This is a genomic window from Zunongwangia pacifica (assembly GCF_023499215.1).
Lineage (GTDB): Bacteria > Bacteroidota > Bacteroidia > Flavobacteriales > Flavobacteriaceae > Zunongwangia > Zunongwangia pacifica.
Window position 1 is genome coordinate 57,672 of record NZ_JAKHSK010000015.1, and the last position, 47,982, is coordinate 105,653.

A 47,982-nucleotide genomic window follows, 5' to 3' on the forward strand; every position below is an offset into this window, starting at 1 on the left:
TCTGTCATGCGGCTGAACTCATTATGCCACGGGTCATGCGCCAGTTCTGGACTTCCTTCTTTTAAAGTCATTTTCAGGTCATAGCCCTCATACATATCTTCATAAATAGTCATCAACTGGTCCTGAGCGGCGATCTGTGTGGAATCAAATTCTTCAAAATACGTCTTGGGTAAAGGAAATTCTGTAGAATCAAATAAATTATAGTAACGCTCGGGTGGCATCCAGTTCCTGTGGGGGGCCTTATGGTGAACCATAAGAAAGAATGGTTTACTCGAATCTTTTTGTTTTTTAATCCAATCAATACTTTTTTCAGTGATCAAATCAGTGGTATAACCCTGAACCCTAGTAGTATCCCCATTGTTGATAAAATCAGGATTATAATAATGGCCTTGATCGTTTAAAATATCGTAGTAATTGAAGCCAGTAGGAATCGTCCCCAAATGCCATTTCCCGATAATTGCCGTATTATACCCATTTTTTCGAAGGACTTTTGGCAAAGTAACCTGGGAACCGTCGAACTGATCCCCATTCATTCGAAAACCATTTTCATTGCTAAATTTCCCGGTAAGGATGGTCGCCCGGCTAGGACCGCAGAGTGAATTGGTACAATAATTCCTTAAAAACAGCGCGCCATCCCGGGCTATCCTGTCAATATTCGGTGTTGGAGCAAGCTTACTAAGCGGATGACCATAGGCACTAATCGCCTGAAATGCATGATCATCGGCCATAATAAAAATAATATTTGGCCGTTCTGAATATTTATTATCTGTTTGCGTATCTCCTTTATTACATGAAACCATAAAGGATAAATAGCTCACTATCCCCAAACCAATAAATATCTTTTTCATTCTAAATTAATTAGCAGGTCTTGTTTGATTAGAATTCTTAATTTTTTCCAACTCTTTCTTCATTTCCTTTACTTTCTCTGGATATTTATTATAAAGATTTTCTGTTTGCCTCAAATCTTCCTTAAGGTTGTAAAGCTGGGCGGGTGCGGCATCAGCTTTGATTTTTCCATTTTCAATATCGCTGTTCTTCTCATTGGTGAAAGTTGTAGCCGAAGCACCTCCAAAATCGTGCATTCCCCGATATTCTGCATTAAAACCTCCGCCGCCCTGGGCCGAAATATACATCCACTCCCCTTTTCTTAAAGCCATATTGCGCAAATCGTTTGGAGCGATCATCATTTCATTCCGAATCTCCTTGCTGGTTTCATCCAGGAAAATAGGCATCACATTATAACTGTCTACCGCTTCTCCTTTCTTCAATTTTCTATTGAAAAGTGATGCGAAAGTGGCGACCATATCTAAATTACTGCTGATCAATTGATCTGAAACCGTATTAGCCTTCACCTTACCGGGCCACCGTATGATAAAAGGAATCCTGTGACCTCCTTCCCAGGCATCAAATTTAAAACCGAACAAATCACCGTTCATATGGTGTCCCATTTTAAAGGCATCCTGCCCTCCACGATTTAACATTCCCCCGTTATCACTGGTCAGTACTACGATCGTATTCTCTCGTAAGCCTTCTTCATCCAGAGTATTCATAACTTCACCTACAAGCCAGTCCAGCTCGGCAATGAAATCTCCATACCTTCCCGCGTCACTTTCACCCAGAAAACGTTTGGCGGGAGTGAACGGGTGGTGAATATTAGTGGTAGCATAATAAAGAAAAAAGGGATCTTCTTTATGACGTTTTATAAATGCTACAGCCGAATCTTTTAGGGTTGTTCCAACCTTTTCATCGATATATAAAGAATGAGCTTTATCGGCACCGCCAATTTTCTGGTCGCCACGATTCCATTTTTCGGGATAAGGGCGTGTATTTGCTTCCTCTCCCCAAACAAAAGGATCGTCCTCTTCAAGACCAACAACCTTATGATCTTGCACATATACAAAAGGTGGATGGCTGTTGAGAACTGGCACCCCGAAATACGAGTCGAACCCCAGTTCTAAAGGTCCGGGTTTCAATTCTTCGTTCCAGTTTACAGGTTTTTTGGTACCAAAACCCAAATGCCACTTCCCCACAATTCCTGTGGCGTATCCCTGTTCTTTGAACAAATCGGCCAAGGTGAATTGATTGGGATTAATCAAAAGAGAATCCCTGTCAAAAATCGCACTGGAAAGATTATTGGCACGCACCGGGTACTCGCCGGTGATCAGAGCATAACGGGACGGCGTACAAACGGCAGATGCGGTGTGAGCATCGGTAAACCTTTTTCCTTGAGAAGCTAATTTATCAATATTTGGCGTCTGCACTTTTGTAGCGCCATAAGCCCCGATATCTCCAAAGCCAAGATCATCTACATAAATAAAAACGACATTAGGCTTTTTTTTATTTGTATTTTGAGCGTTCAGGCTGGTTGCTGGCAGTAATAAAACTGTCAGAACGGCCATTATAAAAGTGTATCTTACTTGCAACATTTTTCCTCTTTTCATTATTTTTTATTTTTTCTGAAGATTTTGTGTACGTGTTTTTACAGTTTGTAAAGCTGGCAAATCGTTCACAGGCTTGTTTAAATAGAAATAAGCCGTCGCCGAAACATCATCGCTGCGATAGAAATTTGTCCAGCCCTGGGGAATATCCTTTTTACTGAAATCGATGGCTCTTTCATTTTCTAAAAGTTTGTAAAACCGATCTTCAGCATCGATGGTGATGGGCTGCAATTCTGCTCCATTTTTCAGGAATTCCCTTACTTTATCCTGAGGTGCACCTCCAATTTGCTGTATGGTTACTTTAATACCTTCGTAGAAATATACAGGATCTGGAATGTGATACCTGTAAAAGGCAAATTTGCCATTTTCGGGATCGGCTATGGAGGAACCCTGGTAGCGTTGGGAATAAGCTCCCTGGCCGTATGCCGTACCCACATAATCTTCAGTTCCCGAGCCTACCAGGCTTGGCGCAGTGGTATCTCCGTCTAAATAAATCTTTACTTCTCCTTCGCCAAACCAGGAATCCTCATACATTTCATCTGTCACCACACCTACATTGGTGCCCAAGAACCGGCCTTTACCCTGAACAGGCGGTAAGATCTGGAAATCTTCTCCTAATTTGGTATTCAATTCACGGTTCCAGTAAGCATGAAAATAAAGTAGTTCCTGAGTTTCATGAGTTTCTTTGGTAATATTCACGTCATAAAAAATCGCCTTCAGGTCCTTATCCGCATCATTGCTGACGGTGATCTTTGCTCCTTCAGCAAAAGGCATGGGTATAAAACATAAAAAAGACCTGCCTTCGGGATCTGCAAAAAGTTCACTTTCAAAAGGCACACGCTGTCCAAGTCCAATTCCAAAGAAATCTCCCAGGGGAACCGAGACGGCTGCTTCTTCCCTATTATCCCAATACATATTGATTCGTAAAGACCGTAACATTTCTGGACTGCGATCATTGATCGTTAACCATATTCTTCTCACGGTGCCGCTTCCCTGCACATCTAACAATGTCACGCTGCCTCCTGCCTTGATTGGATGAAAAGGATGGCCTTTGGCACCCTTATTTTCTAGGGCTCCGGCTCCTTTTTCGGCACCGCTGTTCTCAAAACTGGACCAGCGTGTCTTTGTATTTTCAGGAAGTTCATATAACTCCTGTGAAACCGCATATAACGGCAGTATTAAAAGGATCAATAATCCTATAATTTTCTTCATGATGTTATTTTTTTTCAAATTCCAGATAATCCAGTTTGATGGGCTGTGGATGATCTACTACCTCGCCATTGGCTTCAATTTTCAAGTTCTGAATTCCCGCCTTGAGGTTAATCGTCCCCAGCAAAACCTTTTTGGTAGTGAGCGTATCGCGACTTTTTAAATCGAGACTGCCCAGTTTTTTCTGATTCAGAAAAAGATCAAAATTACCACCTTTATCGGTTTTCACCACATTAGCGTAAATGGTATAGTGGCCAGACTGTGGCCAGGCGAATTGGGCCTGTAGGCTGTTTTCTTTATCTTTCTGCGGAAACCATAGCAGGATCTTATGGCCGCTCACTGTATTGTACAGCTTTTCATTGGCAAAATTTTCAGTGGTTCCCCATCCTCCCGAATTTGAAACGATCTTCATATTCTCCCCTTCCACCACCCGGGTTGAATCCTTTCGGAAAACTTCAAAAGGAATTTCGTAGCCATAACGATCATTCATGGCAACTTCTTCCAAATTATCTTCTCCTCCCGGTTCCAAATACCAATATACAATGGCGGCGTACTGGGTGGGCCACTCATTAGGAAAATATTTTTCAAGATACCCGTGAAAAGATTGCTGAAAAGGGATATTATCAATAATATGCCAGCGATTTACCGGCTGGTAACCCATATTGTCGTTATCCTGTGTCTGGCTGTGGAAAGCACGTTCAAACTCTGATGGGTCGCACCAGGCATAACCAAAATAATCCTCGGTTCCAGTACCGAAAGTAGAAGGAAATGTTTCGCCATCTACAAAGAATTTCTCATCTCCTTCTCCCCACCAGTAATAACCCGGGCCGCCGAGAGAGCAACTGCCCCCTTTGGGATTCCAGACTAACAGGTGTGTTCCCAGAAATCGTCCTCTTCCTTCAGTTTCCAGCAAACGCCAGTCTGGCCAGCGCTCTTTTGGTAAGGGTTTTAGATCACGGTGCCACTTGGCATGAAACCTGCCGTAATTTTCGATATTGTCAGTAAGCTTTTCATGTTTGATTTCTATCTGCAGGTTAACCGGTTCCTGAAATTCGTTCTCAAAGATTAATTCTGCCCCCTTTTCAAAAGGCATATACCAGTAAGAATACATCCAGTCTTTGGTCATTCCCATGGGAAGTGTTTGATATTCATTCCAGCCGGGCGATGTACCAAAGAAATCACCCAGAGGTGACCATACCGCCGATTCTTCACTCCCATCCCATTTTATACTGATACTGGTTTTGCGAAGCAGTTCGGGGAAATTTTTAGCAGTTTTATGCTGAATTTTTATGCGTAATTCGGCAATGGCTCCGGTTCCTTCCAGAACTACCGATTTTTTTTCAGCAGGTTTTAGGGAAACGGTTTTCGAAGTGGTTTTAAAACCCTCTTCGGCATATGGCGACTCTCCCATATTTTGCTTAAAAAAGGAATTTACTTCAGATAAAGCTTTTTGGTGAGAATCTGCCAGTTCAGGATTGAAAACCTCCAGTTTGGTGCCCTCTGGAAAAGTGATGTAATTGAACTGATAATACTGGCCCCAACCCGGTTCTGCAACGATCTTGCAACTTTTATTATAGGTTATTGGAACGTAATTATTGAAACCTTTGGCGTTGGTTTCATAGACCAGTTCGCTAAAATCAAATGCAGGAATACTGGGTTTAAAATAGTCTATAAAAGATTCGTCTATAACCGGCTGTTCTTGGTCATCTATATAGATTTTTACTTTTCCTTTTTTGGGGCTGGCAGACCACATTCTCACAATGGCTCCCGGCCCCTGCATCTCTGCTAGCACCTCATTTTCTCCTTCTTTCCTGATATATTGCGGCCGCAAACCATCAATATTCGCAGCCCAATCTATATAATTCCCTGCCCTGTCAATTTTACTATCCCTATCGTAGCTGGACCACATAGCACTTTTCTCTCCCTTTTTTGGTAAAACTGCTAGTGATTTCATATTCATAAGCCTGTCCACCAAATCTGTATAGGCAAGTTCTTTCTCTTGATGATGATCAACACCACAAGCTGTAAAGAAAGTGATCAATATTAAAAATTTCTGAAATTTTTGACACATAATATTGGAACTGGATTATTAAACGGAAGTTATGATCTATATAATTTCTCTGATCACAACTTCCGAATTTTTCGTTTTAATAGCCCGGGTTTTGTTCTAAATTTGAGTTTTTGTCAATTTCAGACTGCGGTATTGGGAAAAGTACTTGAAAATCTTGTGCCGCCTTACCTCTTGCTAAAGCCTTACTAATAAAAGTGCCCTGCCTGATCAAGTCCTGTCTTCTTAGGGCTTCAGTAAAAAATTCACGCCCTCTTTCAGTAAAAATAAAATCTCTCAATGATGTAGTCCCTGAAAAGTCACTTAGGCTTATTTGTGGAACTCCAGCTGCGATTCTTACCATATTAATTAAATCAATGGTCTCCTGATTTGGCCCCTGTATTTCATTAAGAGCTTCTGCTCTGGTAAGTAAAATATCGGCATACCGCAATAATGGGAAATCATTTCCACTAACGTCTCCAACTCCATTTGGATCCTCAGGATATTTAAAGCTTCTTACATCATCTTGTCCCAAAGTAACAGTTTCACCGGCCAGGTTTTGATATTCAAAAACAAATGAATTAAGTCGTTGATCTTCGTCGCTAAACATATCAATAAATTCAGAACGAGTTTTAAATTGCGCCGCAAAATTCACTTTTGGAGGAAATTGGAATTGATAGCCAGGAGGAGCAGCATGACTTAAATAAGTATTACCTGAATCTCTATTGGGATTATCGGCATAAGGAATAACAAAAATAAATTCATTATCACCCTCATTCTCTAATGCAAAGAGTTGTTCCCTGCTACCTTCAATATAAAGATCATAAACTCCGCTATTGATCACAAGTTGCGCTGTTTCTGCAGCCTGCTGCCATTGTTTATCATTTAAATAGACTTTTGCAAGAAATCCTAAGGCAGCACCGCTTGTTGCCCGACCATATTGCATTTGTGTAGTGGGCAATGAGTTTGCCGCTGTTTGAAATTCATTGATTAAAAAATTTAAGAATTCTTCTTCACCTGCTCTCTCTGGCCTGTCGGTAACAGAAGTCTCACTGTTAATTATTAATGGTGTAGGACCAAACCTGTAATAAAGCTGGTAATAATTCAGAGCTCGTAAAAATCTTGCTTCTCCGATAATTTCCGCCTTTCTATCTTCGTTCATTTCAATTGCCGGAACCTGATCAATCACTACATTGGCCCTATAAATTGCACTATAATTTCTGGTCCATAAAAACTGAAAATAAGGATGGCTTGCGTCAAACTCAAAATCTTCAATTGGTTGAGTTGTTGCGTTAATGGCACCTCCTCTTTCTATCAAAACATCAGTTGTCATTTCCCCAAGTGCGAGGTAATCACGCAAAAGATCTCGATATCCCTGGGAATTGGCATATACCCCATTTAGAAGCGATTCGGCATCCTCGGCGGATGTGTAAAAATTGGAAGGCCCGAGAGAAGAAAAAGTTTCTTCTTCAAGCGCATCACTACATCCTGTTATTATAAAAAGAAGTAGAACAGGAATTAAATATTTGGATTTCATATTTTTCATAATATATATTTTAAATACCTAATTTGATTCCCATAGTAAATGTTCTGGAAACCGGGTAAGCGTTATAATCAACTTTAAGATTGGAATCTCCCAAACTACTTACTTCAGGATTATATCCACTATAGTCAGTAATCGTGAATAAATTCTGGGCAGTAAGATAAACATAGAGGCTATTTAAACCTTTAACTGAAAGCCCAGGAAAATTATAGCCAAAATTTACATTTCTTAAGCGCACATATGAAGCATCTTCAACAACTCGATCATTCAGGGCCCTAGCCAAATTATTGCTGATAAAGGAAGGGTTTTCATTGGTAGGATTATCAGGAGTCCATCTATTCAATACATAATCTTGTCTATTCCGTAGAAAGGAAATAGGATTTTCAGAATCTATTTTAGTGAAATTAAGTAATTCGTTACCGGTGCTTCCATTAAAAAATATGCTGAGATCAAAACCTTTATAGGTGAATGTATTGCTGAGACCAAAATTGAAATTTGGAAAAGGGTCTCCCAAAATGGTCCGATCATCTGGAGTAATTTGACCATCATTGTTTAAATCCTGAAAACGCAAATCTCCAGGACTCGCATTTGGTTGTGCTGATTGCTCAACCTCGCTTTGATTTTGAAAAACACCGTTGGTCCGGTAACCGTAATAACTATTAATTGGAGAGCCTTCCCGAAGTATTGTAAGGTCATTAATAAAACGAATATTACCCTGTAGAATGAATGGTAACTCACCAAGACTGGTAACTTTATTTTGTAAAGTAGAAAAGTTAAGTGAGGTGGACCAGGTAAAATCACCCACCAAATTTTTAGAATCAATTAAAAATTCAAATCCACTATTCTCTGTGTCACCTACATTTTGTAATGATGTGGTAAATCCAGAAGTGGAAGGAATTGGTAGCTGCAATAATAAATCTGAAGTTTTTTTCTTAAAATAATCTAAGGAACCGGTAATACGATTTCGAAGGAAACCATAATCAAGCCCCACATTAAACTGTGCCGTAGATTCCCACTTCAAGTCAGGATTTCCAAGTTGAATTGGTGCTATTCCAACGAATTGCTGACCATTAAATGTAGCATTGCCCGCCGTACCTAAAAGAACTAAAGAATTATAATTCCCAATTGCCTGATTACCGGTAATTCCGTAACTCGTACGGAGCTTTAGGGTAGAAAAAGTGTTTAACCTATCAATAAAATCTTCTTCAGCAAGTTTCCAGCTAAGAGCAACTGATGGAAAATATCCATATTTTTCGTCCTCCCCAAACCTTGAAGAACCATCAACCCGGAAAGAAGCAGTAAGTAAATATTTGTTATTATAAGTATAATTAAGTCGCCCAAGATAAGATAATAACTGATTCTCATTCTTAAAAGATCCTACAGCATACATTTCTCTGTCGCCGGCACTAAGATTATTAGTTTCAAAGGCATCTGTAGGAAAATTTTGACTGCCTGCATTAAAACCTTTATTAACAAAATCCTGATAAGTATAACCGGCTAATATTTCAAGCTGATGTTTCTCCTGAAATGTATTTTGATAGTGAAGCGTTAATTCCAATAAATTCGAATTATTTTCGGTTGCACTAACATTTGCAGCGCCATTTGTTCTTTGTCCTCTTTTGGTAACCTTACTAATATAATTATCAAACCTGGATGTTCTACGATCACTACCTACATTAAGTTTAGCGCTTAAATTATCAACAAACTCGTATTCTACAAATGCATTTCCGAAAGTACGGTTCGTTTCAGAAACATTCGTAATTGTATTAGCCTGTGCTACTGGATTATCTAAATCTAAATTGGAACTTTCGGCGTAACTACCGTCTTCATTATAAACTCTCTGAAGAGGATCGAACTGAATAGCAGTAGCTATAACACCCGCATCAGCATTAATTCCATACACACTTCTTGGCACGCTTTCATCTGCTACAAAACTAGTACTTAAATTAAGCCCGAAGTTAAACTTATCTGTACTATGATCTATGTTTACTCTACCAGTGGTTCTTTTCAAACCCGTGTTGATAACAATACCTTGCTGATCAAAATGACCAAGTGAGACATAATATCCCGTATCTTCTGAACCTCCTGAAAACGAAAGTTGATGATTTTGCAGATAGGCTGTTCTTAAAATCTCGTCCTGCCAGTCAGTTCCTTCTCCAACATTTGCGAGCTGTTCTTCAGTATAAATTGGTTCAAGTCCCTGATCTGCTTGAATACCATTTATAAACGAAACATATTCATCCGCATTTAAGAGATCCAGCGTTTTAGCAGCATTTTGTACTCCAAAATAACCATCGTAATTAATTGAAAACCTACCCGCTTTTCCTTTCTTGGTTGTGATCATCACAACACCATTGGCGCCTCTCGAACCATAAATTGCTGTTGCTGAGGCGTCTTTCAAAATTTCTATAGAGGCAATATCACCGGGGTTGAGAGCATTTAAAGGTGCTCCAGGTAATCCGTCTATAACATATAGCGGTTCATTACCACCTGTTATCGAGTTAGATCCCCTGATCTTGATAGAAAACAAACCTCCTGGTTCAGCATCAGCCTGTGTAATCTGTACACCAGCTGCCCTTCCCTGTATTAATTCATTGATTGAAGTTTGAGCACCTTTGTTAAAATCGTCATCATTCAATGAGGATATCGCACCCGTGATATCACTTTTTTTAGTAGTACCATATCCTACTACCACTACCTGATCCAGTTCATTGGTGCCTTCGGCCATGGTAAAATTGATGGTACTCCTATTTTCTACAGGAATTTCTTGGGTTTCAAAACCAATAAAAGAAGCAACCAGAATATCTCCCGGCTCCGCTTCTATGGAATAGGCTCCATCCATATCAGTGTTGGTTCCATTACTGGTACCTTTTACTATAATTGTTACACCGGGAAGAGGCAAGCCCTGATTGTCTATAACGGTACCGGATATGGTTTCCTGATACAATGGCTTCGTGCCGGCAAATAATGCTGAATTAATCGAGAAAAGCATAAAAACTGCCCCAATGAGTAAATTCAATTTTGATCTGGGTACCGTAAAAATTAGTGTTCCCATTTTGAAATTGTGCTCCATAAGATTCAATTTTAAGAATTAGTTAATCGATTAAATTTATTTTTAAAAAAATAGCGTTAAATTTCATTTTGTTAAAAAGCAGACTACTATTTTATTTAATTACCAAGTTTAATCGTTTAAATTTAAAAAATTATTATTATCTATCTAAAATATTTTAATTTTTTCCGCGTGTTGGGCCACCAGTGTTTATAAGATCTGGGATTCGATCTTCAACTACCGGTAAGCTTGGAAATGGTTTATGCGGCTCTGTTTGATACCAATATCCTACAGTATAATAGTTATCTGAACGGTGATTGGCGTGGCCATGTTCAATGGTTACTTTAATCGACTTATTAAATACAATAGGTGATTCGGAATGAAAACGGTAAACCATCCATTCGGCGCCCCGATCATCACCTCCGTTCAAAGGGTTTCCATATTCGGAATAATTAAAGGTTGGTTTGGCATCTCCAAAAGGATTGATCCCACAGCCTCCATAACACCAGGCGCCCAGATAATAATCTTCAGCACCGGTACCGTGAATCTGTGGTTTTTCGGCTCCGTCTATATACATCATATCATCTCCTTCGCCCCACCAGTCTCCCTGATTCTGAATTAGGCTGTGAGTAACTCCTATAAACTGGCCTTTCCCTTCAGCTTCCATAATCACATAGTTACCATCCCCATCAGCATTTGGTTTGTTATTGATCTTTGGTTGGCCGTTAGCCTCCCAATCATCGGTCCAGCCATCGGTTGGCTGAGCCTGCCTGTACTGGGCATGAAAATAGCCAATATCTTCCGGCAGCGATTGATGTTTTTCCCAATCTATATTATAATAGAAGGCATCGATCTGCCGCTCACCTTCATTGGTAATAGTGATTTTTGCCGATTTTCTGAAAGGCATGGGAAAAGAAGCATTCAGCGCTTTCTGTGAACCAATGGAAAGAAATTTCGAATCGTACATAAAATAACGTCCCAGCCCCAAGCCGAAGAAATCACCAACAGGAGCCTCAACACTAGGGTTTTCTTCCCCATCCCAGTACATTCTCACTACTATCTTTTTTAAGTGATTGGTTTCACCGCTGGCGATAGTGAACCAGATGTGTTTGATGATCCCAGGTCCATTCACCTCCCCGATAGTTCGGGTGTCACCGGGCATGATCTTTTCTTTCCAGTTTCCGTCGTCATTTGCGCCACTTTTATCATAGCTGGAAATACGCATAGACTGGTAATTCCTTAATTCATAAATGGGCTTATCGCCACCTGTTACGCGAGTTTCCTGAGATTGCCCAGAAATTGCTCCTAACAGTAAAATAAAAAGTAATACTTTTCTCATTGTTATAGTTTTAATTAGTTAATTGGTTTTCTAAAAATGCCGCAAGCTCTTTGTAGCGTTCATACCTGGCAGCATAAACGGTTCTTTTTTCTTCGTCTGGCAGATAAACTTTACTGAAACCGAAACCCATTTTTTCCATGGCTTTTGAAACGTCCCCATAGACTCCTGCCACGGTCGCAGCAAACATGGCCGCTCCAAGAGCTGTCGTTTCCTGGGAGGCACTTATCCTGATAGGCATTTCTAGTATATCTGCCATCATCTGCATAATAAATGGTGATTTTTGCGCCACTCCGCCAGATCCAATCACCCCTTCGATATTTACTCCTTCTGTTCTGAAACGTTCAACGATCTGCCGGGCTCCAAAACAGGTACTTTCTGCCAGACTTCTGTAAATTGACGGAGCATCACTTCCGAGATTTAAACCGATAATCCCTGCGGAAAGCAATTGGTTGGCATCAGGAGTTCTTCTTCCGTTGAACCAGTCTACCGCAAGTTCTGTTTCACTTGTAACCGGTATTTTCTCAGCTGCTTTTGACAAACGTTCCAGAATTGCAGATTTGCGATCTTCGGAAGTATGCTCAGCATTTTTCCCATTCCAGCATAATAGATCTGTGAACCAGGAAAAAATATCTCCAAACGCCGATTGCCCTGCTTCCATCCCGATCATTCCCGGGATGATAGAGCCATCAGCCTGTCCACAAATTCCTTTCACCGCGTTTGAGCCAGAATCTACCGGAGAAACCAGCATGTCACAAGTGGAAGTTCCCATAACTTTGCTCAGGTAATTTGGCTGAATACCGGCACCCACGGCACCCATATGAGCATCTAAGGCGCCCACACCCACCATTACATTTTCTGAAAGACCTAATTTATTTGCCCATTCTTCGGTCAGGGTTCCGGAACTTTCATCAGAAGTATGAACTTCAGTATATAAACCTGCAAATCTTTCCAGTAAAGGATCTACCTTTTTCAGAAATGCTGCGGAAGGTAATCCTCCATGTTGTTGTGCCCAAAGAGCCTTATGGCCCGCAGCGCAGGCACTTCTTTTCATAGTTTTCCCCTGCGTCTGGCCGGTTAGCAGGAATGGCATCCAGTCACAATGTTCTACCCAACTGGCGCAAGCCTTTCCTACAGCCTCATCATTTCTTAAAACATAAAGCAGTTTTGCCCAAAACCATTCAGAAGAATAAATACCGCCTGAAAATTTCAAAATTTCGGGAAAATCTTTCTGTGCTATATCATTGATACGCGCTGCTTCAGCAACGGCCGAATGATCTTTCCAAAGGAAGAACATCGCATTAGGATTTTCTTCAAATTCGGATAAAAGACTTAAAGGAATTCCCTCTTCATTCACTGCCACGGGCGTAGAACCTGTGGTATCGATAGAAATTGCTGAAATATTCTTTACCACTTCCGCAGAACAACTGGCAATACAATCTTTCACAACATGATCCAGGCCTTCCAGGTAATCTTTAGGATGTTGCCTGAACTGATTTTTGGAAGGATTGCAAAATTCCATTTTACTCCAGCGAGGATAAGCAAATTCAGAAGAGCTTAAAAAATGGCCATTTTCGGTATCTACCAGTATGGCTCTGACCGAACTGGTTCCAAAATCTACTCCGATCACGTAATTTTTCTTTCCTTTCATGCTCCTGCCACTTTAACTTTCGACTCTTTTTTTTCCAGGTTTTTCTGAATGAAACCATAAACTGCCACCACTACAAAACAAATAAGCGGTACGAAAAATGCCATATTTATACTTTGCGTCGTATCTGAAACCTGTCCCTGAACAGCGGTAAGCACGGCTCCTCCCAAAATGGCCATTATTAAGCCAGATCCTCCAATTTTAGCGTCATTACCCAGTCCCATCATTCCTAAGCCATAAATAGTGGGAAACATTAAAGACATAAAACCCGAGATGCAAACCAGCGCGATCACTCCGGTCATACCACTTCCGTAGATCACAATAAGGGTACTGATGATGCCTAGCGCAGCACTAGTTGTAAGCAATGCCCTGGGAGTAAAATATTTCATAAGACCGGTAAAAACGAAACGGCACAAGGAGAAAAGAATAAGCGAGGCCAGGTAATAAGTCGAAGAATCATCTTCATTCAAACTAAGTTCTTGCATCACGTAGCGAATAGTGAAAGACCAAACGCCAATTTGTGCTCCCATATAGAAGAATTGCGCTATTACTGCCCAGCAATAATTCTTATTCTTCAACAATCTCTTGATACTAGGTCCCAGTTCTACTTTCGCAAAAACTTCCGAAGCTCTGGGCATTTTTGTGAATTTCACCATTAACCAGATGATGACCAAAATAAAGGCCACTCCCACGTAAGGCCCCATGACAGAAGTTAATTCTTCAGATTGTATGGTCTTTAACTGTTCTGCACCCATCTGTGCCCGCTCCTCGGCGCTGGAAAGATTCAGATGGCTCAAAATGAAAATTTTACTCAGTAAAACACCGGTTATGGAACCAATAGGATTAAAAGATTGCGCCAAATTGAGTCTTCTAGTACCGGTTTCTTCAGGCCCCATGGCAATAATGTAGGGATTGGAAGCCGTTTCCAGAATAGAAAGACCTCCCGCTAAAATGAATAAAGCGGCCAGAAAATGGCCATACGCCATGGTAATACTCGCCGGATAGAAAAGTAAAGCTCCTATTATGAATAGTCCCAGGCCGGTCAATACTCCGCTTTTGTAGGAGTATTTCTTAATAAGAACAGCCGCTGGTAAAGCCAGTAAAAAATACGACCCATAAAATGCCAGTTGGATCCATGAGGTCTGAAAGTCAGACATACTCATGATTCGCTTAAAGGCAGCCAGTAGGGTGTCGGTCATATTATTGGCTAATCCCCATAAAAAGAACAGGCTCGTTACCAGTATGAAAGGCCATTTATTTCCCGCTCTGATGAGAGAAACAGAAGCTTTATTTTTCATTTTTACTATTGATTCTAATTATTGATACAGTGGTCCATAAGCAGCACAGGCTCTAAAATCACTTCCTTCATTATCCATTCCGAAAGCATTCCAGGCGGAGGGGCGAAATACCTTTTCTGCTTCCACGTTATGCATATTAACCGGAATTCTTAACATCGATGCCATAGTGATCAAATCTTTTCCGATATGTCCGTAGCTGATAGCACCATGGTTGGAGCCCCAGTTATACATCACGGAATACACATCACGGAAGGCTTCAGCTTCGGTAAGGCGTGGCACAAACCAGGTAGTAGGCCAGGTTTTATCGGTACGATCGTCCAGCGAACTATTTACTTCTTCTGGAAGATCTATAGTCCATCCTTCAGCAATTTGCAGGACCGGGCCAATACCTTTTACCAGGTTGATACGGCACATGGTTACCGCCATTCCCCCTTCTGTAAGAAATTTGGAAGAAAAACCGCCCCCCCTAAAATAACCGCGATTGGCAGGATACCAGGTAGTTGCCTTCAGACAGGCCTTTACGTCCTGCTCTTCTATTTCCCAAAAGGGTTTCAGCACACTTTCCCCTTTTTTTGTCATTTTCCCAGAACCATCCAGCGTAGCAGAACCTGAATTAATGAGGTGAATAAATCCGTTTTTGGCATCGCCCTCCGGTTTCCAGCCGGTGACTTCTTTCACCGCATCAGCGCTCCAGTACGTACGCACATCGGCAAAGATCTGTGCGGTATTGGTGAGCAGGTAATTGAAAAGCATGGAAATACCGTTTAGGGAATCATTTTCGGTCGCTACCATATACGGCGCTCGAATCCCGTTCCAATCGAAGGAAGAATTCAGAATAGCTTCTGAAAAATCGCCATTGGGGAGAAAATCGGTCCATTGCCGCTGTCCCTGGAAGCCAGAAACCAACGCATCGTGCCCAAAAGCTTCTTCGCCATGCCCCATTTCTTTCAGTTTAGGGTTTCCATCCATCAGGTCGCGAATGATCAAAGTCATTTTCACCACAAATTCCCAATCTTCATCTTTCTCTTCGCGGGAACGCTGTTTTCCCTCTTCGTTATAGTCTTCTCCTTCTTTGCAGTGCTTTTTAGTCCATTCCAGGGCTTTCTGAAATTCTTCGGGATCATAAATATCCTTTTCAATTCTTCGGAAAACCTCTGTAGAATCTACATATTCGTTCCTCATTCCCAGGTATTCCTGAAAGAAATCTGGGTCGATGGCAGAACCTACAATCCCCATGGAAACACTGCCTATGGCCAGGTAAGATTTGCCTTTCATGAGTGCCACGGCCATCCCGGAACGGGCAAACTGCAGTAATTTTTCCTTTACATCTTCACTGATGCTCTGATCTTCCATATCCTGCACATCTTTCCCATATATGCTGAAAGCCGGAAGTCCTTTCTGATTATGCGCCGCCAGGGTTGCCGCCAAGTATACTGCGCCCGGCCGCTGGGTGCTGTTCAAGCCCCAGATAGCCTTGGGAAGATGCGGATCAAAATCCATAGTTTCAGTGCCATAGGCCCAACAGGGAGTGACAGAAAGGGAAACCCCTACATTCTCCTTTTTGAATTTCTTGGCACAGTTGGTAGCTTCTTTCACCCCGCCAATACAGCTATCGGCAATTACACAATTGACGGGATCCCCATTGGGATATCTAAGTTCTGAACTAAAAAGGTCGGCCACATTTTTGGCCATATTCATGGTAATTTCTTCAAGCGATTCTCGAACCCCGCCTAAACGACCATCGATAATGGGCCGAATTCCTATTTTGGGGTATTCTTTCGAATTCATCATACTATTTCTGATTTGGTTTTATTTAAATGCCTGCTGAACTTCTTCCAGACTGATATTCAGCAATTGTTTACATATTTTATTCAGATGCGTTTTGTTTCCGGTAAAATGGAAAACGCTATGCTCATGCGTGAGCGTTTCATTCGGTTTTAAAAAGGCGGCCGGCGACACACTTTCAATCTCGTAAAAAGGGCCCATTTGTGAACCGTCTTCCAGAGGACCATCATTGTAAGCGTTCACCGCATCACCCTGGTAGGGATCTTTTGTATCTGTCCATTCCTGGTTAAGATAGATTGCGTTTTTATCGAGGTCATATAATGTAATGGTAAGGGTATTGCTCTTGGGATCGTAGCTACCACTTTTGTTCCTGGCGCGATTGGGAGGGACGCCCAGTTTTCCACGATTCTTCCCATCGGCTTTAAATAGAATCGTTCCGTTTTCCATGATTATCCGGTCTTTCGGAATTTCACCAAAATAATCGGTAGTCGCGATCTTCCCTTCGCTTTGCTCTTGGTAAGGCACGATGATCACGGTTTCTGGCGATGGCGTAAACATATCCAGTATCCAGATACAGGGAGCACCAGTTTCCTGCGTCCAGGCTTGTTTGCCGGTGTTTGAAATACGGTTAATTGTGGTAAAACCTACGACTTTGAGACTATCGGTTTTTATGTTCATTAAAGAATTTATGGCAGCTCCCGAAAGGATTTTTACGCTTCTTTCGGCCTGAAGATTCAATTCGGTTCCTGCATAATTGGTCAATTTCATCGCTTTTGTCATGCTCACTTCCCTGGCGGACTTGTTTTGTACTTCCCAGGATTCGGTATCAACCCCGGCGGGCGTTAACCAATTCTCGTAAACCATTTCTTCCTTCGGCTTAAAAAACAGGGAATATTTGCTACCTTCCGGTCCCAGCCAAAAACGATTTTCCCCGCCATAAGCATTCATATGAGGATCTTTTTCACCGTTGAAAGCTTCATAATTGATCCAGCCGAAACTTTTCCCGGTTGCTCCTTCCGCAGAAGATGTAAAAACCTTGGCCTGGTATTTTGGCGAAACAATCACAGTGCTGGTATTATCTTCCAGTACGATCAAATTTTCATCTTTTTCTTTCAGAAATTGAAGGTCATAGCCAAAACTGCCTTCCTGAAACGTTTTTTCTTCAGTCATTGTTTCTTCTTCTTTTTTGTCATGATTTCCGCAGGAGACCATAAGCGCAATCGATATAGTTTTTAATAACAGGGAATATCGCATGTTTATCTTTTTGGATTAATTTACTTCTAAATCGTTTTTGGAAGGAAGGTCTGGGAAAGAGGCATGTGGTTCCAGCTGATACCAGTAGGAAACTGAACTGATATCAGATTGTTGCTGAAGATAGCGATGTTCACTTCGCCATCCTAGGTCCTGGATGGTCACTTTCAAATCTTTGTCAAACCTTATAGGATCCTGAATATGCCAGCGGTACATCCCAAAGCATTGTTGGGAATTATAAGCTCCATCGGGCTTGATGATTTGGTGCAGACCGGCATAGGGAGTGGAGTAATATTGATATTCCCCATTCCTGTCAAAATTATAAGAGCCTAAAAAATAATCTTCTGTCCCTGTACCGGCTATAGTCGGAAATTTGCGATCTCCATCCATATAGAATTTAATCTCCCCTTCTCCCCACCAGCCACGGTTGTTGACCTGCCAGGCTAAATACGTTCCCACATACTGGCCTTTTCCCTTAATCCCATCAACCAATGTATGGATAGCACCTTCGGTTGGATGACTTCTGCGGAATTGTGCATGAAAATAGGCCGCGTCTTCAGGCACATCTGTCAGCGCGTAATTTATTTGATAGTACAAAAACATCTCATTGCTACTGATGTTTTCCAGAGTGATACGACATTTCTTCCGGAATGGCATGGGCCAGAAAGAATTGAAAGCGCTACCCGGGTTAACGGTTATTGGCTGGGAATTTAGAGGAGCGTATTCGCCCCATCCCATCCCGAAGAAATCACCCACAGGCACTTCTACAGAAGGTTCTTTTTCATCATCCCAGTAAATTCGCAATATGGAAAATCTCCAATTGCCGGTGGGCGTCATCCACATATGCTGTATGATACCCTCATCTGTAATTTCAACCAGGGTAAATGTTTCGCCGGGTTTTATTTTCACAGAAGGGCTTACCTTCCAGCCCTGCCCCAGTTCCCGAGCAGGTTCACTACCGGTTCCCTCTCCCAGTTTGGCCATTGCTCCTTTGCCTTTCTCACCAGTAAAATTTTCGGGACTTATTGATCGTGTTAGAGCATCAGAGGTTCGATAAATATTACCTAAATTCATATTAATACCTCGAAAGGTTTCTTCCTGGGAAAAGCTGAAAGCTGAGATTAAAAGAAAACATACTAAGAAAGTATAATTGAATTTCATACAGTTCATTTTAAACGATTAACCAAGCGTCAAAAATTTCTACCAATATATATTTAATCGATTAAATAAAAAACTATTTTAATGAAAAAATCAATTAAAACATTCAAAAATTGTCAATACAGTAATATATAATAGGTATGATTAAGATGTTAGCAAAATTATTTTCTACCGCAGGATTCCCGAATGATTAGCTCGGTGTCAAGGCATACTTTCTTTTCTTTTGTATCCAAATCATTAATTTTATGGATCAGTATTTCAACAGCATTTTCTGCAAGCGCGCCCAATGGTTGTTTTACTATAGTGAGCGGGCAGTAATAGAAATCAAAGGCTTCCCCCTCATCAAAACTTACCACAGCCAGATCTTTTCCCACTTCCACGCTTAAACGATCTAGATATTTTAGACCATATACAGCCAATGTGTTCGTGGCAAAAAAGATTGCTTCGACATTTGGTTTTTCATGCAATAAGATATCAATTGCATTATGCACACCATTTTTGATATCAGAAAACTCAATTTCGTGCAGCCAATTATTGGATACTTTAAGCTTATGATCTTTCATTACGGTGTCATAACCCCTTACTCTTTCACGCATGTGATATAATGAATTTGAATAAGCAATGATTCCAATTTTCTCACTTCCCTTTTCTATTAATCTTCTTACTGCACCGTAGGCAGCTTCAAAATTGTTAACCGTTACAGAGTTTGAATTTATAGTTGGAAAAAACCTATCAATTAACACAAAAGGAATATTTTGCTCCTTTAAATATTTAATTTGATCTTCAGAATTTTCTGTAGGTGCTATTATAAAACCGTCCACTTGTCGGTTTGAAAGGAATTGGATAAGATCCCATGATTTTTCAGCCTTTTCATCTGAACTACCGAAGATAACCGTATAGTTTAGTTTTGCCGCTTCATCTTCAATGATACGAGCGATATTGGCGAAAAAGGGGTTTGAAATATCCGCTACAATAAGGCCAATGGTAAAAGTTTTTCCACTTTTTAAACTTTTGGCTATTTGGTTTGGTTGATAGTTCAATTCCTTAGCGGCAGCCTTTACTTTTTTTGATACTTCAGCGCTTACTTTACTTTCTTTTCCTTTAGAAAGCACATAAGAAACTGTAGCTGTGGAAACACCTACCTTTTCAGCAATATCTTTAAGAGATGGTTTCCTCTTCATTCTTTAATCGATTAAATAAGCAATTTATGAAAATAAATTAATCTTAATGAATTTGATTCAATAGATGCAAAATATTTTAATTTGTTAAACTTTGTTAAAGCGAGATCAATCCGGTGACTAATTTTTTATGACCTATGGAAAGTTCTGTAAATACCACAAAAGTCATAAAACGGTCGTTCCCTCCGACTTTACTAGAAATATAATCAAGAATACCTTCGCAATCAATCTTTACCAATTTTGAGCTTTTTGCTAAGTTCAGACATATCCTTACTTAATTTATCTTCCAGCACGCGAGCATAAATTTGTGTCGTTGCTATTTTTGTATGCCCTAAAAGTTTTGAAACTGTTTCTATAGGTACTCCATTAGACAAAGTTATCGTAGTTGCAAAAGTATGTCTGGCCATATGAAAAGTTAGGTTTTTCTGTATATCACAAAGCTCAGCTACTTCCTTTAAAAACAAGTTGACTTTTACATTGGTTATAATAGGTAAAAGACTTTTTGTTATCTCTGTCATTGGATGTGATTGATATTTTACCAAAATTTTCAAAGGCTTTTCTAATAATGGTATTTTGACATTTGTTTTGGTCTTATTTCTTAAAGTGAATATCCATTTTTGACCATCCAAACCGGTTCTGATATTACTTTCATTTAGATCATTAATATCGGAAAAACTAATTCCTGTATAACAGCTAAAAACAAACAAGTCTCTTACCCTATCCAAACGATCATTATAAAATTCGAAATCTTCGATTTGTTTTAATTCATTAATATTTAAAAAATCTCTTTCCTTTTTTTCAAACGTAGGTTTCCAACGTACAAAAGGATCTTTATCAACCCATTCTAAATGGAAGGCAAGGGTAATAATTTTACGAAGTCTTTGTACATGTTTCATCACCGTATTATGACTCATCGCATTAACGTGGCCTTTCGGCCAACAGGTAAAAAGAAAATTTGAAAAATCATTAATAAATTTATAGTTCAGTTCACTAAGGTAAATTGAATTTGTTTTGAGTTCTTCTCTTAAAAATCGCAATAGATATTTCTCGGTGACCTTGAAATTGCGAACCGAACCTTCGGCTAGTGTTTTATCAATCTTTTGCCGGTGATACTCCAGAATATCCATCAGCGTTTTATCTCCAGGTCCTTCCCCTAAAAAATTAGCTTTTAGAAGTTCAGCAGTTACTTCTTTATTCTGAAATCGTAGATCCTGATAATTCTGGAAAATTTTGGCTCTTGTTTCATTAATTAATGTATTAGCTTCTTTTGCCTCTTTGGTATTCCCATCGATTCTTTGTGCGGTAGCATTCCACAGATCAAATGGAATTTTAGCTTTTAAGCTGATATTTACCCTATGACTATTGAGGGATATTCTAACATAAAGGTTTGTCTGATTGTACTTAACTCTGGAAGAATACACCCAGAATAAGATGGAAAAAGTTTTTGAAGTACGCATTGGATCGTCTTTTAAATTAGCAATCAATAAAGACGAAAGTCAAATCACAAAATATTAAATCACTGATAATCAAAGTGTCAACATGTTGACAGAATGGTTTTATGTTGACGAATTGTGATACATTAAAGATATAAAACCTTTAATTAAAAAAACACTCCTAAAACATAAAACCCTGTAAATCATAGTATTTACAGGGTTTCGACTTCATTTGAATAATTTAAAAGTGAACGATATGGTACAAAACTCGAACCAATTAATAGAGGATTTAAAACTTCTGGCTGATATGTTGGCTGCTTAATCAGTAATGGGGTCATTCAAAACTATTGATAATGAACGATTTATTTGTAATCAAAAAATTCATGGCTCCATTGCGGCCCGTTTGGCCCCTTTATGACCCCATAGCTGTTTGGGTTCGGAAAATATAAGAAGTTCCCTTACCAGTCGTTCCTTTTCTCTCAATGAACTCTTTATCCATTAGTTCCTGTAAATCACGGGTAGCCGTTCGTTTGGATATATTCTCAAGTCGTTGGTATTCTGTATTACTTATAGAACCATGCTCTTTAATATATAATAGAGCATTGACTTGTCTTGTGGGAAGGTTTTGTTTTTTAAAGTAATCTTCGGTATAAATATCTTTTAGAAAAATAACACTTACTCCACCCTGATCTTCCTCAATAATCGGTTCAGGCAATCCTGCCCCTTTACAGGCATCAATGATTTTATTTATCCCTCGCCCCCAGGATTCAATATAACCAGCTTTGAAAAAAGCATTGGCTATATTTCGATTTCGGGGATAGGACGAATGTTCTTGTTTTAGTTTATCAATTGTCAATTCTTCTGGTAAAGTTCCCGGATTCCATAAATGTAATCTGTCATCATACACCCGAAGAAAGGTATATGTACTGGAATAATCCTTATGAATAATAGCATTCAATATTGCTTCTCTTAATGCCGTTTCTGGATATTCCAATGGTTCCATACGCTCCAATCCCTTATAGGAAATAGGTCTAACCAAATATTTGGCTTTAAGGATTTCGATTACTTTATCAGCCATTTCAAAAATGTTGGTTTCAACGATGTCTTGAAACAAAAGATCATGGCTGGACTTTCCAAATCGCCCAATCTTGAAACTGGCCGTTACCGATACCTTGATTAGCTTTTTCCCAAATAATAAAACAGCGGCATTTGTTAGCTGCCCTTGTTCTGTAAGAAGTCCGAGGTTTTTGAATAGGGTTTGTTTACCAAGGTTTAGTGTATTTGGAGGAATACGATCTTTCTCAATTGCCTTAATAATAAATGCTTGAATGCTATTACCATTAAGGTCGGAAAAGGTTATTCCTTCGACAGCCATATCCTCCCATTTCTTTCCCATTTTATTGAGCAGCAGGTTTTGTAAAGCAATTCCTTTAAGTTCTTGTTTGGTGCTTCCGCTTCGGTAATGATAAACTCCATGATAAGCAATTGGTACATTACTAATCGGAACAATAATTTCAAGATAGTTTTTTCCTTCAGCCGCATGCAGATTCACATCAACCACAAGTCCTAAATGGTTAACAGACTTGTTTGGAATGTCTTCCATTAGCTTTTTATAATTATCTACACCGGTAATATTTCCGTTATCATCAATACCTATATAAATATGGCCCCCTTTTGCATTGGCAAAACCACAAATCCATTTCAGATATTCATCTCTCCAAGCCTGTTTGTATTCTACATTTTGAGTTTCTCCTCGCTCCATTTTCGCACTGCATTTTCTCAAAAACAAAGCTAACTATAATGGGAATCTGTATCCTAATCAAAATATGGTGGGCTTCTAAAAATGAATGGTTTAATTTCCATTCTTTAGGCATAATTATTCTGATTGAGTTATTTTATGTTGAGAACGGATAATTTTCCATTCACCTACTTTTATTTCATTTTCAAAAGGAGTAAAAACATTCTCGTGATTTTTATCATCCTCAATAATTCTCATTAGTTCATTAATACTTCCTTTGCCATCTTTCATGGAAGATATCTTTTGTTTGAATGTTAACATGTCCAAAATAGGAATATCTATATTATCGGAAATAGGGACAGGTAATGGCTTATGAGTTATCAATAAGCCGTATGTGGCAAAACCTTCAATATTAGTTGTACCAATTTTACTTAGTTTTCTAAATAACTCAATATAATTTTTGACTTGGATACTGCCCTTTTTAAGTTCATTCATTTTATAATCTACTTCAGAAGCAGAAATTGGCCCAATAAAATGTTTATAATCTATAATGTATATACATCTATCATCTGAATTGATAAGAATAAGATCAGGGTGTATCTGTTTACCTCCAAACTTGACCATCTTCTCCAAATAAGGTGTCCAAGAACTTACATCTTTTACATAGTTGTATAGTTCATTGAGATTACACTTTTCAATCAAATTGATTAGCTTATCATAAATTTTCTTTTTGGATCCTTTATTTAAGGCACCTAAAATCATTCTTGATGGCTCTAGTTGCGAAAAGAGGTTCGGTAAAATATAGTATGTACCAGATGAAGAAAGTATAAATGGCTGAATACTAACACTTGTATGGAAAGTATTAGGATTAAAAGTAAGATCATTAATTATTGCAGCAGCTACTTTCTTCGGGAGTCCCGTAATAGTGGCTGCCAAATTTTCAAATTGAGTAGTACTCAAATATAATGGATTCGAACCAAAAGAAAGATTTTTTCCTGATTTAGAGTCTAAGACCGCTTCCGTCCAGCGAATAAAATGAAAATTTAGAAAAAATAGAGCATAAAATTGTCGAAGTTGCCTCAGGTTATAACCATCAAATTCCGTACTTTCTTCTAGTTCCGGAAACAATATTTCACACATTTTTCTATATAATAAGGGATAAGATTTAGAATCTCTACCCCTATCCCAGTCTATGTGATTAGCTATAGGAGGCGAGGAAAAATCTATATCTTTTAACCACTCTTCATATTCGATTTCCATTTCATTATGAGGATAACTATAATAAACTACTTGCATTTGCTTAGCATACAAAAGTTGATTATCGTACACACTGGAGTAATTATACCCCTCAGGATTTAAAAATGTGATAGTTTTATTCTCTTCGCTAAAAATAGCTGTTTTAATTCCTCTCGACCATGTAACAAATTCTTGAGCAATCATATGATATCCGGTTCCCCAACCTAAAAAGTCGGCAGCCATTTCTTGTAATTGCCTTGTTGATTCATCAGATATATCTCTATACAATGGTTGGTTTTGTTTTAGCATCCATCTAATACAATGACCAATTCCATGTAACATATTACTTAAATAAATGGATACATTATGAGCATCTTGCCCATTTGCTATTAGATTGTCTCTATGTCTTTCAGTATCTCCATAAACCTGTAGTAAGTAAGGAATAACAATATCTTCAGAATATTTATAAAATAAATAATCCTCATAATGTTTATCTAGGATATCTTTTTCAAAAATTCTTATTTTTTCATGCTCAGTCATATTGTTAAATTCATTCGATCCTGCGAATTAGTTAATTATCAATGTTTCTATTCAGAAGTTAATTCAAGTAAGATTAAGTTTCTTAAATAAAACCTGTTTGAGCAGATAAGTCAATAATATCGGTTTTGGTCATACGAACTTCTTCGATAGCCTGAATTGAATTTACAATTGCTTCAAAAAGCGGCAAAAATGTATTGCTATATGCGAGTTTCTTTTCGTTTGTTTTTCCTTTAATATCTATTGTATAGGTCAGTTGTTTGTTTAGATTAAGCTTACCCAAATATGATGCATATTCAACTGCTCTATTCTTTTTCTTTTTGGCTTGGACAGATAACTGCATATCTTGCCATTGTTCCAATTTGGATCAAGATAATCATCGCCGTCCCATATTAGCGTTGTATCACATGGTCTATTGATTTCTTCTTTTATCCAACCATTTATTTTTTTCTCCCAATGTTCAAAGGAATCGGTTTGGACGTAGCCTATAATTGCAGCATGAACTACATCTTTTCCGTGTCTCAGGTTTTTAAAACGTTCTATTCCACCAGAATTTCTAGTTAACTTTCCTTTATCGTATTCACCAATTACATATTCTCGTTCTCTTTTCTTCGGCAAAGTTGAGCTTAGTCGTTTTGCTTCAAATTTCACCAAAGTACATTCTTCACCTTCCTTATTATATGCCTGTGCATAAGTATAGGTGCCAAATGCAGCAAAATCTGTTGAAGTGTTTTCTTTAGCATCCTCTATGTTTTGATGCTGAAAGAAGAAAGGAAATTCGGGTGGTTTTTTGAAACCTAACTGCTTACATAATTCGTTTGTAAGATGGTTTTCATTATCGTTCTCTTTTCCTCCAAAATCATGCAAGACAGATGTAAAAAAATCGAATACTTTCGAAATAATCTTTCCATTAGGAGCACTATCTAATGTACCAAATGTATTGTTACTGATGTACTCCATTATTTGCCTTGTTTATATAAGTCATTAAATGTTTCATCAGCATCACGGATGGCAATTGATTTTAACCAATATCTCTTCTGATTGGGTTTGTATAGAAGAATAACATTTTTATGATAAACCTTAATAATCCGCTTAACCCAAAGGTTATAGGAAACTTGATGGTCAATAAGTTCCTTTAACTTTTCTTCCACTCCTTCTAATGTTTCAGGAATTTCGATTTCTGGCTTGCTTCCTAAAATGAATGGATACGCAATAAAATCTTTCCCAACAATGGCTTTGAGCGGTTTGAAATTATCGTAGATCGAGTTCAATATTCGACAGTAAATTTCACCGAACTCTGTTAAATCACTTTTTACTGCTGGACTAAGTATTTCACTTTTTTCACCTTCTTTTCTAAACTCAGAATAGTACTTGGAAACATCATCTAACAGAATTTTCTCAACAAAATCGAATTCCAATTTTTTCTCAGGATAAGGAAGGGATAGAATATCATTCTTAAGTACAACACCTTCTCTTGTGGAAATAATTCTACCACTTAAAAGCCAAAGTAGAGCTGAATAAGAAACATTGCCTTTTATTCTTGTAGCAATTTCTTGCAGTATTTTCGAATCCTTTTCAGGAGCTGATATTCCAATTACTTCGTTTCTAAATGTTAAATAATCATCTCTGAATTCTATAGGTATTGAAGCTGTCCCTGACTGTTCTTTAATCAGCAAATGTGGAGGACGAAATATCTCTTTATTTGTCTTAGCTGATCGGTAAAAGTATTGTATAACACATGTTTTGGTTTGACTAATACCGTCCTCTGTAAAATCTTCGGTTTCAACAAATGGGTAACCTGTAATCCAATCTGCCTCATGTTTGGATTTTAATTTCTTTAGTTCTTCCTCTTCTTCCTTATTGAATACCTCTTGTATAGATAAGGCATGAATTCTCTGGATACTTTTTGCGGATGAGGATTCTATCCAACCTTCTCCCACCTTCCATCCGTCTGACTTAATTTTTTCATTTAAATAGGATTCTAAAGAAGGAACACTATATATTTTTTCAACAAGTCTATGAAGTCTCCCTCCTCCCATAAAATTAGCTTGCCAAATTCCTGGAATTGATAGTGCTTTATTGTAGGCAGTAGCGTGAATATCGTAGTGATCAATCTCAAATTCCACCTTTTCACTAGAGGCTTTTGTTCGTCTGAAAATAAGATGTTGGATAATTTCACCTTTTGGATTCTTCCTTTCAGCAAATACAGCCACAACAGGAGGTTTTGCACTTGAACTACTACCGATGAATAGTTTTGCCCTTAAAGGTGTAAAGTCAAATATTGCTTTGAAATAATTTGTTTCTAACAAATACTTTCTAAAGCTATGAACCTTCGTATTATATAGAACTGGTCCTGAGGGTAGTATAAGACAGCTTTTCCCACCTTCTTTTAGAAGTTTAAATGACTGTTCTAAAAACAATAGAGCTATTTGTTTTTGAGGAACCTCTGGACGATTGGTAATCTCATTTCTTGAAGAATTATTCACAATATCAGCCCATTCAGTAAACCTTTCTTCAAAAGGTGGATTACCTATTACAAGATCAAAATTATCACACAGTTTATTCTCATGAAGTGTTTTGAAAAAATCACCACTAAAAAGGTTTTGGTCAATTAAATTATCAAAATGAACATTTTTCCAAATCTCTTTTGGTGAAAGAGAATCCAAAAGAGCTAAATCTAAACTAAAAGAAGTAAGTGTAACAGCTTCTTCTTCTAAATCACAACCATAGATATTTTCTTTAAGAAGTTTTTTTAATTCATTAATGTTATCCTTAGTTGGCTTAGCCCATGAATTTTTTACACGCCACCACTGAATGATTCTTTTAAAGGCTCCTACAAGAAAAATTCCTGAACCACATGCAGGATCCAAGACTTTAAATTGCTCTCTTGGTTCATTCAAAGACATACAACGATCTATCAGGAATTGAACAAGGTATGGAGGTGTATAAACAACACCTTTTTTCTTTTTGCCATCCTCATCAGCTAAAAAATCTTCGTATATATGGCTAATTAACTCAATAGGCAAGTAGTTAAATTGATATAATCTCCATAGAGACATTTGGCCTAAACCATATTTTGAAGAAGATAAAATAGATGTTTCTCCTTTAACAAAATGCTGAAATACGACTAAATCAACTGTCCTTAAATTTGCAAGTTCATTATCATTAATACCAAAAATCTGTCCGTTGAAGTGTTCTTTACTAGAAAGATCATTTAGCATATTAGCAAATGTGTCTGCATCTTTCAGCACACCTTCAAGTGTTGGGCTTTCAGGATTATAATCCTTATAAAATTCTTCCGGGTCTAACGCTCCTTTACCATTTTCATCCTTTCGTTCTTCCAAATATTTGATAAGAATGAGCATCATCAATACTCTTTTCACCAATCCTGCTTTTTCATAACCAACCTGATCAATGATATGAGCCTTAACGTTTTTTAGTTGATTTAATAATTGTTCATAGGCACTTTGTCCATATTTATAGTTCTTGTTTGCTTGTAAGTCCCAAAACAACCCTGAATCAAACTGGCGAGCATGGTATTGACGAATTTTTTTCTGGGTTTCACTTAATAGGTTAATGCAGTCATGTTCTTTCGTAATGAAATGTGCATTATCCTGATTCCAATCTGGTTTTAATCCACAGTTATAGACAAGTATTTGTGAGGAACGGAAAATAAAACAGTACGGTACAATTCCGGCATTCCACAAACGATGATGTATTTCAGCGTCTTCATTATGATCTGAATCTAGTTCAGGAATATCATAAATGTAAACTTGTGGTCTTGGCGGACGGGTAGGATTGTCAAAAAATCTAAAATAGACTGCCTTGGCATTAAAATTTTCCGCTTGTTCTAATGCTAAATATATATACTCATCATTTTCTTTTTCTTTTTCAGAAACCCACCGCAACCCTTGAGAAGTTTCATTCATCCCCAAGGTTTCTATGGCTTCCGCCAAAGATATGTTGTTGCTATTACTCATTATAAAAATATGTCGAGGTTCATGCGCTTACTTAATTTCTTCAAACTCCAACTCCGGCAACCCTTCCACGATCTCAACGGTCTGTACACTTACATTGATAATACTCAACAGTAAATCCAAAATATACCTTGAATTGCCCACTTCTGCCGCCCAATCATTAGGGTCATTTTTGATGCCGCTTTTCTTATCGGTTTTAACCTGGTAGCGTTCCATGATCCACTCAATGGCAGATTTGCCATTTACCACATATTTATAAGCTTTTACAGGGATATTGGAAACCACTATTTTGCTGTTGTAAATGATGGTGTCTTTTTGACTTTTCTTGGGAAAACGCATTTTTTCCACTCGATAGAAACCGGAATCTGCTCCTTTTACTTCTACACCTTCATAAGGCGGAATATCTTCGTAGTTGATATGTAGCTCTGCCAACTGACGGCCTACTTTACTGAACTTCCAAAAATCCCGAACGTCTTCTACCAAAGGAATACGGGGTAACATTTTTTTTAAGTCATTGGCAAAGGCTGTGCGATAATCGGGGCTGTGCAAAATACCATACACATAGTAGAAAATATCTTCTTTTCCCACGTTCTTTCCATAGATTTTCTTCGCCCGCTCCAAAATAAAATCTGAAACGCCATCCCTGCGGATGTACTCACTTTCTCCTGAGACATCAAAAAGACTGGGGTTGTTTTTCACACGTTCTTCGTAATAGTAAAGGGAAAAACACTGAGCCTTTTCTAAATAATCATAACTAACAACTTTGTCGGTAATCAAGCAGCTATAATTTTTACTAGACCCTAATCCGATGGCACATATTATTCTGTTTTCAGTCTTTTCATTGGGAAAATAGGATGGCTGTTGGTAAACACATTCATTAAAATCTCTTTCAAAATAAAAATGGCTTTTTACAAAGGGTCTATACGAACCAATAACGATAGCTTCTTTTTTTAATTTCCGGTTTTTTAACCCATTTAATGCTTGTTTCAATGCTCTTGACCAACTTATGTTTTTGGGATCGGTATCAATGAATTGCTCAACTTTTAATTTTTGATCTTTGCTGGATGCTTTGCTAAACCCTTCTAATTGCTCGTTATAAAATGACACAGTATTTGCCATATTCTTCTCTAATGTCCCCTTAGAATAGTTATAGACCCATGCATCACGGCTTGTAACGACTCCATTTGAATTTGTTGTGAAAAACTGTTCCTTAATTTTCTTTTTTGAACCAATTTCAATGAAAGTTTCAAACAGGTCATTTCGTTGATTCAACCAATCACCATGTTCATTTGGTTTAAGTTGCTTCCATTTTAAATCAGCATTATTAATAGAATGGAACTTATGAATAATATCTAATTTTTCCTCGCGGCTTAAATAATCTCCAATGTCGTGGTAATGAATAATGGCTTTCTTCGTTTTAGTCTTAGGTTTTTTTACCAAAAGTGTAATTGTAATCGGGGTTCGAGAACCTGAACCAAATATTTTACCACCCTCTTTGCGACTTAGTTCACCACTGGTACGCTGATTTCCCCGAAGATTAAATACCCAAATGCTGGAAAATTCTTTTTCTACGGATTTTCTAAAACCAGAAGTTGAATTTCCATCAAGCCAAGAGCCATTAGAAACAAAAGCAATTACCCCACCATTTTCAGGATCCAAACGATCAGTACTCCAACGAAAGGCTTTAATATAAGCATCATACAAAGCCTTATTCATTGAAGAATTAGATTCCGCTACATAAGTCTTGGCAATTTTTGCATCAAGCTTTGTGTATTCTTGATTCTTAGCATTATCATTCTCAGATCTTTGCCCAACAGAATAGGGAGGATTTCCCATAATTACCCGTAAAGGCGCTTTTTTTTGGCGTTCTACTCGTGCAGAGTTTTGTGGGAACATTTCAGAAAATAGCTTTTGGCTATCGTCTGTTTCCCCTAATTGAAAAGTGTCGGTTAATACAATACCATCGAAAGGTTCATACTTACGATCTTCTCCTAATTGATCATGAAAAGCATTTTCAATATTTACGGCTGCTATGTAATACGCCAACAATACGATTTCATTGGCGTGCAATTCGTTGTGGTATTTGCGTTCCAAATCCTTGGACTGAATTAAGCCGCTTTGCAGCAAACGAGTAATAAAAGTTCCCGTTCCGGTAAAGGGATCGAGTACATGAATATTTTCATCCGAAATACTACGGCCAAATTCTTTTTGCAAGACATTATTTACCGAATGAATAATAAAATCCACCACTTCTATTGGCGTATAAACAATACCTAGTTGCTCCACCATTTTCGGGAAGGCAGTTTTGAAAAACTTGTCGTATAATTCAATAATGATACGCTGCTTGCCTTCGGCATTATCAATGCCTTCTGCCCGTTTGCGCACCGATTCATAGAATTTTTGCAAGGTATCATCTTGCTCAGCCAGATTACTTCCCTCTTCTAAAGCATGTAGCATTTTCTGCATGGACTTAGAAATAGGATTGTCTGTAGAAAATGAATGGTGTTCAAACAACGCTTCAAAAACCGGCTTGGTTATAATATGCTGTGCTAGCATTTCTACAGCTTGGTTTTCTGAAATACTTGGATTGATATTCTTCTGTAATCCGGCTAAGAAATTATCAAAGGCTTTACGTTGGTCTCTTTTATTTTCAATTAAATAAGTTATACGTTCAATCTGGCGGTCGGCAATCTGGGCAACATCTTTTGCCCATTGTTCCCAATACCTTCGGTCACCTACCTTTTTCACCATACGGGCAAATACCACTGATTGCAATTGTTCAAATTGTAAAGCCATTTGTCGGCCTATATCTTTAGTGGTTTCGTAAGCCGCTGTATCTTCATTTACCAAAGAAGGGTTTCCATCACCGTCAAAGGAGTATTCCGGCCTTCCGACTAAAATATTGTTGGGTTTTTTCTTGTTGAGTTCAATCTTGTTTACTGTAGCATTAAACCGGTCATCATGCGCACGCAAGGCATTCAACACCGTCCAAACCACTTTATAACGTTCATTATCATCAAGGGCTTGGTTGGCTTCTACATCAGCCGGAACTACTACCGGAATAACAATGTAACCGTATTTCTTTCCAGGTGATTTTCGCATGACACGCCCTACAGATTGTACGACATCTACTTGCGAGTTACGTGCAGAAAGAAACAATACAGAATCTAAAGATGGAACATCCACACCTTCGCTTAATACCCGAACATTGGTAATAATACGGCATTCATTGTCAGGTGTTTCTTCTTTGAGCCATGATAACATCTGATCGCGTTCCGGTGCAGCCATAGTGCCATCCATATGCTGCGATTCCACCGTAACCATTTGCTCTTTTTTCTCACTGGGAAGTGAACTCAAATAGCTTTCGGTAGCGGTATTATAGGTAGCTGATATTTTTTTTGAAGTGGAAATATTAGCGCAAAAAGCAACTGCCCTTTTCATGGGAGCCGGATCAGATGCTTTGGTCTCACCTTCATCTCCTAAAAACTGTTTGGACAATGCATTGATCGTCCCTATGATTTTTGAAGCATCATCTGTATTGATCTCAAATTCTCCATTGGCAATCATTTTCTGAACAGCTGGCGGAACATCTTTATCATTTAATGTGAGAATAAGTACCTTGTAGTCGGTTAACAAATCTCGTTCTACTGCCTCACCAAAACCAATACGATAGATTTCATCTCCGTATAAAGCCGGGTCGTCCATAGAACATAAAATAGCTTCTGCTTGAGCTGCCTTGCTTTTGGTATTATCATCAAAAAGCCTTGGTGTAGCGGTCATGTAAAGACGTTTTTTCGCTTTGAGAAAATCCGCATCATGCACCTTGGTAAAAGCCGACTCATCCTGTCCGACCAAAGAAACGCCTGTTGTACGGTGAGCTTCATCACACACAATCAGATCAAATTCTTCGAAGCCATTTTTAAGCAATGCTTTCTGTGCTTTCGCAATTACATCAATGGATTGATAGGTAGAGAAAACTACCGTCATTCCCGGCAATCCTTTCTCTTTAATCTGCTCAAATTGATGCACAATATTTTCGGTATCGGTAGATGCAGGTAATGCAAGGTCCACTACGCTAAAAGAATCAGTATCTTCGTTTCTACTCCTTTTTTTACTGATATCTGGATCGGAACAAATACAAACGGCATTGATTTGCTCATTGGCATCTGCACTCCATTCACGCAATGTCTGCCCAAGCAAAGCAATTGAAGGAACCAAAAATAGCACCAAGCCTTTACCATCTGTTTCGTACTCAGCAATGCGAAGAGCTGTAAAAGTTTTTCCCGTCCCACATGCCATAATTAGCTTTCCCCGATCTTTCTCATTGAAATGTGTATGGGATTTTTCTAAAGCTTCATTTTGATGTGGCCTGAGTGTTTTTTTAGGTGTTCGTGCGGCATCACCGTGAATACCTTCTTCCAATTTGTACCAATCAACTGGAGCTTCAATGAGATCGAATAAATTGATTCGAGTTACCGGTGGATTTTGATTGCGAATAGCTTCTGTAGCATTGCCCCCCCATTTGTTTGTTGTGGAAATCCAAAGTCGATGAGCAAAGCGAGTGGTTTGCATTTGCTCATTTTTAAACTCACGACTCGAAGTTGAAAGAAAACTATCAACAGCAGGCTTATCAATGACTGAATATTCCTGATAGCATTTACATTGGATTGCCCAATAATCCCCTTCATGCGTTAAAGCTACCAAATCAATTCCGGTGTCACCACCCCCCAAATCTATTTTTCCGGGAAACTCATTCCAAAGCCAAACATGTTTAAATAGAAAAGCATATTTAGGATCTGTTTTTAAATAGGCTTGCATCAACCTTTCGAAACGATCGCCTTTATCTCGTTCTGAGAAAGCAATTTTTCGGTATTTATCTAATATTTTTTGAAAGCTCATTTTAGGCTTTAAATTTTATCATTTTATACAAAATTTTTCCTTTTAGAAGGGAGGAACACCTTATTTACTTATCATCTTTAGTAGATATTATCAGGTCTCTTACATCAACTCTTAGAATCTTTGCAATTTCAATCAATGTTTCCAAAGAGGGCTGCATTTCATTGGTACACCACCGTGAAACTGTCGCAGTATTTTTCTCCAATTTTTCCGCTAACCATTTGTTGGTACGACCTCGTTCTACTAAAACAACTTTAAGTCTATTAATTGTCTTTTTAGCCATTTTTAATTGCGTATAGCTTAAATCTATTTGCGATTAAGACAAATATATTCAAATATATCGTAAATTCTTATTATTAAAAATGATATAATTCAAACATGGATTCTGTGTAAGGAAAATAGGAAGTTACTCTTATTAAAAGCATTTAATTCTACTTCCTCACCACCAAATGGCTCAACCCCGGATCATTCAGTAGTCGCTCCATTTCTGATTGTATAATGTCCTGTATATCTTGTTTGATTTGAAAATAGTTTCGTTGTACCATACCTGAATCCAACTTTCGGATGACCTCAATGTCCTGATAATTCTGTTCCTCACGCTTAAGACTATCGTGGTCATTAATAATCTCACAATGGAAAGCTTTTAAATCAATTTTACAATCGGGATTATCAGCCACCATCCCCACAAATTCCCCGGAACTTAATCCTGATATTTTGGAAGGTGGTATGGCTGCTTCCAATTGTTTGGATCGGCTGATGGAAGTATCCCCACTGTTAATGGAATAACTTTCCCTGTCCTGCATAATTTTCCCAAAGCGTTCCGATAATTGTTTAGCAGTATCCCCGGTAACCTGACCGCTAACGATATTCCCCGTAATATTCATAATCACATCTGCTTGCTCTCGACCATAATCCTTGCGGAGCTGACTAAAATCCTGAATTCCCAAACAGGTAGAAACTTTATTGCTCCGGGCAGTCGCAATCAAGCTGTCCATATTGTTCAGATAGATAGTTGGGAACTCGTCAAAAATGAGGCTACTCTTTAGCTTTCCTTTTTTGTTCACCAGCTTAATTAACCGGTTTACATATAGCGATAATACTGCTCCGTAAATCTGTATTTTTTGTGGATTGTTTCCCATACATACAATCTTTGGATCATCAGGATTATTAATATCCAGATTAAAATCATTTCCCGATAGCACATAATACAATTGTGGGGATGAAAGTCTTGCCATTGCAACTTTTGCAGAAGCGATCTGACCTTCTAATTGTTCCATAACATCATTGAGGTATGCATTAACAAAAGGATTTATCAGTACTTCAATTTCCTTTTCTGTACGAAGCAAAGTAAACAGGCTATCATAATCTACCTGCATCAATTCAATCACATGCGGTAAGGTGCAGAATTCCCCATCCTTGTATTTTTTTAGATACCAGATAATAGCCGTTAGAAAGTTGATTGGGGATTCCACAAAGAAATCCCCCTGACGTTTAATCCATTCCCTGTTCAATCCCATCAAAATAGTACGGGCACTTTCTGCTGCATCGGTAATATCTGTCATTGCTGAAGGCTCTAAGGGATTGCACCGATGACTGCGGGTAAGATCATCGAAATTAATCACATAAAATGCCGGGGGCTTGGTATAGCGGTGTTGATTTTTCAGCCAGGTATTATAGGCTATTTTGGAAAGGTCATCAAACTTAAAGTCGTACACAAACATGGTAAATCCTTTACGGATATGCTGGGTAATTACATGACGTATCACAAAGTAGGATTTTCCGGAACCGGGAGTTCCCAATACCATAATCGCCCGAAATGGATTAATGATATTGACCCAACTTTTCCGCTGCCTATCTTTTAATTGGTACTGCGCCGGAAGGTTAATGGAATATTCATTTTCCAGCAATCGTTCTTCCTGAGGAAAGGTTTCATTTTCCTTATTAAAGATGTCCTTATTATTGATTTTATTCCTGATAATTCGTGAAAGTAATGATCCACCGGTCAACACCAGCAGAAAGCCTATTCCAGTTAGTGCCATGTACAAAATAGCAGTCGTTATTATAGGTGTGTTCAACTTCATACAGAGATAGCTGATAAAATAAATGAGCAATCCGGTCATCAGGTAGGCAAAAGCTGTTCTATCGTTCAATTTTTCATCCTTTTTCCCTTTGGCTCCTAAAAGTGATATACCCAAAAAGCCTAGTGCAATTAATTTCGATTTGTGGAAATTGCTAAGCAAACCTGTCTTATAAATATTGCTTAAAATTCGGTCACTAAATGTGCTTTGCCATCCCCATATTTCAAAAGCACTGTAACAGTAGAAATAGAAATGGATGATTAATATGGTAATACTGATAAGCCTGGTCATATCCAGTATTTTTCTCAGCGCCTGTTCATTTTCTCCGGTGTGCATTGCCATAGCTTTATTTTTCTACTGGTTATTATTCAGATTTCTTTTTTTCTTCTTTTTGCGTTTCTTTTTAAGCTGATTAGGTAAATAATCTGAGGTGTTTTCTGCCTGAGTTAAAACCTCCAATACATTTTCTTTTCCTGTTGGTATAGTAGCAGATTGAACCTCTTTATCAGCTTCTTTAGTTTCTGCCGCAGCGGTAGTCTGTGGCTGTAACCCAATGATCTGTTTCGGGTCGGGATGCCTTAGCAAATCCTGTCCCGAAACTCCTTCCGGTAAACACCTTTCCTGAATGGCTTTGGCACTGTATCTTTTGCCCAAAGCACTTCCGTTAAAAACACATTTGGTTTGGTGATCCACATAGGTGATTCCATATAAAATTCCGTTAGCATTTTGCCTGAGTACGATCTGAATACCCTGTTTTTTCAACGCAGATATTAGTTCTGGAATGGATGATTTTTTTGATAACAATTCCTTATCCACCACATTTTTAACCCGTCGTTTAAAAAGTGTTCGTTTCGCCACATTTTCTTTGAATTTCTGCTCAAGAAATTTCAGGGTAGGCTTGTTATAAAACAGACTGGCTTTGATAGGGACACCTACCGGATTACCATCAATATCTAGTACCCGATATAGCAATCCACCTGTTTGGTAAACTTTTGAATTTTCTGTCCCCCGTTCTGCCTTTACATTATATTGATTGAGTACTGCATTCAGTTCTGGAAGGCTGGTATATTTGTATGGATTCAACACATTTTCCAGAATGTTTTGGATAGCCATTTTGGTTTGTGATTTACCATACTTTACCTTACCTACAGCGATGGGTTTTAGCTTATAATTTTCAACTTTCTTTTGGGCTTCGGCCTGCACCAAACCGAACTCTTTTTCCAGTGCTTTTCGGGCGGGTTCAGATTTACGGATACCCAAATGGTGCAAGTCAATTCGTTTGCCATCCGCTTCAATATTCGTCGTGACCAAATGGATGTGCGGATGTCCTGCATCGTGGTGTTGATAGACCAGATAAGGTTGCTCACCGAAACCAATTTTATCCAGATAATTATCGGCTATTTCAAGCAGTTTTTGCTTTGATAAATGGTGCTCTGAAACATCAAAATTGAGTGAAATATGGACACTGTTCCGTTTTGTTTTTTCATTTAATTCCATCTGTTTTAAGAAGCGGTTCAGCTTCATGGTAAAACTCATTTTATCCGGATCAACCGGATAATTTCCTGCCCCGATACATTCCGCAACTCCCTGCTTTACCTTGTTCTCATTGTAGTTTAAAATGCGGTGAATAGAGTGTCCTGTTTTAATTACTGCAACCATTTTTCTGCCATTTTTTGGATGTGATTTTTAATCTCATCCACCTTATTGAACAGGGTTCTTTTTTCTACTTCGTAAGTTATCAACCAGCTTTTAAATTCTGTAATTTTTTGAAGTGTATGAAGCTTTTTTACCGCCTGATTAAAGTTGTTGCCCACGTGGTTAAGTTCCTTTCTAAGCTGAGCCATTTCTGCCATAAAATCATCGACAGATTGGTTGCGGTAGGTAGTTACAATGGGCTTTTCAAAAAGGCTGCGTCGAACATATTCGCTTAGCTTTCGGCAGGTACTGTTTTGCCATTTCTTTTCGATTTTTTCATACTCATCGGGTGTTAAACGCAGCCCGACAATGCGTGTTCTGTTTGATTTTTTTCCTTCCATCTCCTTCTCCTTTATCACGTTATCAAACTCAAAAATTCATTCTATACGACCTGCCCACGAGTTCCGAGTGATAGGCAGCAAGATGTCGGTTGTTAAACAACCGTTCATCTTGCCGTTTGCAGGAACGTTGCAAACTCATCGTTTTGCCAAAGTCTCCCAGAGGCTTATTGTGTACTTTCAGGGATTTTGGCAATTTTCTAAATAGTGAGATTTTCAAAAATCTTTAGCAACACTTTTACAGTTTATTCCCTAAGCGTTTCTTCTGCTGCTTTCCAATATGGACAAGCCAGTCATTAAGGTCTTTGTGGTTTTGGTAAAGCTTGCTATGATCGTTATATTTCTTGCTATTAGACAATGCTTCCCTGGCAACTTTTTTCCCGGCAGCATCATTGTCCAAATACAGGTTTATTGACTTGTGCGATTCCAGAAATGGACGTGCTTTTTCGAAAAGGGAAAGGGAATTTAAAATGACAAAATCAGGAGTGTTATTTACCTCATTTTCTCTGATACTTTTGAACGAAAGAAAATCCATAAAGCCCTCGAATACGGTCACCTCATCGGAAGCATTTTTTACTGTGGTAATGTCTTTTGGAGAACTGCTTGCTTTGAAATAAGGATTACGTATTTCAAATCCACTGGAATCATTTTTAAAACCAATTCCATAATAGTTTTTCCCGTTTACTTCATAATATACTTCCCTGCAATATCGGGTTGCAATTTCAATAGGAATTTTTCGCTGTTCCAGGTAGTGGATCAATGCATTCGACTTAAGCTCAACCTCTTTTAAAATTTTAAGTTGATGCTCCGGTGCATTTTCTATTTTTGGAGTATTTTTTAAGGGCTTTTGAAAAGAAAAACCACCATCCAATTTTTTCAGAAATTCTCCAACCGAGCAACCATGATATTCAATTCCGAAATCGATAATATTACCTCCCTTACCAAGTCCATGATCATACCATCGGTTCAGCTTTCGATTTATCTTAAAAGAGGGTGTATTTTCCTGCCGTAATGGTGAAACATACCAATAGTCATTGTTCCTGATTTTTGAAGGTTCATGACCTAATGAGGACAAGTACTGAACCATATCCATTTCTTTTGCTTCCACAATGGAAAGTTTTTGTTTCCTGAAATCCATAACCACACATTTTCATCTTCACTATTCAGTTTATTGACGTAAAGTTAAACAAGTAGTATGGCTTCTAACTATCCTCTTTATATTTTGATGAGGGTAATGATTCTTATTTAACCTCTAAACAGCTGATATTATCATTTGAAAACTATCCTAAGTTTCAATTTTGATTGGCGTTATGAAAATCATTATCTCGTCAAGGTGCCATCAAAAAGTACTTATCATCATTCTATAAGGTTTTTTAAACATTAATTATATGCATAAATGAATTATTCTATTGTTTTAAAAACATTAAGTACAAGACATTAGTTATTTGTAAATTTTATATTATGTAAAAATTTACGTAAATTTGCACATAAATAATTTTAGCTATGAAAACAATATTGTATTTGACCGATCTTCATTTCAAAGCGAACGGGAGAAATTACTATGAAGAAGATCTGTTTATCACCTCTAAACTAAGGGAACATTTCAATATCCTGATCGGGAATCCCCAACAGGCGATTGCATTGCTAGACAAGGCAGACCTGGTCGTCTTTAGGAATACCGGAGCCGTAATCGGGTATCAGGACTATTTTGACCATTTCGTCGATGTCGTACAAAATGAGAAAATCAACATATTCAATTCCTTTGACGGTAAGGCCGATATCAAGGGAAAACAGTATTTACTGGATTTAATGAAAACTGAATATCCCGTCATCCCTACCGTAGAAGATATTTCAGATATTGATGCCCTTGGTAATTCCGAAAAGTATATTGTCAAGATAAAGAACGGGGCCGATTCCATTGGAATGGAGATTTTGACCAAGGAAGAACTATTAAAAGCAAAGCCCGAGGGAAAACTCATCCAACCCTTTTTGGATTTTGAATATGAGGTTTCCTTTTACTATTTGGATGAAAAATTTCAATATGCATTGTATGCACCGCAAAAGGAAAAGCGTTGGGATCTCCAAGAATACGGGGCAACTCCAGAAGATTTGGAGTTTGCCAAACAGTTTATACAGTGGAACAATATCAAAACGGGAATTACCCGAGTGGATGCCTGTAGAATGAAAGATGGCTCCCTGCTTCTGGTTGAATTGGAAGATCTGAACCCATTTCTTTCTATTGAACTGCTTTCGGCAGAAAAGCGGAATGCATTTATGAATAACTGGGTAACGGTATTGAAAAAGCTCGCATAAATTTATGGTCTCCAGAATTAGTTCAGAACTCTTTAAAATCTTGAAAAAATGAAAAGCAAAGCACCTTTACGTCCGTCATTACGAATAGAAAATACGGTTTATATTTCCGGACAGGTTGGCATCAACCCGCAAACCTCAAAATTGTCCAATGATAGTTTTGAAAATGAGGTAAGGCAAATGATGGACAATCTAAAACTACAACTGGAAAACAACGATGGAGGTTTTAATAATTTGGTAAGTGTTATTGCCTATTTAAAAAGTATGAAAGACTATGACACCTTCAACACCATCTATGGTACTTATTTTGAGGATAAATTTCCGACAAGGACGTGTATCGCCGTATTGGATCTTCCACTTGGAGCTTCGGTTGAAATTTCAGGAATAGCATACATTCCTCAGCGTAAGTAAACTACCTCGGGGCAAACCCGCGAGGTATTCAATGGAAACTTACTATTAGATTTCGACGCATCCCGATAGCTATCGGGATCGGAACATATAAATCTCGATTATCGAGTAAAATATTATGAGAGCAATAATTTTATCAAGAAACAAAAATGTTAATCAGCTTATATATACTGAACTTCTACTACCGCAATTAAAGGAAGGAGAAATACTTGTGCAGACCAAAGCTATCGGTATAAACCCCATAGATTTAAAGACAAAAAACGGCAAGGGAATCTATCCTATGCTACAAGAAGAGAATCCACTTATTTTAGGTTGGGAACTTTCGGGGGTGGTGACCCGGTCCCGTTCGGAAAAGTTTGATGAAGGCGACGAAGTTTTTGGACTTATAAACTTTCCCGGACACGGAAAGACATACGCCGAATATGTAGCGTGTCCCGCTAGTGATTTAGTAAAAAAACCTTCAAACCGTTCTCATTTTGAAGCTGCCGCAACAAGTCTGGCTGCTTTAACTGCGTATCAATCATTGGTTCATCTCGGAGAATTAAAATCCGGGGAAAAAATCCTGATCCACGCTGCTTCGGGTGGTGTAGGGCATTTTGCCGTTCAGATTGCCAAACATTTAGGAGCCTATGTCGTGGGAACTTCCTCAGAAAAAAACAGGGAATTCGTTTTAAGCCTAGGTGCTGACAAACATCTCGATTACAAGACCGATGCGTTGGAGAAAGAGCATAAAGACTATGATATCGTGCTGGATATGGTTGGCGGGGACACAATAGACCGTTCCATTCCATTAATAAAAAAGGAAGGTGTTCTTATTTCTATTCCATCTGGCAAGAATGATGCAGTCACGGATAAAGCAAATAAAAATGGAATTAAAGGATTGAAATTTACGGTGCAATCCGATGAGAATGATATGAAAGTAATCGCCGATTATTTGCAACAAGGGATTCTAAAACCACATATTTCAAAAATAGTTGAATTTGATGCTATGGAAGAAGCCCACGCACAAATAGCGAGCGGCCATACGGTAGGCAAAGTCATTGTTAGATTATAAAAATAATATGAACACGATAGAGAAAGCAGGAATATTGGCGATTGCGGCAAAGCTGCAAAATGTATTGGACACCTTAAGGGATGCAGGTAATTTATTTTATCAGGCACACGATATCAATTTTGAGACCAAATGGTTTCCCCCCATTTTTGTGTTGTCCATAGTCGACCAATTAAGTGTAACGGAACTAGCAAAGGAAATTGGATTAAGCCATCCGGCAGCCATCGGATTGTTAAAGGAAATTGAAAAAAATGGGCTTATTTCTTCCGTAAAGGATAGTAGGGACGAACGAAAGCGCAACCTTATGCTCAGTCCTAAAGGCCGGGAAATAGTTACCGAATTAAAGCCCTATTGGGATAGTATTGCCAGCACTCTTTCAGACATAACAGCCAATCCGCATAACCTTTTTATTGCTCTTATCGAAGTTGAGATGCGACTGAAGGAAAAACCCCTTTTGGAAAGGCTCAATGAAAAAGCAGTCCATATTTTAGAGAAGTCCAAAGATAAGGGGTTAACCATAGAAAGATGTGATAATTCATTTACACTAAATTTGGCGAAAGCCATACACCGTGAACTATTTACGCATCCGGTTGAAGAAGAAATTAACCCAGATACTGCAAAAAGCAAACCCACCTATTTCCTGGCCAGTGTCAAAGGTTTACCGGCAGGGCACACCGCTATTTACTTTACGGACAGCGAAATGGAAATCTACTCTATTGGCGTGCTGGAACAGTATAGAAATCAAGGTGTCGCACGGCATTTAATTCAACATATCAAACAGAGTTACCCATCAATGAAGTTAATTAAGGCCACTTGCGAAATCCATCAAAAAAGCTTCTTTGAGCATTTGGGCTTTGTGCTTAAGAAAGCTGAAAAAGAACATAACAGGATAACGATGGAACTTAAAATTGTTTCATAAAAAAGCATCCACAAGCAAAAGAATATTTTTGATATGGAACAAGAAAAGACCAACGTACATATAATACCTTATGAGGATTCCCATAGAGATGCCTTTAGGGACATCAATTACCAGTGGCTTACCCAATATTTTGAAGTCACTGCATATGACAAGCCTTTTTTTGAGAATCCCCGAAAAGAAATCCTGGATAAAAGCGGCTATATTTTCCTGGCTTCCCTAGAAAATGAAATTGTGGGCTCTGTCGCTTTGGAAAGGATTACGGATAAAGAATACACCTTGGCAAAAATGGGGGTTAAACCAGGTTTTCAGGAATTAAGGATTGGGCAGTTATTAATGGATAAAGCCTTGGAAAAAGCTGAACAATTGAACTTAGATAGTTTGGTTCTGTACACCAATCATCAATTGGTTCAGGCGTTAAATTTGTATAGCAAGTATGGTTTCCGGTTTGAGAGGCTTGAGAATCCATTGGTTGAAAGAGCTACCATAAAAATGGTGAAAAAATTCAATTAATAAATCATGTAATTGAGCGTGGATTGGTAGTGAAAGATGATGAGAAAAATGAAGGACTTTTATCCAATATCCCTGATGAAAATCTGGAAGAATTGAAAATTATTGCCGGTCAGTATCTCGAAAAAGCTGGGCTAATTGAACTCAATGAAAAGTTAAATGAGTTAGGAAAAGGGAAGTAAAGTATTCAGGCTGGTTATTCGGTTATCCAGCCTTCTTCTTTTCTGCTATTTTGAACCTTGTTTGCTATGAGCCAATCTTCAAATAATGAATCGTTAACAGGAGTAAATTTAATAAATTCTCCTGAGGATAGCATTAAGGTAAAATCTTTTGCTACGGTAATGTATTTCACTTGTTGTCCTGTTGTTATCGAAATTTCCTAAGTTTAAGTGCCGGACTCAAAGCAAAACGCTTCAAGAATATTTTACAAATATAGTTTTTTTGAGTCTTAGATGGAAATGAAATAATTTCTATTTAATTATGTAAGATATTTAAAAATAAAAATCTTCTGAAGATTAGTGAAATTATGAAAATAAACTATCCCCCTATTTTAGCTTTAATTTAAACGATCCAGGATTTTTATCATTTCCAGAAGCGTACCTTTAGGCTCTATTTTCCCATCTTCCCAATTTTTGAGTTCCTCAATAAGACTACTACCCGAATATATTGTCTTGATTTCTCCGCTAAACGAAAATTCCTTTTCTCCTTTTTTGTTAAACAGCATATTTAAAGTTTCAAAGCATCTGTCTGCGGTCTGCTGAGTATCAAAAATCAGGCTGGTCAAACGCTGTTTTTTGTAATAGATAGTCAATTCTGCAACCGTTTTTTTATTTTCTTCCATCTTAATTTCTATTAAAATTTAACCTGATATTCGACATTAAGTTACTTTAATCTCATCTACTTATTTCTTACGACTTTAAACGTAAGAACCTTAAATGCAACTTTAGATGCAGCTCCTTATGCGAAGGTTTAAGATTCTTAAAAGCAGCTTTAGATGGTTTTAAGATTTTCAGAATAAATTCTGTCTGAAAACTGCTTTTTTACTTAATGATTACCAAACTATTTCAGGATAATCCCTATAATTTAATTCATGTACATTACAGCCTAATTCATTAGCCCTACTCATCATATCAGACTCCCACATTTTATAAGCAGGTGAAAATTGAGAATAAGCAATTAACAAATCTGGTATTCCCCGAAATCTTCTTTTTCCCGGGATTTTACTCAAATACTCTATATTAATAGCCTGCAGCACTAAAAAAACCAGGTCATTATGTATATCAATTTTTTGATCTATGAAATTTTGAATTTGTTGTGCGCCCTGGGGATCATAATCAAATAAAGTTTTCTTACAATTATATTCGAGGATATGAAGATTTGCCTGATCCAGGGCATCCAGCACTACATAACCTGAATTATAGCGAAGAACGGAAATTAAATAAAGGAAGTCTGTCCATAGATATCTAAAGCCTAAATATTCAACCTTATTTTCCGAGTCAAAAACAAACTTATCTTTCAACCTGGAATGCTGGAAAGCTTTTCGGACCTCATAAGCAAAGCCCATTATTATGTCCGATTGCCCCTTCTCTTCCTTCTTATATTCATTTAACCGCTCCCCTATTTTATGAATGGTTTCATACAGGCTTGTTAAGTCACCATAATCACCCCATAATTCTAATCCTGTTCCTTTCTTGGTTGGGTTACTTTGAAGCATAGAAAAGCAATTTAAATATTTAAACTTTTTACAAATATCACTATTTAAATCAATTTAGTATATGTCGTTTTCACCATTTTTTTGATAGGTGGGGAATCTTGGAAAAGGCGAGAACAGAGCATCAAATCGAGACAGGTTCGAGATTTGTTTAATACTTTCTTAGATTTTCGTCTTTTCCGACTCCAGATCTTCAAGTTTCCAGTGAATTGGCTTATAATTCCGAAAGAATTTACGAATTAGAAAAAAGAGGTCATAAATTATGGGGCTTATGGATAAGTAATCCCAATCCATATAATGCTATCGGGCCATTTCCATATAGTAATATCACTGATTTATCAATAATAAACTGGCAACAAAAATTAAATGAAATTCAGACAGATATCATATATGGTCTATTAAATTATCAAGCAGTTTCATTAGCTTTCGAGGTTTTGAAGTATATTAGAGAAAATAAATTAAGGTTTCCATTTATATGGCATTTCAAAGAAGGTCCTTTTTATTGTAGGCAATTTGGTGATTGGAATAAACTTATTTATTTATTAGATAATTCTGATGGAAATATCTTTATAAATAGAGAATCCCTGCAATGGTATTCTCAATTTATTAACTTTAAGGACAAACTCCTTTTTTGCATGGATGGAGATTTGCCTGTTAAAAATTGGTTTAAGGATAATTATACAAGAAAGATTTCCGAAAAGCGATGCGGGTGATGCTCCCTTCCATCGAACGGCCCCACAAACTCCCGGTGGTACTAAGCCGTAGTGAAGTAAAGCAACTGCTTAAAACTCCAAAACTTCTCAAGCACCGCTTGGTATTGGCGATGCTCTATGGCTGCGGCCTTCGCTGTTTTGAACTTCGGAACTTGCAACTCAAAGATCTGGATTTTGATCGTAAAATGCTCCACATTCGCCAGGGCAAAGGACGCAAAGACCGTTATGTTCCATTATCCCAGATGCAGGCCCGTGGGCTAAAAAAATATATCACTGCAGATCCGCCAACCATTTGGTGTTTTAATGGCAACGATAGGGAAGGTAATCCAGCCCAGTTATCGGCAATGGGAGTGCAATGGATCGTTCGGGAAGCCCGGAAACACAGCGGGATCCAGAAAGAAATCACTACCCACAGCCTTCGGCACAGTTATGCCACCCATCTTTTGGAGATGGGATTGGATATTATCAGTGTCAAAGATTTACTGGGACACGCTGATATCCAAACCACCCTTACCTACCTTCACGTGGCACAACTGGGTAGGCAAAAGCCGTTCAGTCCGCTGGACCGGCTCTACACGGAGTAGCCTTGAAACCTGCTACTTATGAGGTGGCCCAGGTACTGGAAAGAAACACGGACTCTTTATCCAACTATTGTTCCAACAGCTGGCAACTAAGAACCCTTCACGCTTTGCGCAAATGCCGTACTGCTACCCTGGGTGGCCATATTGACCGCTGTAACCATCCTTCCTGCCACAGGCTCCACCTTAGTTACAATAGTTGCCGCAACCGCCATTGTCCCAAGTGCCAGGGACATAAAAAAGAGCAGTGGATCCGGGCCCGGGAAGAAGAACTCCTAAAGGTGCCTTACTTCCACGTGGTCTTTACATTACCATCCGAGCTCCACCGCCTATGCCTGTATGATCCTAAAAAAATGTACGGGCTACTGTTTAAAACGGCATGGGATATCATCAAGGACTTTGCCTCCAACCCTAAATTTTTGGGTGCCAAACCAGGGATGATCGCCATCCTGCACACCTGGGGCCAGAACCTTTCTTTGCACCCGCACCTGCACTGTATTGTTCCCGGCGGTGGTATTACTAAAAACGGCAAATGGAAGTCTGCAAAAAGCAAAGGTAAATACCTGTTCCCGGTTAAGGCTATGAGTTCCGTTTTTAGGGCTCGTTTTGCAGCTTCCCTTCGCAAAGAAGTTCCAGGACAATCTAAAGACTTCTACGAAAGCCTTTTTAAATAACGTGAGTTCGATGTAAGAAAAGGTAAAAAAGAAGGATTGCACAACAAAGAAAAAGCAGAAAATCAGTATATTTAAGTATCTAAATTTCAAATATTTAACTAATCTTCTGCTTATGATTTCTACTGATAAAATTACTGAAATTTTCTGTTTTATTGATGAGTTTCATCAAGAATTTGAACAAGCCCATCAAGGACATCTTCTTGAAGCTGATTGCAGCATCAAAAGAAGGAATAGAAAATCCAAACTCTCCAATAGTGAAGTAATGACCCTAATGGTACTTTTCCATTCAGGCAATTTTAGAAATCTAAAACACTTTTACCTTTTCTATGTAAAACCACATTTGAAAAGTGAGTTTCCCCAAACAGTATCTTATAATCGTTTTGTGGAACTTCAACAAAAGGCGGTGGTGCCAATGGCTTTATTCTTGAAAATGTGTTGTTTGGGAAAATGCACAGGTATTTCCTTTATAGATTCAACACCCTTAAGATCTTGTCATATTAAGAGGGAAAAGCAGCATAAGACTTTTAAAGGAATGGCTGCTAAAGGGCAATGTTCCATAGGATGGTTCTTTGGGTTCAAACTTCATTTAATCATTAATGATAAAGGAGAAATCCTGGATTTTATGCTTACCCAAGGGAACGTTGATGACAGAGAGCCTTTAAAAAGTGATAATTTCCATAAGAAGATAATGGGTAAACTCTATGGCGACAAAGGGTATATAGGCAAAGACCTCTTCGAAAAACTCTTCGTGGACGGAGTTCATCTGGTTACCAAAATCAGAAAGAACATGAAGAACAACTTAATGCATACCTACGATAAAGTGATGTTGAAAAAGAGGGCCATCATTGAAACAGTAAATGATGAACTGAAGAATATGTGCCAAATCGAACATACCAGGCACAGAAGCTTTGACAACTTCCTTTCAAACCTACTCTCTGGACTAATCGCCTACAGCTTCTTTCCTAAAAAACCCTCTTTAAACCTAGAAATTATAGATCAAAGATTATCTGCTTAAGTCGAACTCACGTTAAATATGATTGGGTAGTTTATTGTAAACGTCCATTTTTAGGTCCCGCCCAGGTGGTGGAATACCTCGGTCGCTATACCCATAAGATCGCCATCAGTAACCATCGGATAAAAAACCTGGATAATCAAAGCGTTACATTTGCTGTAAAGGACTACCGCCACGGGGGAAGAAAATCCTTGTTACGTTTATCCGATGCAGCGTTCATCAGGAGGTTCG

37 protein-coding genes and 2 pseudogenes (1 of these 39 cut by a window edge) are annotated in these 47,982 nt (G+C 38.3%); 11 read left to right on the forward strand and 28 right to left on the reverse strand.

Annotated features, from left to right (window positions below; all coding sequences use genetic code 11):
• The 25 genes from L1967_RS11775 to L1967_RS11895 all read right to left on the reverse strand — a co-directional run.
• On the reverse strand, positions 1-848 hold the 5' portion of the coding sequence (locus L1967_RS11775; RefSeq protein WP_420856415.1) for a sulfatase family protein. The gene continues 814 nt to the left of window position 1, outside the view; 848 of the gene's 1,662 nt are visible here — the first part of the coding sequence; the start codon lies at positions 846-848; its stop codon lies beyond the left edge, outside the window.
• A gap of 6 nt (positions 849-854) precedes the next feature.
• On the reverse strand, positions 855-2,441 hold the full coding sequence (locus tag L1967_RS11780; protein ID WP_249601825.1) for a sulfatase family protein: 1,587 nt from the start codon (positions 2,439-2,441) through the stop codon (positions 855-857).
• Between the two features lie 6 nt (positions 2,442-2,447).
• Positions 2,448-3,650: a glycoside hydrolase family 172 protein gene (locus tag L1967_RS11785; RefSeq protein WP_249601826.1), complete on the reverse strand. Its 1,203-nt coding sequence runs from the start codon at positions 3,648-3,650 to the stop codon at positions 2,448-2,450.
• Positions 3,651-3,654: 4 nt separating this feature from the next.
• Complete coding sequence (locus L1967_RS11790; RefSeq protein ID WP_249601827.1) at positions 3,655-5,688, reverse strand: DUF2961 domain-containing protein; 2,034 nt, start codon at positions 5,686-5,688, stop codon at positions 3,655-3,657.
• A 106-nt stretch (positions 5,689-5,794) separates the two neighbouring features.
• Positions 5,795-7,240 (reverse strand): RagB/SusD family nutrient uptake outer membrane protein, encoded by a 1,446-nt coding sequence (locus L1967_RS11795; RefSeq protein ID WP_249601828.1) that lies wholly within the window; start codon positions 7,238-7,240, stop codon positions 5,795-5,797.
• A gap of 10 nt (positions 7,241-7,250) precedes the next feature.
• Positions 7,251-10,310, reverse strand: coding sequence for a SusC/RagA family TonB-linked outer membrane protein (locus L1967_RS11800; RefSeq protein WP_249601829.1), 3,060 nt, complete (start codon positions 10,308-10,310; stop codon positions 7,251-7,253).
• A 154-nt stretch (positions 10,311-10,464) separates the two neighbouring features.
• The gene (locus L1967_RS11805; RefSeq protein ID WP_249601830.1) at positions 10,465-11,625 is read right to left on the reverse strand and encodes a glycoside hydrolase family 172 protein; all 1,161 of its coding nucleotides are present in this window, start codon (positions 11,623-11,625) and stop codon (positions 10,465-10,467) included.
• A gap of 10 nt (positions 11,626-11,635) precedes the next feature.
• Positions 11,636-13,273, reverse strand: coding sequence for a ribulokinase (locus L1967_RS11810; protein ID WP_249601831.1), 1,638 nt, complete (start codon positions 13,271-13,273; stop codon positions 11,636-11,638).
• Entirely contained in the window at positions 13,270-14,568 is a 1,299-nt protein-coding gene (fucP, locus tag L1967_RS11815) for an L-fucose:H+ symporter permease (protein WP_249601832.1), read from the reverse strand. Before fucP ends, L1967_RS11810 begins: the two co-directional genes overlap by 4 nt.
• A gap of 18 nt (positions 14,569-14,586) precedes the next feature.
• On the reverse strand, positions 14,587-16,359 hold the full coding sequence (locus L1967_RS11820; RefSeq protein WP_249601833.1) for an L-fucose isomerase: 1,773 nt from the start codon (positions 16,357-16,359) through the stop codon (positions 14,587-14,589).
• Between the two features lie 18 nt (positions 16,360-16,377).
• Positions 16,378-17,607 (reverse strand): DUF6786 family protein, encoded by a 1,230-nt coding sequence (locus tag L1967_RS11825; RefSeq protein ID WP_249601834.1) that lies wholly within the window; start codon positions 17,605-17,607, stop codon positions 16,378-16,380.
• 15 nt (positions 17,608-17,622) lie between these two features.
• Complete coding sequence (locus tag L1967_RS11830; RefSeq protein WP_249601835.1) at positions 17,623-18,765, reverse strand: glycoside hydrolase family 172 protein; 1,143 nt, start codon at positions 18,763-18,765, stop codon at positions 17,623-17,625.
• Positions 18,766-18,923: 158 nt separating this feature from the next.
• Positions 18,924-19,943, reverse strand: coding sequence for a LacI family DNA-binding transcriptional regulator (locus tag L1967_RS11835; RefSeq protein WP_249601836.1), 1,020 nt, complete (start codon positions 19,941-19,943; stop codon positions 18,924-18,926).
• A 221-nt stretch (positions 19,944-20,164) separates the two neighbouring features.
• Positions 20,165-21,397: a site-specific integrase gene (locus L1967_RS11840; protein ID WP_249601837.1), complete on the reverse strand. Its 1,233-nt coding sequence runs from the start codon at positions 21,395-21,397 to the stop codon at positions 20,165-20,167.
• A 388-nt stretch (positions 21,398-21,785) separates the two neighbouring features.
• Positions 21,786-23,135, reverse strand: coding sequence for an ATP-binding protein (locus L1967_RS11845; RefSeq protein WP_249601838.1), 1,350 nt, complete (start codon positions 23,133-23,135; stop codon positions 21,786-21,788).
• 114 nt (positions 23,136-23,249) lie between these two features.
• Positions 23,250-24,887 carry a hypothetical protein gene (locus L1967_RS11850; RefSeq protein WP_249601839.1) on the reverse strand — a complete coding sequence of 546 codons (1,638 nt, stop codon included), beginning with the start codon at positions 24,885-24,887 and terminating at the stop codon, positions 23,250-23,252.
• Between the two features lie 82 nt (positions 24,888-24,969).
• Entirely contained in the window at positions 24,970-25,167 is a 198-nt protein-coding gene (locus tag L1967_RS11855; protein ID WP_249601840.1) for a hypothetical protein, read from the reverse strand.
• Complete coding sequence (locus tag L1967_RS11860) at positions 25,149-25,844, reverse strand: hypothetical protein (RefSeq protein ID WP_249601841.1); 696 nt, start codon at positions 25,842-25,844, stop codon at positions 25,149-25,151. Before L1967_RS11860 ends, L1967_RS11855 begins: the two co-directional genes overlap by 19 nt.
• Entirely contained in the window at positions 25,844-28,864 is a 3,021-nt protein-coding gene (locus tag L1967_RS11865; RefSeq protein WP_249601842.1) for an HsdM family class I SAM-dependent methyltransferase, read from the reverse strand. Before L1967_RS11865 ends, L1967_RS11860 begins: the two co-directional genes overlap by 1 nt.
• Before the next feature lie 27 nt (positions 28,865-28,891).
• A complete protein-coding gene (locus L1967_RS11870) occupies positions 28,892-33,760 on the reverse strand; it encodes a DEAD/DEAH box helicase (RefSeq protein WP_249601843.1) in 4,869 nt (1,622 codons plus the stop codon).
• Between the two features lie 64 nt (positions 33,761-33,824).
• On the reverse strand, positions 33,825-34,040 hold the full coding sequence (locus L1967_RS11875; RefSeq protein ID WP_249601844.1) for a helix-turn-helix transcriptional regulator: 216 nt from the start codon (positions 34,038-34,040) through the stop codon (positions 33,825-33,827).
• A gap of 148 nt (positions 34,041-34,188) precedes the next feature.
• Complete coding sequence (mobC, locus tag L1967_RS11880; protein WP_249601857.1) at positions 34,189-36,171, reverse strand: conjugal transfer protein MobC; 1,983 nt, start codon at positions 36,169-36,171, stop codon at positions 34,189-34,191.
• 18 nt (positions 36,172-36,189) lie between these two features.
• On the reverse strand, positions 36,190-37,494 hold the full coding sequence (locus tag L1967_RS11885) for a relaxase/mobilization nuclease domain-containing protein (RefSeq protein ID WP_249601845.1): 1,305 nt from the start codon (positions 37,492-37,494) through the stop codon (positions 36,190-36,192).
• A complete protein-coding gene (locus tag L1967_RS11890) occupies positions 37,482-37,871 on the reverse strand; it encodes a plasmid mobilization protein (protein ID WP_249601846.1) in 390 nt (129 codons plus the stop codon). Before L1967_RS11890 ends, L1967_RS11885 begins: the two co-directional genes overlap by 13 nt.
• A gap of 235 nt (positions 37,872-38,106) precedes the next feature.
• Positions 38,107-39,006 (reverse strand): toprim domain-containing protein, encoded by a 900-nt coding sequence (locus L1967_RS11895; protein WP_249601847.1) that lies wholly within the window; start codon positions 39,004-39,006, stop codon positions 38,107-38,109.
• A 365-nt stretch (positions 39,007-39,371) separates the two neighbouring features.
• Between L1967_RS11895 and L1967_RS11900 the strand changes: the two genes are divergently transcribed.
• From L1967_RS11900 to L1967_RS11925, 6 genes are all read left to right on the forward strand, one after another.
• On the forward strand, positions 39,372-40,181 hold the full coding sequence (locus L1967_RS11900; protein ID WP_249601848.1) for a hypothetical protein: 810 nt from the start codon (positions 39,372-39,374) through the stop codon (positions 40,179-40,181).
• A 48-nt stretch (positions 40,182-40,229) separates the two neighbouring features.
• A complete protein-coding gene (locus L1967_RS11905) occupies positions 40,230-40,589 on the forward strand; it encodes a RidA family protein (protein WP_223091573.1) in 360 nt (119 codons plus the stop codon).
• 115 nt (positions 40,590-40,704) lie between these two features.
• Positions 40,705-41,640 carry an NADP-dependent oxidoreductase gene (locus L1967_RS11910; protein WP_249601849.1) on the forward strand — a complete coding sequence of 312 codons (936 nt, stop codon included), beginning with the start codon at positions 40,705-40,707 and terminating at the stop codon, positions 41,638-41,640.
• A 7-nt stretch (positions 41,641-41,647) separates the two neighbouring features.
• A complete protein-coding gene (locus L1967_RS11915) occupies positions 41,648-42,556 on the forward strand; it encodes a helix-turn-helix domain-containing GNAT family N-acetyltransferase (RefSeq protein WP_249601850.1) in 909 nt (302 codons plus the stop codon).
• A 33-nt stretch (positions 42,557-42,589) separates the two neighbouring features.
• The gene (locus L1967_RS11920) at positions 42,590-43,066 is read left to right on the forward strand and encodes a GNAT family N-acetyltransferase (protein ID WP_249601851.1); all 477 of its coding nucleotides are present in this window, start codon (positions 42,590-42,592) and stop codon (positions 43,064-43,066) included.
• Positions 43,067-43,089: 23 nt separating this feature from the next.
• Positions 43,090-43,245 carry a hypothetical protein gene (locus L1967_RS11925; protein WP_223091569.1) on the forward strand — a complete coding sequence of 52 codons (156 nt, stop codon included), beginning with the start codon at positions 43,090-43,092 and terminating at the stop codon, positions 43,243-43,245.
• Positions 43,246-43,259: 14 nt separating this feature from the next.
• On the opposite strand, the gene L1967_RS11930 is transcribed toward L1967_RS11925, so the two are convergent.
• The 3 genes from L1967_RS11930 to L1967_RS11940 form a co-directional block, all read right to left on the reverse strand.
• Positions 43,260-43,415, reverse strand: a complete 156-nt coding sequence (locus tag L1967_RS11930; RefSeq protein ID WP_223091568.1) for a hypothetical protein — start codon at positions 43,413-43,415, stop codon at positions 43,260-43,262.
• Between the two features lie 204 nt (positions 43,416-43,619).
• On the reverse strand, positions 43,620-43,904 hold the full coding sequence (locus L1967_RS11935; protein WP_223091567.1) for a hypothetical protein: 285 nt from the start codon (positions 43,902-43,904) through the stop codon (positions 43,620-43,622).
• A 210-nt stretch (positions 43,905-44,114) separates the two neighbouring features.
• A complete protein-coding gene (locus tag L1967_RS11940) occupies positions 44,115-44,777 on the reverse strand; it encodes a DUF6904 family protein (protein ID WP_223091566.1) in 663 nt (220 codons plus the stop codon).
• 206 nt (positions 44,778-44,983) lie between these two features.
• On the opposite strand from L1967_RS11940, the gene L1967_RS11945 reads away from it, so the two are divergent.
• From L1967_RS11945 to L1967_RS11965, 5 genes and pseudogenes are all read left to right on the forward strand, one after another.
• Positions 44,984-45,487 carry a hypothetical protein gene (locus tag L1967_RS11945; protein ID WP_249601852.1) on the forward strand — a complete coding sequence of 168 codons (504 nt, stop codon included), beginning with the start codon at positions 44,984-44,986 and terminating at the stop codon, positions 45,485-45,487.
• Positions 45,487-46,071: a tyrosine-type recombinase/integrase gene (locus L1967_RS11950; RefSeq protein ID WP_249601853.1), complete on the forward strand. Its 585-nt coding sequence runs from the start codon at positions 45,487-45,489 to the stop codon at positions 46,069-46,071. The genes L1967_RS11945 and L1967_RS11950 overlap by 1 nt, the downstream gene beginning before the upstream one ends.
• 2 nt (positions 46,072-46,073) lie before the next feature.
• Positions 46,074-46,688: pseudogene (locus L1967_RS11955) on the forward strand (IS91 family transposase); the annotation flags it as partial.
• A 163-nt stretch (positions 46,689-46,851) separates the two neighbouring features.
• Positions 46,852-47,754: an IS982 family transposase gene (locus L1967_RS11960; protein WP_249601854.1), complete on the forward strand. Its 903-nt coding sequence runs from the start codon at positions 46,852-46,854 to the stop codon at positions 47,752-47,754.
• Positions 47,755-47,777: 23 nt separating this feature from the next.
• Positions 47,778-47,982: pseudogene (locus tag L1967_RS11965) on the forward strand (transposase); the annotation flags it as partial.

Coding starts and splice junctions, on each gene's coding strand:
- L1967_RS11820 (WP_249601833.1), bottom strand. CDS start 16,359: ATGATGAATTCGAAAGAATACCCCAAAATAGGAATTCGGCCCATTATC.
- L1967_RS11960 (WP_249601854.1), top strand. CDS start 46,852: ATGATTTCTACTGATAAAATTACTGAAATTTTCTGTTTTATTGATGAG.
- L1967_RS11900 (WP_249601848.1), top strand. CDS start 39,372: ATGAAAACAATATTGTATTTGACCGATCTTCATTTCAAAGCGAACGGG.
- L1967_RS11825 (WP_249601834.1), bottom strand. CDS start 17,607: ATGCGATATTCCCTGTTATTAAAAACTATATCGATTGCGCTTATGGTC.
- L1967_RS11915 (WP_249601850.1), top strand. CDS start 41,648: ATGAACACGATAGAGAAAGCAGGAATATTGGCGATTGCGGCAAAGCTG.
- L1967_RS11795 (WP_249601828.1), bottom strand. CDS start 7,240: ATGAAAAATATGAAATCCAAATATTTAATTCCTGTTCTACTTCTTTTT.
- L1967_RS11805 (WP_249601830.1), bottom strand. CDS start 11,625: ATGAGAAAAGTATTACTTTTTATTTTACTGTTAGGAGCAATTTCTGGG.
- L1967_RS11875 (WP_249601844.1), bottom strand. CDS start 34,040: ATGGCTAAAAAGACAATTAATAGACTTAAAGTTGTTTTAGTAGAACGA.
- L1967_RS11845 (WP_249601838.1), bottom strand. CDS start 23,135: ATGGAGCGAGGAGAAACTCAAAATGTAGAATACAAACAGGCTTGGAGA.
- L1967_RS11885 (WP_249601845.1), bottom strand. CDS start 37,494: ATGGTTGCAGTAATTAAAACAGGACACTCTATTCACCGCATTTTAAAC.
- mobC (WP_249601857.1), bottom strand. CDS start 36,171: ATGCACACCGGAGAAAATGAACAGGCGCTGAGAAAAATACTGGATATG.
- fucP (WP_249601832.1), bottom strand. CDS start 14,568: ATGAAAAATAAAGCTTCTGTTTCTCTCATCAGAGCGGGAAATAAATGG.
- L1967_RS11800 (WP_249601829.1), bottom strand. CDS start 10,310: ATGGAGCACAATTTCAAAATGGGAACACTAATTTTTACGGTACCCAGA.
- L1967_RS11870 (WP_249601843.1), bottom strand. CDS start 33,760: ATGAGCTTTCAAAAAATATTAGATAAATACCGAAAAATTGCTTTCTCA.
- L1967_RS11865 (WP_249601842.1), bottom strand. CDS start 28,864: ATGAGTAATAGCAACAACATATCTTTGGCGGAAGCCATAGAAACCTTG.
- L1967_RS11890 (WP_249601846.1), bottom strand. CDS start 37,871: ATGGAAGGAAAAAAATCAAACAGAACACGCATTGTCGGGCTGCGTTTA.
- L1967_RS11835 (WP_249601836.1), bottom strand. CDS start 19,943: ATGAAGAGGAAACCATCTCTTAAAGATATTGCTGAAAAGGTAGGTGTT.
- L1967_RS11910 (WP_249601849.1), top strand. CDS start 40,705: ATGAGAGCAATAATTTTATCAAGAAACAAAAATGTTAATCAGCTTATA.
- L1967_RS11905 (WP_223091573.1), top strand. CDS start 40,230: ATGAAAAGCAAAGCACCTTTACGTCCGTCATTACGAATAGAAAATACG.
- L1967_RS11850 (WP_249601839.1), bottom strand. CDS start 24,887: ATGACTGAGCATGAAAAAATAAGAATTTTTGAAAAAGATATCCTAGAT.
- L1967_RS11780 (WP_249601825.1), bottom strand. CDS start 2,441: ATGAAAAGAGGAAAAATGTTGCAAGTAAGATACACTTTTATAATGGCC.
- L1967_RS11895 (WP_249601847.1), bottom strand. CDS start 39,006: ATGGATTTCAGGAAACAAAAACTTTCCATTGTGGAAGCAAAAGAAATG.
- L1967_RS11830 (WP_249601835.1), bottom strand. CDS start 18,765: ATGAAATTCAATTATACTTTCTTAGTATGTTTTCTTTTAATCTCAGCT.
- L1967_RS11810 (WP_249601831.1), bottom strand. CDS start 13,273: ATGAAAGGAAAGAAAAATTACGTGATCGGAGTAGATTTTGGAACCAGT.
- L1967_RS11920 (WP_249601851.1), top strand. CDS start 42,590: ATGGAACAAGAAAAGACCAACGTACATATAATACCTTATGAGGATTCC.
- L1967_RS11950 (WP_249601853.1), top strand. CDS start 45,487: ATGCTCCCTTCCATCGAACGGCCCCACAAACTCCCGGTGGTACTAAGC.
- L1967_RS11785 (WP_249601826.1), bottom strand. CDS start 3,650: ATGAAGAAAATTATAGGATTATTGATCCTTTTAATACTGCCGTTATAT.
- L1967_RS11860 (WP_249601841.1), bottom strand. CDS start 25,844: ATGGAGTACATCAGTAACAATACATTTGGTACATTAGATAGTGCTCCT.
- L1967_RS11840 (WP_249601837.1), bottom strand. CDS start 21,397: ATGCGTACTTCAAAAACTTTTTCCATCTTATTCTGGGTGTATTCTTCC.
- L1967_RS11940 (WP_223091566.1), bottom strand. CDS start 44,777: ATGCTTCAAAGTAACCCAACCAAGAAAGGAACAGGATTAGAATTATGG.
- L1967_RS11935 (WP_223091567.1), bottom strand. CDS start 43,904: ATGGAAGAAAATAAAAAAACGGTTGCAGAATTGACTATCTATTACAAA.